The sequence below is a fragment of the Meiothermus cerbereus genome (assembly GCF_051297115.1).
Classification (GTDB): domain Bacteria; phylum Deinococcota; class Deinococci; order Deinococcales; family Thermaceae; genus Meiothermus; species Meiothermus cerbereus_A.
Window position 1 is genome coordinate 53,850 of sequence record NZ_JBEVAL010000001.1, and the last position, 53,604, is coordinate 107,453.

The following is a 53,604-nucleotide window of genomic DNA, read 5'->3' on the forward strand; positions in this document are numbered from 1 at the left end:
GCAACACCCTGCCGGTGCACGAAATTCGTCCGGGTCAGCCCTACTACCTGGGGGTTTTTTTAACCGGAGCCTACCAGGACGTGCTTGGCATGAACCACAACCTCTTCGGGCGCATCGGTGAGGCCCATGTGGTGATTGACCGCGACGGCTACGACATCGAGCGCTTTATCATGGGCGAAAAAGCCCGTAAGGTAATCGAGAAGATGGGCTACGAGGACGATGAACTGGCCGAGGCAGTGGAGAAGCTGGTGCGCTCATCCAAAAAACTGAGCCCTGCTGAAAAGGGCTCTTTTATGGAGCTGTACGCGCGGGAGCTGGTGGGGTATACCTACCTGGAAGACTAGCGGCAGCAACTTAGAGCGGACTTCTTTCAAATTTTGGCTTGGCCCTAGCACCCCACCCGATGCGCTCTGCTTAGCGCGGGTCAAAACCTACCTGACAGTGTTTCGGGGGCAGCACAAAGAACGAACCAAGGACATTTCTATGTCATCTGTGGACTACGACGTACTGATTGTGGGCGCAGGCTTTGCGGGCTCCGAGACTGCCTACGCGCTGGCAAAAAAGGGTTTCCGGGTGGGGCTGGTCACCACCAGCCTGGACTCGGTTTACCTGCCTTTTACACCCATTCGGGCCCCGTTTCCCCAGGGTTCACTGCTGGCCGAGGTGGGTGAGGACGGCCTGAAAGGCTGGGCCCTGCACAGCCGGGCCAAGTACAGGCTGGAAAACCACCCGCAAATTTTCCTTTTGCAGCTATCCGTCACCCGGCTGTTGCTGGAAGGGCCGGCTGTGGTGGGCATCGAGAGCTGGGAAGGGCCGCGTAAAACAGCGCGCAAGGTGGTGCTGGCGGTGGGCAGTTTTCTCGCGCCCAGGCTCTACATTGGCAGTGTGGCTGAGGAGGCCGGGCGCCTATCGGAGGTGGCCTACCCCGACCTGTACCGGCACCTAGAGCAGCTTGGTTTTGCCTTTTCTTCCCAGCAGGCTGAGGTTCCCGAGCAGGACGGAACGCCCGGATATCGGGTGGAGTATAAGGTTTTTGCCGAAGGCGAGTGGGAGCCAGGCTCCATGCGCCTGACCCGCCTCGAGGGTCTTTACGGGGTGGGGCTGTGCGTGCTGGGCCAGGGTTCATATAACCAGATGGCCACAGAGGGTATGCGCCTGGCTTCGCTGCTGTAGCCAGACTGACTTAAATGACGTCTGATGCTCCAGCCCACTTGACTTGCCTGGGCTTTTGGGATGCGGCGCTTATATGGAGCGCAGCAGCGCCTTAGCAACCTGGTCGAGGGCTTGCTCGAGGTCGGCAATCAGGTCTTGGGGGTCCTCGATGCCCACCGAGAGCCGCACCAGCGCATCGCTTACGCCGTGGGCCTGCCGCACCTCGGGGGGCAGAAGCTGGTGGGTGGTGGAGGCTGGATGGGTCGCCAGCGACTCCACATCGCCCAGGCTTACGGCCTGGGTGAACAGCTTCAGGCTGTCGAGGAAAAGGGCGGCGGCCTGTTTGGACTCGAGCTCGAGGGAGACCAGCCCGCCAAAGCCCTGCATCTGCTTACGGGCAACCGGGTGGCCGGGATGCGAGGGCAGGCCGGGGTAGTACACGCGCCGGACACTGGGGTGCGCGGCGAGGTAGGCCGCTACCTGTGCTGCACCCTCGCAGTGGGCTTCCATGCGCAGGGGCAGGGTCTTGAGGCCCCGCAGCATCAGGTAGCCCTCAAAGGCCCCCAGGGCTGCGCCAATGTGCCGAAGCCCCTCGCCCCGTATGTGCTCCATCAGCTCCTTGGGCCCTGCCAGTACCCCTGCCAGGCAGTCGCCGTGCCCCCCCAGGTATTTGGTTGCGGAGTGCAGCACCACATCAATGCCATGCTCCAAAGGGCGGGTCAGGTAGGGGGTGGCAAAGGTGTTGTCCACCACCGAAAGAACCCCTCTGGCCCTGGCAATCCGGGCTACGGCCTCGAGGTCGTAGATGCGCAGGGTGGGGTTGGTGGGGGTCTCGAGGTAGATGAGCCTGGTGGCCGGCGAAATAAGCGCGGGCAGCTCCTCCACGTTATTGCTGCCGGTTACACGCACCCCGAACCGGGTCAGGGTTTCCAAAAAGTAGCCTTCGGTTCCGCCGTAGAGCGGGGCCAGGTAGACGATCTCGTCGCCGGGGGCCAGCAGGGTGTTGCACAGGGCACTGATGGCCGCCATGCCGCTGGCAAAGGCCACAGCATCCTCGGCCCCCTCGAGGCTGGCCAGCTTTTCCTCGAAGGCCCGCACGGTGGGGTTGCCGATGCGCCCATAGATATAGCCCGGCTCCTCGCCAGCAAACAAGCGCTCGCCTCGAGCAAACGAACCATAGGCAAAGGTGGAGGTGCTGTAAATCGGCACCACGTGGGCTCCGGTCTCTCGGTCGGGGTGGTGTCCGGCGTGGACGGCGCGGGTTCTTATTTTCATAAAGCCACCTCAGGGTTTGGATTTAAAGTAGCACTTTGTTCCCGGCAATTGCGTGCAATAAGGCCCGGCTAGAAGTCTCCCGCTGCAATCCAATACCACAGAATGCTAAAATGACGCAATCTGATGGCAGCAATTGAACTGGATAAGAAAGACCGCAAAATCCTGAGCATCCTGCAACGCCAGGCCAACATCCCCAACAACGAACTGGCCGAGCAGGTCAACCTTTCCCCCTCCACCTGCCTGCGCCGGGTAAGGCGGCTGGAGGAGCTGGGGGTGATTCGCGGCTATGTGGCCCTGCTGGACAAAGATAAGATTGGCCGCAGCCTGTGCGTCTTTGTGCGGGTCAAGCTCGACCACAAGAGCCGCGCCGATGTGGAGCGCTTCGAGCAGGAGGTGCTCAAATACCCTGAAGTTACCGAGTGCCACGTGGTGATGGGCGAGGACGACTTCCTGCTCAAGATTATGGTGGCCGACCTGAACGACTTTCAGAAGTTCTTGCTGGATCACCTGACGGCCATTCCGGGCCTCAGCACGGTCATCTCCTCGGCGGTGCTGCGGCAGGTCAAGAGCACCACCGAGTTGCCGCTATGACCGGTTTGCCCTCGGGTGGCCCTATTCTTGCCATTTGTATTGACAGGGACAAACGTTATTCCGGGGCATACTACGCTGTGAAGCATGGTGCAAGTAGCGGCGCAGCAGTGGTGTGATGCTTTGGCCGATTTGGCCTCGACAGCAGCTTCGGGTACAGACGAAACCGTTCTTTTGCGTAAAGGCCTCGAGGTTTTGCGCTGCAACCTGGGGGCGCGTTGTGGCGAAATCTACCGCTTTCGCCAAGGGCAGCCTGCCCTGGAACACCTGCAAAACTGCCAGATAGACTGCCCCCTCAGCCAGACCTCGCACGGGCTGGCCCAGATGGCCGTGGATACGCGGCAGACCGCCTGGCACGGGCGTGTGGTGGCCCTGCCATTGCTGGCCACGGGTCAGGTGCTTGGGGTGTACGTCTTGCACCTGCCCGACGACCCAGCCCCTTCGGAGGAGGGCTTCCTGAGCCTCAGCGCCGCCGTGGTGGCGATGGGCCTTCGGCACGTCAGCGAGACCGACCGTTTGCAGGGGCGCGAGGCCCAGCGCCGATCCCTAATGCACCAGCTGCTCTTTGCCCAGGAGGAAGAACGTCGCCGGGTGGGGCGGGAATTACACGACGAGGTGGGCAGCCACCTGACCGCAGCCCTGCTGGCGTTGCAGATTACCGAGAAGCGCCCGGAATACCTGGGGGAAGCCCGCAAAGCGGTGGTGCAGGCCCTGGAAGAAGTACGCCGCCTCTCCCGCGAACTGCGCCCGGCAGTGCTGGACGACCTGGGGCTGGTGAAGGCCCTCGAGCGCTACCTGCATGAGTTCCGGCAGCGTACCGGTCTTCAGGTACAGGCCGAGATCGAGTGCCCACAACTTCGCGAAAGCCAGCAAATCGCCCTTTTTCGGGTGATTCAGGAGGCCCTCACCAACGTGGCCCGCCATGCCCAGGCCCGTCAGGTCTATGTGGGGCTTTCGGCCTGGGACAAGCGGGTGCGGGGCCTGATCACCGACGATGGTCGGGGTTTTGACCCGGAGCAGGCCCCCACCTCTGTCGGGATGGTGGGCATGCGCGAACGCATCGAGCAGCTGGGCGGCAGCCTGAGTGTGGAAAGTGCGCCAGGACGGGGAACGCGCATTAGTTTTGTGGTGCCGCTATGAAAATTGCCCTGATCGAAGACCATGCCCTGATCCGCACCGGCCTGCGGCTGCTGCTCGAGGCAGACCAACATTCGGTGGAGATCGAGTTTGCCAGCGCCGAAGAGGCCCTGGCCTGGCTTTCTGGCAGCCACACAGAGCCCTTGCCCGAGCTGTGGATCCTCGACCTGAACCTGGGCGGTATGTCGGGCCTCGAGGCCCTGCCCAGGCTGCGAGATAAGGGAAAAGTGCTGGTGCTCTCCATGCACGAGGAGGCCGAGTACATCGCCGAAGCCTTTGCCAGGGGAGCCGGCGGCTATTTGCCCAAGCGGGCGGTGGATCGGGATTTGCTGGATGCAGTGGCAGCCATTGCCCGTGGTGAACGCTACTTACATCCGTTTCTGGCCCCCCGGCTGGCCGAGCACGTGGGCCTGCCTGCCCCCGAGGCCCTCTCGGAGCGGGAGCGGGCTGTGGTGGGTCTGCTGGCCCAGGGCTACAACCTCAGCCAGGCCGCTGAGAAGCTCGGTATCTCGGTCAAGACCGCCGCTACTTACAAGGCCCGTGCCCTGGATAAGCTGGGCCTGGCGTCCCAGCCCGAGCTGGTGCAGTGGGCCCGGGAGCGCGGATTAGTGTAGGAATTCTTCTGACGAAGTTGTAAGACCTTCCCTGACCCCACAATTCATCGGCAGTTCTAACCTGGAGTCAGGAGGTTAGGAAATGAAACAACACAAGCTTCTCCTGATTGTGCTACTGGCCCTGGTTCCGGTTCTGGCTTCTTCCGCCAACTTTTCTGCCCTTACCGTCCGTGAGGTAGGCAACTTCCTGAATACGTTGCCCACCGACTTCTACGGGGTACAACCCCCTGCGGCCAAAGCCCAGATCGACGCCATTAAGCCGTTCCTGTTGGATGTGCGCGAGCCCAACGAGTACAAGGACGGCTTTATTGCAGGTGCGGTGAACATTCCCATCCGCGAGTTGTCGGCCAAGGTTGGCAGCCTGCCCAAGGACAAGCCCATCCTGGTCTACTGCGGCATTGGACACCGGGGCGCCATGGCGGTGGTCTTCCTGCGCGGCCAGGGCTACAACGTCAAGAGCATCATGGGTGGTTACAAAGCCTGGGTGGCTGCTAACTACCCGGTGGTGAAGGAATAGCCAGAATCTCCCCCTTCTTGGCCCCCTCCCTCGAGGGGGCTTTACCTTGTAGGAATTCTTCCGACTTTGCTGTAAGACCTCGCCTGACCCCGAAAAACCAGCAAGGTCCTAGGGTAAAGACAGGAGGTACATATGCAACTGCTAGGTTGGGTTACTGCCGCTGCTTTCGCACCCCCCAAGGCCGCCCTCGAGCAGGACTTGGCCTCGGGCACCTTACAAGCTGCCCTGGCCGAGATGGCCCGGACCCGCGGCCTGCCGACCCCCACACTCCCCCAGACTCCCTTGAGCGAGCTTCAGGCGGCCTACACCTCGTTGTTCATAAGCAATCCCGCGGGGCTTCCCTGCCCCCCCTATGTGGGGATGGCCCTGGACGAGCGGCTGTTTGGCGAAGGCTTTGACCGGCTGCTGGAGCTGTACCAGGCGGCGGGCCTCGAGACCTCCCCCGACTGGCGCGACCTGCCCGACCACGTAGCGGCCGTGGGCGAAGCCATCGCACTGCTGGAAGGAAAGCCCGCCCTGGCCCGCGCGCTGGCCCTGGAGTACCTGTATCCCTGGCTAAAGCGGTATGCCCCCGTCCTGCAGGAAACCGATCCCACCGGCTTCTACAGCACCATTGCACACTTTCTTTCCCAAGCCCTGGAGGTGATACAGAGTGAAACTGCCTCGTCGCAGCTTTCTTAAGCTATCTGCCGCTACCGTGGGCGCGGTCAGCGTGGGGGGAGCCGCCACGCTCTCCAGCCGCGCCAAGGCTGCACCCGCCTGGTACACCAAAGAAGTCAAGCAGGTCTTCCAGATTTGTGAGAACTGCTTCTGGCGCTGCGGCATCAAGGCCAGCGTGGTGGGGAACCGGGTCTACAAAGTAGACGGTTACAAGGAAAACCCCAAAAGCCGGGGCATGCTCTGCCCCCGGGGGCAAGCAGCCCCCGCCCAGACCTACGACCCCGACCGGCTCAAGAAGCCCCTGATTCGCATTGAAGGCTCGGAGCGTGGCGCAGGTAAATACCGCGAAGCCACCTGGGAAGAGGCCCTGGACTACATTGCCAAGAAGATGCTGGGCCTGAAGGAGCAGTACGGCCCCGAGAGCATCGCCTTCTTTGGGCACGGCACGGGGGATGGCTGGTTCGTGGACTTCCTGCCCGCGGCCTGGGGCAGCCCCAACGCTGCCAAGCCCTCGGTTTCGCTCTGCACGGCCCCGCGCGAGGTAGCCGCCCAGTACACCTTCGGGCGGGCCATCGGCGGCCATGAGCCCATTGACTGGCCCAACACCAAGTACATCGTGCTGATTGGTCACCATATCGGTGAGGACACCCACAACACCCAGCTACAGGAGTTTAGCGAGGCCCGCAAGAACGGGGCTAAGCTGGTGGTGGTAGACCCCCGCTTTTCCACTGCTGCGGCCAAGGCCGACCGCTGGCTGCCCATCAAGCCCGGCACCGACACTGCGCTGCTGCTGGCCTGGATCCACGTGCTGATTAGCGAAAACCTCTACGACAAAGCCTATGTGGAGAAGTACACCGTAGGGATGGACAAGCTGGTGGCCCACATCAAGCCCTACACCCCCGAGTGGGCCGAGCAGCAGACCGATATCCCGGCCCAGGTGATCCGGGAGGTGGCCCGCGAGATGGCCCAGCACAAGCCCAAAGCGGTACTCCCCCCCACCCGCCATACCGTCTGGTACGGCAACGACACCCAGCGGATGCGGGCTTCCTACATTCTCAACGCCCTGCTGGGCAACTATGGGCGCGAGGGGGGGTTCTACATTGCCATGCCCCCCTACCTGGAGAAATACCCCACGCCGCCTCTGCCGCTCGAGCCTGCCGCCGGTGGATGCGCAGGCCCCACTGCAGCAGACAAGGAGCCCGAAGGCTATAAACCCCGGGCCGACAAGGGCAAGTTCCTGGCCAAAACCACCGCCATTCAGGAACTGATTGAGCCCATGATCACCGGCCAGCCCTACCCCATCAAGGGACTCTTCGCCTACGGCATCAACCTCTTCCACGCCATTCCCAACGTGCCGCGCACCAAGGAGGCGCTAAAGAACCTCGAGCTGTACGTAGCAATTGATGTGTTGCCGCAAGAGCATGTGATGTGGGCCGACGTGATCCTGCCCGAGGCCACCTACCTCGAGCGCTACGACGACTTTGTGACCGTCAGCCACAAGACCCCCTTCATCCAGCTCCGGGTTCCCGCCCACGAACCGCTCTACGACACTAAACCCGGCTGGTGGATTGCCAAAGAACTGGGCAAGCGCATCGGCCTCGAGCAGTACTTCCCCTGGCAAACCATCGAGGAGTACCTCGACACCCGCATGCAGTCGGTGGGGCTCGACCTCGAGACCATGAAAAGCATGGGAACCATTGTGCAGAACGGCAAACCCTGGCTCTCCGACTGGGAAAAAGAAGGCCAGAACCCCTTCAATACCCCCTCGGGTAAAATTGAGCTTTACTCCGAGTCGCTGGCTAAGGCAGGTTTCGACCCCCTGCCCAAGTATGAGCCCCCGCAGCCCGTACCCGAAGGTTATTACCGCCTGCTCTACGGGCGCAGCCCGGTGCACACCTTCGCCCGCACCCAGAACAACCCGGTGCTGATGGAGATGGAATCCTCCAACAGCGTCTGGCTCAATGCCGAAGAGGCCGCCCGGCTGGGCTTCAAACCCGGCGACTACGCCTACCTGATTAACCAGGATGGGGTGCGGGAAGGCCCGGTGCGGGTCAAGATTACCCAGCGCATCCGCAAGGACGCGGTCTACATCACCCACGGCTTTGGTCACAAGGCCAAAGGCATGACCCTGGCCGACGGGCGTGGGGCCTCCGACAGCTACCTCCAGACCCGCTACACCCTGGATCGCATCTCGGGCGGGGCGGGGCTGCGCAACAACTTCGTCAAGCTGGAAAAAGCACCGGCGCCCAAGCTCAAAAGCGTTGTCAAACTCATCAAGGAAAGGAGGGCCTAAATGGCACGCCTGGGAATGCTAATAGACCTATCGGCCTGCGTGGGCTGTGCCGCCTGTGCGGTGGCCTGCAAAATGGAGAACCAGGTGCCTGCCGGGGCCAACCGGCTGTGGATTCGGGAGCGCGAAGTGGGTGTCTTTCCCGACCTGACCGTGGAGTTCCGTCCCGAGCAGTGCAACCACTGCGAAAACCCCCCTTGCGTACCGGTCTGCCCTACGGGGGCCAGCTACCAGACCCAGGACGGGCTGGTACAGGTGGACTACAACAAGTGCATTGCCTGTGGAGCCTGCATTGCGGCCTGCCCCTACGACGCCCGCTATATCGATAAGAAGGGCGGTTATGCCGACAAGTGCACCTTCTGCAGCCACCGGATCACCAAAGGGCAACAGCCTGCCTGTGTGGAAACCTGCCCCACCTATGCCCGCATTTTTGGCGATCTGGACGATCCCAATAGCGAGATCTCCAAAGCCCTCGAGGCCGCCGGACGCCAGGACGTGTTAAGGCCCGAGATGGGCACCCGGCCCAAGGTGATTTACCTCAATGCCCCTAGCAAGAAAGGGCTCACAAAGGAGGTGATGGAATCATGACCGAGTTCTACGGCCTGCCCAACACCGGGGAGTTCTGGCACTGGACCAATGCCCTGCACTTCGTGCTGGTGGGGCTGGCGGGCGGGATGGCCTTCTTGGCCGCCATCCTGACCCTGCGCCAGCACCCCGAACGGAAGCGCTACTGGTGGCTGGCGGCAATTTTGATTGCCCTGGATCTGTTTGTGCTCTGGGCCGAGTCCCCCGCGCGCTGGCGGTTTAGCCATATCTGGCTCTTCCTGAGCTTTGAACCTGGCGCGCCCATCTGGTGGGGGGCCTGGGGCTTGTCGGCTGCCATGGCTGCTGTGGCGCTGCTGTTGCTGAAACAGTGGGTGCGTCTCCTTGAGCGCATCCCCGAGGGTGTGCTGGGGGTGGTGCTGCTTTTGGGCAGCCTGGTGGCCCTGGCCTACCCTGGCTTTGCCCTTGCCGTAAACGCCACCCGCCCGCTGTGGAACAGCATGATGCTGGCTATCTTTCCCATCACGGCCCTGCTGATGGTGCTGGCGATTGCAATACTCCTGGGCAGCACCTGGGCCAAACGTTGGGAGGTTTGGACGGCTGCCCTGAGCTTAGGCCTGCTGCTGGCCTATCCCTTTACGCTTCAGGAAGCGGCCCGCGAACACCTCTTCCGCGAGGGCCTGGTGGGGTATGCCCTGGCCGGCCTATTGATTGCCGTGGCAGCACTGCTCTTCCGCAACCCCCGCTGGGCGGCTGCCCTGGGTCTGGCCGGTGCGGTAGGGCTGCGCTGGCTCCTGGTAATGGTGGGCCAGTTTCAGTCCCCCGGATTGTGAGGCCGGGGCAAGAAGGGTGCTCTCCTTAGTGAGAGCGCCCTTCTTTACTGCCCAGGAAGCACTTCTTCCAGCCGTCCGTCTACCGCCAGCCAGCGAATGCCTTTTTCTAGAGCGTATTCCCTTAGGTCGCGCAGGTGATGGGTCCAGGCCAGCTCCACCCGCTTGCCCTCGGCCCGCAGTTTACGGGCCAGCACCCGATCCAGCGCCAAAACCTCCGGAGGGGTTTCGGACAGGGGCAGGCGCAGGGCTTCCATCACCCGCTCTAAGCCCAGGGCAAAGCCGGCGGCGTAGGGCAACAAGGCCCCGTCGTAGCGGCCTCCACCCAGCAGGGGCAGGCCAAAGTCGGGGGTATAGGCCTGGAAGTTGAGGCCGGTATAGAAGGTGAGGAGCCGGGCCCGGCCCAGGTCGAGCAACAGGGGCACCTCGGGCAGCAGGGCCAGCACCGCCTCGAGCCAGTCCAGGTCGGCCTGGGCCTTGCCCGAGAGGGGCAGCCGGCGGGCTTCCTCCAGCGCCTCCCGCCCGCCGTACAGATCGGGCAGGGCCAGCAGGGCTTTTTGCAGGCTGGGGTGTACCTGGTAGCCCGTGAGCAAGGCCTCGAGCTCGGGGCTATTCTTGCGGTGGATGGCCTGGCGCAGGCGTTCTTTCTTATCGCCCGGTAAGCCGGTGGCATCCAGTAAGTCCCGCACCAAAGCAGGCAGCCCCACCTCAATCTTGGCCTCGGCAAAGCCCACCAACTGCAAACACTCCCAGGCCAGTTCCAACACCTCGGCGTCGGCCCGGGGGCTCGAGACCCCCACCAGCTCGGCCCCCACCTGGCTAAACTCGCGGCTGCGCCCCAGCTCGGCGTTGGCCTCGCGCAGCCAGAGGGTTCCGGCATACTGCAGCCGCACCGGCTGGCCCGGTGCAAGCCGCCCGTTGCTCTTAAGCAGCCCCGCTACCGCGGTGGTGAACTCCGAACGCAGGGCCAGCACCTCGCCGCTCTTGTCCACCAGCTTAAAGGCCCGCTCGGCCAGGGTGTGCTGGGGGTCGTAGAACTCGAGCGCGGGCAGCTCTACCGGCTCGTAGCCCCAGCCATACAGCAGATTCACCAAACGCTCCTGCAGTTCGCGGCGCAGGCGGGCTTCGGGGGGCAGGAAGTAGCGGGTGCCTTCGGGGATCATTTACTTCTGGCGAAAATCTTCACCGAGATAATCTTGTCGCGCTCCTGGCTGGCCCTGGGGCCTTCGGTGGGGGCGATGCGCTCGACCACCTCCATCCCCTCCACCACCTGCCCAAAGATGGTGTACTGCTGGTTGAGGTTGGGGGTGGGACTATAGGTGATGAAGAACTGGCTGCCGTTGGAGTTGGGGTCCATGGTGCGGGCCATGCCCAGCAGGCCTTTTTTATCGTAGTTGAGCTTGGGGGTGACCTCGAGGCCAAACTGGTAGCCGGGGCCGCCCATGCCGGTTCCGGTGGGGTCGCCGGTCTGGGCCACAAACCCCGGAATTACCCGGTGAAACACAATCCCCTCGAAGTAGCGGTTGAGCGCCAGAAACACAAAGGAGTTGACCGTAATGGGCGCTTCGCTTTCGAACAGGTCTATGCCGATTTTGCCTTTGCTGGTCTCGAGCTCGGCGTAGTAGTCAAACTTGGCTGGGTCTATTACCTGCTCGGGTTTGGAAAACCGGGTAACAGGCTTATCGGATTTGTAGGGTAAGGCTTCCATGTTTCCTCCAAAGCTGCCGCTTGTTCCGCTGCTTCCCTGCCAAAAGAAGAAAGCAGCAACGGCCAAAGCCAGCAGGACGGCAATTACCAAAGCAACGCGCATCTAAAACAGTTTACTGCTCAGGATGAGAACACGCCAGGAACCGCAAAGCCACACAGCAATAAAGCCTCACTACCTGGTGGGAGCGGTTTTCACCAATGGGCTGAGCAAATTGTGCGACCAGGCCTTCTGGTTTGTTTTGCAGCAGCCTTCGCAGGCTCTGCAGACAGAACGCTTTTGCTGGGGGTGCCAGAGCCTCAAATCCGGGGCAGGGTAATGCCCCGCTGACCCTGGTACTTGCCTTTGCGGTCGCTGTAGGTTACCTCGGGGCGCTCCCCCTCGAAGAACACCAGCTGCACCACGCCCTCGCCGGCGTACATCTTGGCCGGCAGGGGGGTGGTGTTGGAGAACTCGAGGGTCACGTGCCCCTCCCAGCCAGGCTCTAAGGGCGTGATGTTGGCCACAATACCCACCCGGGCATAGGTGCTTTTGCCGATGGCGATGGCCAGCACGTTGTCGGGCATGCGGATGTACTCCATGCTGCGGGCCAGCACAAAGGAATTGGGCGGGATTATGACCTCATCCCCCTCGTAGTCCACGAAGCTTTTGGGATCCAGGCCCTTGGGGTCGGCGATGGTGTGGAACACGTTGGCGAAAATTTTCCACTCCCGGGCTGCCCGCAGGTCGTAGCCGAAGCTCGAGAGCCCGTAGCTGATCACCCCGTCGCGCACCAGGCGTTCCTCAAAAGGCTCAATCATGCCTTGCTTGGCCTTTTCACGTATCCACCAGTCGGGCTTAACGCTCATGACCCACACTATACAAGGTGGCGCGCACAGGGCATCCCTGCGCCCCTCAGCGGCCCGCCATGAGGAATGACCCAGCCATTTTCACAACCAGCCTTCATCAAGAGGTCTAAACTGAAGTCATGCGCAAGCTACCGGTATTGGGCAGGGTCTTATTGCTGGGTTGGCTGGCATCCTTTGGCATTCTGCTGGCCTCCTGCGGTTCGGACAGCCAGAACAACCAGAGCCGCCAGCCCCTGCGCCTGACGCTTCGGTTCGAGACGGGCTATGTGGACGAACCCTACAACACCACCCTTACTGCCGATGGTGGGGTGCGGCCTTACCGCTTCACCCTCGAGGGCAACCTGCCCAAGGGTCTGGTGTACAGCAATGGCCGCATCAGCGGCACACCCCAGGAAAAAGGCAGCTTCGAGCTTACGGTTAGCGTAGAGGACGCCAACCTCTCCAACCGCACCCAGAAAGTAACCCTGGTAATCGGGGAAACCCCGCCCCCCCGGCTCGACCAGGTTTTTCCACTTGCGGAGGTATCCGACCCCTTCCCCTACCTGTGGCGGGTGCGCGATCGGGAGGCTCGAGGCTTCCAGGCGCAAATTCCGCTCAAAGACCTCCGGCTTGCCCTGGATAGCTTCAAGGCCGATGCCAGCCTGCTCTATGTGCTGCGCTACGACGAAGAAAAAGGCCTCCTCGATATCGATGCGGTTTTTACCAGCCCGCGCAAGGACCTCGAGGCCTTTCGCTTTACCGCTACCCCCCTGCCCGACAAAAAAGTACGTCCCGATTCGAACTTCCGCCAGACCCGGGTGGCCTTTTATGACAAAAACGGCAAACTGGCCGGCAACGCCCAGGCCATCACCCGCGTGAGCACCCAGGGCCAGTACAGGTACAGCGACCTCGAGGCCATCGCCCGCAACTGGGGTCGTCGCCTGGCCTCAACTGCCGTGCCCGTGATCCCACAAGCCCCTGCAACCAACCCGCCCCCCACCCCGGGTACCCCACCAGGCCAGACCGAAACCCAGGGGGGTTCGACCGCCACCCCTCCGGCTGCGCCCCCCAACCCAACCCAATCCACCCAACCTGGGCAGGCACAGCCTCCTCAACCTGGGCAGGCACAGCCCACCCAACCTGGACAGGCACAGCCCATCCAACCTGGGCAAGCGCAGCCCAACCCGCCAGGAGCAGTCCAGCCCCAGCCAGTAGCCCCAGCCCAGCTCCAGGCCCCCAAACTCGAGGGCGACCTTAATGGCGATGGGGTGGTGGACCAAAAAGACCTGGATCTGCTGCGCTCCTCCTATGCCTGGGCCAGTGTAAACACCGCCCAGCCCGCGCCACCGCCCAGCCCGCAGCGCCCCCCCACGCCCCCCTCCAATAGCGGTGCCGCAGGCTCAGATGAGGGCGACCCCAGCGAAGAAACCCCCGACCCCTCAGGCGGCAAGTGAGCGCGCTGCCTGCGAAGGCCCTTATCGCACCCTTCACAGACATGGCCTCCCATCCGGGAGGCCACTGTGCTGTGCCGGGCAAAGCAATCAAGTTGTGAGCAGCTCAATATTTGCGAAGAGCGCTCTATTGGCAGAGGGGTGCAGTGGCGCAATGGTGGGAGCCGTGCTATTTTCAGGGCGCTTTAGCTGTTACCCTGGGTAAACTGTGGGTAGAGCCCTGATAGTTCTGGCTATTTTATGGGTTATCGCTCTGGTGGGCTTTCTGGCGCTACGCCAGACCCCCAAAACCTCTGTGCTGTGGGGCCTGCGGGATTTTTTCTGGATGCTGCTGGTTGCCCTTAGCGTGGTGAGCGTGCTGGCTATAGTGGCTTTGGTAACCGGCATTATCACCATTCGGAGCAACCCTTTTGCAGCGGCAAACTAAGCTATGCGCATTGCGGTTCTGTCGGATATTCACGGCAATCTGCCGGCGCTCGAGGCAGTCCTGGCCGACCTGAAGGAAGTGCGACCCCAGCTGGTGATTGTTAACGGCGATATGGTGAACCGGGGGCCTTCCAACCGCGAGGTGCTCGAGCGCTTGCTCAACCTGTGTGCTTCCAAGCAAGGGCAGGCCTTGGCCCCCGAGGGTTTTTGGTTTACCCTGGGCAACCACGACGACCTGCTGGTCAAATGGGCCCAGCGCGATCCTTCTCTAAAAGACCTTTATACCGATCCCTTGTTCGAGCCTACCGCCTGGTCGGTGGCCCAGCTATCCCAGGCCCACCTGGACTGGCTGGGCAATCTGCCCTTTCAGGTGGTTGTTGGCCAGGCACCGCAGCAAACCTTTGGGCTCGACAAAGCCGAAGGCACTGGCGAACGCGTACTGGTGCGGGCCACCCATGGCTCGCCCCGCCACTACCGGGAAGGTTACGACGAACACCAGACCCTGAGTACCCTCACGGAAATCAGCGAAGACTACCCGGCGCGACTGCTGGTGGGTTCGCACACTCACCGCCCCTTCATGTACCAACTGGGCGAGGCTTTGGTGCTCAACAGCGGGGCGGTGGGGGCTCCGTTCAACGGCGATGTGCGGGCCCAGTATATGGTGGTGGAAATTGGAGAAAACCATGTGCAGGTCGACTTCCGTCAGATTCCTTATAACCTGCAAGCCGCCCTGCAGGCCTATTACGATTCGGGCCTGATGGAGGCAGGGGGGCTGGGGGCAGACATCTTTTACCACGAGACCCGCACGGCCCGCTCGCTGTTGATGCACTTCTGGTACTGGGCCGAGGCGCAGGCCCTCCCGCGCGACTGGGATGCCTGGCGGCTTTATCGGGCGGCCCACCCGGAACGTTTCACCTAGGCTGGGCTGGAAAAACTTCCAGGGCAAAACGGTTATAGAGATAGCCCTGGCAGATGGTCGAACTTTTGCGTGCTTATGGCGGCCAGCCCCCCAAGGCATGTAAAAATCGGTGGTGAGGTTAGTTGCTATGGAAAACCTGCGTGCGTTTTTGCTCCAGACCCGTACCATCGCGGTGCTGGGGGCCCACCCCAACCCCGCCAAAGCAGCCTTCTATGTGCCCGAGTACCTGGCCCGGAAGGGCTATACTGTGCTGCCGGTTAATCCGGCCTATGCAGGACAGGTGCTTTGGGGCCAGTCTGTGGTCAGCAAGCTCACCGACCTGGCGGTGCCCCTGGATATTGTGGAGGTGTTTCGTCGTAGCGAGGCCCTGCCCGACCACCTGGAAGAGATTCTGGCCGCCCGGCCCAAACTGGTCTGGCTGCAATCGGGCATTGCAAACCACGCCTTTGCCGAGGCCCTGCAACAGGCCGGGATTCAGGTGGTGCAGAACCGCTGTTTGATGGTGGTGCACCGCCAGCTAATGGGCTAGGCTGGGCCACAGTCAGCCGGGAAGCGCCCTGGGTCTGCACAAATGGGAGCGCATGGCCTATGTCGAGTGTTCAAACTGTGCTGTTGGAATGGTTCCGGCAGCACCAGCGCAAACTACCCTGGCGGGGGGTGACCGACCCCTACAAGGTGCTGCTAGCGGAGGTGCTGTTGCAGCAGACCCGCGTCGAGCAGGCCATTCCCTATTACCAGCGCTTTTTAAAACGTTTCCCGAGCCTTGAGATTCTGGCTAAGGCCGACCAGGAAGATGTTTTGAAAGCCTGGCAGGGCTGTGGCTACTATGCCAGGGCCCGCAACCTGCACCGGCTGGCCCAGCGGGTCGTTGCTATGGGTGGGCTACTACCTGCGACCTCGAGCGCGCTAAGGGCTTTGCCGGGCATCGGCCCTTATACCGCTGCTGCGCTGGCCTCGATTGCCTTTGGTGAGCCGGTAGCGGCGGTAGATGGCAATGTGCGGCGGGTTTTGTCACGCTGGTACGCCTGGGAAAAGCCCACCACACAACAAGTCCAGCAGGCTGCCGAGGCCCTGATGGCCGGGTTCGCGCAAGCGCAGGGCCCCAGCCCCGGCGACTGGAACCAGGCCCTGATGGAGCTGGGGGCCACGGTCTGCCTGCCCAAAAACCCCGCCTGCGACGGCTGCCCTGTGGCCCGCTTCTGCCTGGGCCAAGCAGCGCCCGAGCGTTACCCTGGCGCAAGGGAACGCAAGCAAAGGCGGCTCGAGCTGGTCGCGCTGGTACTGCAAGGGCCAGGTGGGGTACACCTGGAGCTGCGGCAGGGGTCCCTCCTGGGGGGGCTTTGGGGGGTTCCCATGGAAGAAGGCCCCGGGGCCTTAACCCGCTTGCTGGCCCGCTTTGGGCTCGAGCAGGCCGAGCGGCTGGGTAGCCTTCGCCACGACTTTACCCACCGCAGGCTACGCATCGAGGTGTACAGAGCCCCCTGGGTGGCCGGCGAGAATCCGGCGAGCCGTCCTTTATCACGGCTGGATCAGAAAATCCTGGCCCTGGTTGAAGGATCCAGTTCGGATCGTGGCTGACCCAAAGGGGTTGTTGGGGCCTCGAGTTGAGCTGGTATACCAAAAAAGGTAGCATACCTTCCATACACTATGCTTGCACCGCAAACCGAAGAAGCCTACCGTCGCCTGCGCCGGATGATCCTGTCGCTACAGCTCAGGCCCGGCGAACCGCTGGTCGAGCGCAAACTGGAAGAGCTTTTGGCGGTCTCACGCACACCCATTCGGGCCGCCATTCAGCAGCTTTTCCGCGAGGGGCTGGCGCAGCGTACGGGCCGGGTCTATACCGTAGCGCCCCTCGACCTGGCCGAGCTGGAGGAGGCCTTTGAGTTTCGCAACTGGCTCGAGGGCCATATCGTTCGGGTGGCTGCCGCCCGGCGACCCAACGCCCGCCAGCTTCGGGAGCTGCTGGCCTCGGTGGAGGCCGACCTCGACCCCGAGGTAGAGCTGGAGAAGGCCACCGACTTTCATCTGTCTTTAGCCAAGCTCACCGGCAACCGCTTTGTGGTGGCCTCGCTGGCCCAGGTTTTGCAGCGCATCTACCGGGCCCGCTACCTGGAGATTACCCGTCCGCAGGGGGCCGACCAGGCCCTGAGCGACCACCTGCACCTGATTGAGCTGGTGCAGCAAGGACAGGCCGAGGAAGCAGCTGCCTTTTTACAAAAACACCTCGAGCGCTCGAGGGAGGCCTTGTTGCAAAGCCTCGAGGGCTCCATTCTGCTGGGTGCCAGGCCGTCTTGACGGGTGGGGTAGGCTGGATAGAATCATAGACGCTCAACGCTTCAGGCAAGGGAGGACACATGGTACGATTGGCAACTTTAGCTGTGGTTTTGCTGGCGGCTGGAGGTGGGCTGGCCCAGTTCACCCCGCGCAACCCCGAGTGCATCGCCCCGGCGGGGGCCGGAGGCGGCTGGGACTTCACCTGCCGCAGCGTGGCGCAGGTCATGCAGGACCTCAGGATTGTGAACCAGCCCATCAAGGTTACCAACATGACCGGGGGTGGAGGGGGGGTAGCCTACGCCAACGTAGTGACCCAGCGCAGCGACGACCCCAACCTGATTGTGGCGGCCAGCCCGGCCACCACGGTACGCCTGGCCCAGGGCCAGTACAGCCGCTTTACCGAGCGCGATGTGCGCTGGCTGGGCGCAGTGGCCGCCGACTTTGGTCTGGTAGCGGTCAAGGCCGACGCCCCCTGGAAAACCATGCAGGAGCTGGTGGCAGCCTGGAAGGCCGACCCCTCCAGGATTGCGGTGGGGGGAGGCAGCGCGGTGGGCGGCCAGGACCATATGAAGGTGCTGCTTCTGGGCCGGGCGGCTGGAATTGAGCCGCGCTCGATTAAATACGTCCCCTTCGACGGCGGCGGTCAGGCCCTGACCTCGCTGCTGGGCGGTTTTATTCAAGTTTTTGCAGGCGATGCCTCTGAGCTTCGGGCCCAGGTCGAGGCCGGTACGGTGCGGGTGCTGGCCATGATGTCGCCCCGGCGTCTCCCGGCGCCTTATGCCAGCGTGCCCACCCTTAAGGAGCTCGGCTACAACGTGGAATGGGTGGTCTGGCGTGGCTTCTACGTGCCCAAGAATATGCCTGCCGATGCCTATGAGTTCTGGGCAAAGGCTTTGCGGCAGGTGGAACGCAGCCCGGAGTGGGCTAAGGTGCGCGAACAGAACAGCCTGGGGCAGTTCTTCATGACCGGGGCCGAGTTCCAGGTCTTCATCGACCGCCAGGTTAACCAGTTCCGCAACCTCTCCCGCGAGCTGGGCATCATCCGGTAGCCCATAGAGGGTGGCCGGCCCACCGCTTTTGGGCAATTTGGTCGTAGCGTAAAGAGCCTCCCTTATGACCGACCGTATTGTGGGCGCCCTGATTCTGCTGCTGGCCTTGGGCTATGGCCTCGAGGCCAGCCGGATGCAGGTGAGTTTCCTTTCCGACCCCCTGGGCCCCCGGCCTTTTCCTTACATTATCGCCATCTTGGTGGGGCTTTCGGCCTTGTGGCTCCTGTTCAAGCCCGACCCTGATCCCACCTGGCCGCCCCCGCGCTTCTGGCCGGTGCTGGGGCTGGTGCTCTCGAGCCTGGTGGCTTATGCCTATCTGGTGGTTCCTTTTGGTTTTATCCTCACCACCACCCTCGAGATGACCCTGCTCTCGCTGCTGTTTGGGGCACGCTGGTGGCAAGGCTTGGGCGGTGCGCTGGCTTTTACGCTGGCGGTCTACTTCCTGTTCACCCAAGGCTTGGGCGTAACCCTGCCGGTGGGGCGGATTTTCGGGTAGGGGAGACCCAGAGCGGTTTTCAGTAGAATACCCCCATTCCCCTGTGCTGCACCAGACCAACTTTTTTCCGCTGGGGCAACCGCAAAAGTAGCGAAAACGCAACATGGACATCTTGCAAGCGCTTCTAAACGGTTTTGGGGTGGCCTTTCAGCCGCTCAACCTGCTCCTGGTGGTGCTGGGCTGCCTGGTGGGCACGCTCATCGGGGTGCTGCCCGGCATCGGCCCCATCAGCGGGGTGGCCCTGCTGGTGCCCCTGACCTTTGCCCTCAAGATGCCGCCGGAGTCGGCCCTCATTCTGCTGGCGGGCATCTACTACGGGGCCATGTACGGCGGCTCTACTACCAGCATCCTGCTCAACATCCCCGGCGAAACCTCTTCGGTGGTCACGGCCATCGACGGCAACAAACTGGCCAAGCAGGGCCAGGCGGGTCCGGCCCTGGCCATGGCGGCCTGGGGCTCGTTTATTGCAGGCACGCTTTCGGTGGTGGGCCTCATGACCCTGGGGCCCTTGCTGGCCCAGTGGGCGATTCGTTTTGGCCCTGCCGAGTACTTCGCCCTGATGGTCTTTGGCTTCTCTACCCTTTCGGCCCTGGCGGGCAAGAACATGTTCAAGGCCCTGATTGCCACCGGCTTCGGCCTGATGCTAGCGACGGTGGGCCAGGACCCCCAGTCGGGCATCTCGCGCTACACCTTTGGTTTTTTGCAGCTAGAAGACGGCATGGACTTCCTGGTGGTAGCCATCGGGCTTTTTGCTGTCAGCGAGGTGCTGATGCTTCTGGAGGAAAAAACCCCCGGCGCCATAAGGGCCCAGGTGGGGCGCATCTACCTCTCCTTCAAGGACTTCATGGCCTCGCTCTTGACCATTCTGCGCAGCAGCGTGCTGGGCTTCTTGATTGGGGTCTTGCCGGGGGCGGGGGCTTCCATCGCTAGCTTTGTGGCCTATACCACTGAGAAGCGCCTGCTGGGTGCTAAGGCCCGTTTTGGCGAGGGTGACCTGCGCGGGGTGGCGGCCCCCGAGTCGGCCAACAACGCCGCGGCGGGCGGGGCCATGATCCCCCTCCTGACCCTGGGCCTGCCCGGTAGCGGCACCACCGCCATCATGCTGGGGGCCCTTGTGAGCCTAGGGGTAACGCCGGGGCCGCAGATGTTTCAGAAAAACCCCGAGGTGGTGTGGGGCCTGATCGCCTCGATGTACGTGGGCAACGCGGTGTTGTTAATTCTGAACCTGCCTTTGGTGGGGCTTTTTGTGCGCCTTTTGGCGGTGCCGGCCTGGCTCCTGATTCCGGCGGTGCTGGTCGTCAGCTTCATTGGGGTCTATGCGGTCAACAACAACCCCTTCGACCTGCTGCTGATGGCGGTGTTCGGGCTACTGGGCTACCTGATGCGCAAGCTCGAGTTTCCCCTGGCCCCGGTGCTTTTGGGGCTGGTGCTGGGCTACCTGATGGAAATTAACCTGCGCCGGGCCATGACCATCAGCAACGGCGATGTGGGCTATCTGTTCAGCAGCCCCATTGCCGTTGGGCTGTGGGTGCTGGCAGGGCTCTCACTGCTATCTCCGCTGATAATCGCCCGCTTCCGCAAGCAGGGGCTGGGCGGCGAAGAGGAGCTTTGAAGTGTGAGGGGGCTTACGACCCCCACCCCCAGGTGCGCTACCCTCGAGGCATGGAACTGCTCGGGTGGTTGCTGGTAATTCTGGCGCTCCTGCTGGTCACGGGTTTGTTGGGGCCGATACTGGGGGTTGTGCTGGCGATTGCGGCCCTGCCGGTGCTGGCCGTGCTGGGTGTGTTGCTGTTCCCGCTGCTGCTGGTGTTGCTGGTTTTGGGCCTGGTGCTGGGGGTGGTGGGCAGCGCCATAGGCGTGGCAGCAGGCTTGCTGGGTTTCTTGCTGCAATGGGGGCTGCCTTTATTGCTGCTGGTGGCTGGAATCTGGTTGCTGACCCGGAAGCGCCATCCCCGCTTGCAAGCCTGATGCAAAAAAGCCCCCTCGAGCGAGGGGGCTTTTGCTGGTGTGAAGCCGGGCGGGATTTAGCGGTATACCACCCGCTTGCGTTCGCCCTCACGGCGCTCTTCAGGGCCTTCAAAGCGACGCTCACCCTGGCCGTGGCGCTGACCGCTGCCTTCGCGGCGGCCCTGACTTTGACGCTTGCCCTGACTGCGGCCAAAGCCCTGCCCCTGGCGTTCGGATTGGCGGGCCTCGGCTGGAACCTCGCTGGCTTTGCTCAGGCGCAGGTCGCGCAGGGCCGAGTGATCGAGTTTGCCCAGGTCTTCAGGGCGGATATCGACGTATGCTGCCACCTCGCCCTCGAGGCGGACGCGGCCAATTTCGCCTGCTCCAGCGCCCTTCAGGACCGCTACGGCCCGGTTCACGCTGAGGCGGGTACCGGATAGCTTAACTGTGACCCAGTTCTCTTCCCCGGTAATCAGGCTTTTGGGGGTGGGGGCTCCGCCCAGAATCAGGGCCAGCATCCCGGCTACGGCATCCACGCCGCCTTCGGCGATTAGGCGCTCGGCCTGCTCACGCCAGAGCTTCTTGTCGGCCTCGGGCTGTTTGGCGATGCGGCGGGCCAGCACAGCCCACTTGGCCGACATGACCTCTTCGGGGGTGGGCGGGTTAACCCGCTTGAAGGTGCGCTTGACCTCGCGTTCGAGGTTTTCTAGCTCGCGCTTTTCGCGGGGGCCGTACAGAATCACCACTTTGCCCGAGCGCCCCGCCCGTCCGGTACGGCCCGAGCGGTGCAGGTACGATTCGTTTTGGTCGGGCAGGCGGTAGTGCACCACCAGGTCTACTTCGGGGATGTCCAGCCCGCGGGCTGCTACATCGGTAGCCACCAGGACACTCACGGCTCCGCTGCGGAAGCGCTCCATTACGCGCTCCCGGTCAATCTGGCCCATGTCGCCATGGATGGGCGCTGCGCTGTGGGCGCGGCTCTCCAGGCCCAGGGCCAGGTCGTTGCACTCGGCCTTGGTGCTGGTAAAGACAATGGTGCGCTCGGGGGCGTAGGCAAAGAGCAGATCCGACAGCACCGAAAGCCGGTTTTGAATGGGTGCCTGAATCGCTACTTCCTCGTAGGAGATGGCCTCATCCTTGATTACGTTGATGTGAATGGCGGTTCTTTGGTAGCGCTCCGAGAGGCGGCGCGCCCAGGTGGGCAGGGTGGCCGAGAACAACAGCGTCTGACGGGTGGGCGGGGTGGCCTCCAGCAGCTGCTCGACGGCTTCTTCAAAGCCCATCGAGAGCATCTCGTCGGCCTCGTCGAGCACTACGATTTCTACTTTGGAAAGGTCGAGCACGCGCTGCTCGAGGTAGTCAATGGCCCGGCCTGGGGTGGCTACTACCACGTCGGTGCCGCGCTTGAGGGCTTCGGCCTGCTTGCCGTAGCCGGTGCCGCCGTAGATGGGGGTGATGGAGAGGTGAGGGGCCAGCCACTCCAACTCTTTGGCCACCTGCAGGGCCAGTTCACGGGTGGGGGTGAGCACAAAAGCCCTGGGGGCGCGCCCGCGCTCGCGGGCGGCATCCAGGCGGTTGGCGATGGGAATGCCAAAGGCCAGGGTTTTGCCGGTGCCGGTGCGGGCCTGGCCCAGCACGTCTTTGCCCTCGAGGGCCAGCGGGATGGCCGCTCCCTGGATGGGGGTGGCGGTGGAGAAACCTTTAGCCTGGATGGCCTGAGCTACTTCAGGCCTTAACGGAAATGCTGAAAATTCCATATCTCAAACGTCCTTTTTGGGTGTGGGCTGAAAAGCCACCGGGGCGCAAAGCGCTTGGGCGAATCCAACCCCATAGGGTTCGAGCCGCTCATCCCAGAAAGAACTGAATGTCCAGACTGTACGGAGGTGTAGGATGTACGGCTTTGGTGAACCATGCGCTTGGCCGCACCCTGCGGAAAGTAAGCGCAACCCTTGCAGTGTGGCGGATCAAGCGGGTTTTGTCAAGCAAGGCCTAAAAGCGGGTATGCCCACGCCGAGTAAATGGTTTTACTGTGAACTGGCTGTAGGGTAGCCCTGGTATTGGCGAGGCCGCCAGGCCCTAAAGCGCTCCTGGAAAGGGAATCACCTCGACCGTCTGGCCCTGCTTTGCCGAAAGCCCGGCCTCGAGCACCACCAACGCGTTGCCCAGCGCCATCGAATGGAGCACCGCACTGGACTGGCTACCAGTGCTGGCTACGCGGTAGTGATCCTCGGCCCAGCGCAGCACCGCCCGGCGGTAGGCGCGGCGGGTGGGGTTGGCCTCAAAAGGGGTATCGGCCACGGCCCTGACCCGGCTGAGGGGGGGGTCGGTGCGTCCCAATAGCCGGTAGAGAAAAGGCCGCCCAAAAAGTAAAAACGTTACCATGGCCGATACGGGGTTGCCGGGCAGGCCCATCAGGGGCAGCCCGTTCCAGGTTGCAAACAAAAGAGGGCCGCCGGGCTGTATTTTGACCTTCCAGAAGTGAATTTCGCCCTCGAGCTCGAGCATCCGCCGCACGATGTCATACTCCCCCATCGAAACCCCACCGGTAGTAAGGAGCAGGTCGAGCCTCCCGGCCCGCTGGAGCTGGGTACGCAAGCCTTCCACACTATCCGGGGCCTTTGGCAGGATGATGGGCTCGCCGCCCGCCTCAACCACCAGGCCCGCCACCGAGTAGCTGTTGGAGTTGTAGACCCCACCATAAGGCAGGGCTTCTCCTGGCTCGACCACCTCGTCTCCGGTAGACAGAATGCCCACTCGAGGCCGCCGAACCACCGGCACGGTGGCGTAGCCCATGGCAGCGGCCAGCCCTACCCGCCCTGGCGTGAGCAGGTCGCCTTTGCGCAGGTAGGTTTGCCCCTCTATCAGATCATCGCCCTGGTGGCGAATGTCCGCTGCCGAGGCGGGCTTCATCAGCCAGACAAAATCGCCTTCGCGCAGGGTGTCCTCCACCCGAATCACTGCATTGGCCCCTTCCGGGATGGGGGCTCCGGTAAATACCTGCACAGCCTCGCCAGGCCCAACTTTCCCGGCAAAAGGCTTACCTGCGGGGGATTGCCCTATTACCTTGAGCCGAACCGGGTTGCCCAGGGAGGCACTGCGAGTGTCGGCCTCGAGGCAGGCATAACCGTCTACAGCGGTATCATTGGCAGAGGGGTGACTAACCCTGGAGCGCAGGTCTTCACCCAAAACCGCACCATAACTTGCTGCCAGCGGCAGGTGTTCAATGTTCTGTAGGGGTCTGGCCCCCTGTAATACGATTTCCAGAGCATCTTCGACCGTCAGGTTCTGCTTCATAGCCCTTATCCTATCCCAGTCTGTGGATGTGCTCGCTGCTCCCAATGACCTGGTAGGAGGTGTTTCCCGCGGTCTGGGGACATCTTGACCAAACGGGCTTCTCCGGCTAATATGTAAAAGCTGTCACATGCAGCCGCCCTCGCGGGGTGGAGCAGTCTGGTAGCTCGTCGGGCTCATAACCCGAAGGTCATAGGTTCAAATCCTATCCCCGCAACCAAAACCCAAGAAGCCCCCCGCTAATCGGGGGGTTTTTTACTGCACTTTTTCGATACGACTCAAGGCTTCAGCAGGGGTACGGGCCCCGATGGCGAATAGGGCCACCCGCAGCTCGTGTAAAAAATTCTGTATCCAGTCCACTACCGCTTCGGGGCCTTTGAGGGCGGGTTCTACCAAAGGCCGGGCCACCGCCACCACCTGTGCGCCCAGGGCCAGGGCCTTGGCGGCGTCGGTGCCGCTGCGGATGCCTCCCGAGGCAACCAGGGGTTTGTGGGGCAGCACACTGCGGCATTCCACCAGGGCCTGGGCGGTGGGTATGCCAATTTCCACCAGCTCGGGGTGCAGAATGCGCCCGTGATGCACCAGTTCCTCTACCCTGGCCCAACTGGTTCCACCCGCTCCTGCCACATCCAATGCCGCGAATGGCAGATTTGCCAGATGTTGGGCGATTTCACGCCCAATTCCGTGTCCTACTTCCTTGAGAATGACCGGGAAGGGTACCTGGGGAAGCAGGCCATGCAGCTTGTCCAGCAGACCCCCAAAGTTGGTGTCCCCCCCTACCTGAAGGGCTTCTTGCAGGGGATTGATGTGTAGGGCGATGGCGTCGGCTTGTACCAACTCGACTGCCTGCTTCAAGTGCGAAGGGCCATAGCCCTTGTTGAGCTGAACCAGCCCCAGATTGCCGATGAGCAAGGTACTGGGAGCTACCTCACGCACCTGAAAGCTGCTTTGGGCCTGGGGGCGCTCGAGCATGACCCGCTGGCTGCCCAGCATCATGCCGACCCCCAGCTGTTCGGCGGCCTGGGCCAGGGCGCGGTTGATGCGTCCCCCGTGCGCCTCACCCCCGGTCATGGCCCCAATCAGAAAGGGTGCCTTCAGGGTTTTGCCCAGAAACGGGGTGGATAAGTCCACATCTTCCAGGGCCAGCTCGGGCAGGGCCCGGTAGCGCAGGCGGTAGCGCTCGAGCCCGGTGGTGAGCCGGGTGTATTCCACGGGCTCCTGGAGGCAGACCTCCAAGTGCTTGCGCTTGCGGGTTTGAATCTCGGATGCATCGTTCACGGCCAAACCGATTGTACAGGCCTGGGCTATAGCGGACAGTGCCCAGCAGACACCAACTCTGAAGTGCCTGGAGAAAAAGTTTGGGCCCGCGATATAGTAATCCCGATGATTTTACTGGTTTCCGAAGCGGTGGAGCCCCGGCTTTTACAGGGCTTTCCGGAAGGGGTCGAGGTGGCTTTTTTACCGAAGGAGGGGCCATTGTCGGAGAAAGCCCTTCAGGCCGAGTTTGCGGTAGCGCCCTATGGGGGCGGGGCCCGGCGCTTTTTTGCCGAGCTGCCCAAGCTCAAGCACCTCAGGGTGGTGCAGACCCTCACGGCGGGGGTGGACTGGATCCTGCCCCACCTGCCCCCCGGTCTGGTGCTGTGCGATGCGGCCGGCGTGCACGACGTACCGGTCTCGGAGTGGATTGTGGCGGCCATACTGGGTGCTGTTAAGCGCTTCCCCGAGTTCCGCGATGCCCAGCGGGAACAACGCTGGGCCTACCGCTGGGTGGATGACCTCGAGGGCGCCACGGTACTTTTTTTAGGCTATGGTTCCATCGCCCGGGCCACCGAAAAACGCCTGGCCCCCTTCGAGGTGGAGTTTGTCCGGGTAGCCCGCACGGCCCGCGAGGGGGTACACACCTGGGCCGACCTGCCCCATTTGCTGCCCAAAGCCGACGTGGTTGTAAACCTGCTGCCCCACACCCAAGAGACCGACAGGCTGATTGGGGCCGTTCACTTTGCCCAGATGAAGCCGGGCGTGCTATTCGTGAACGCGGGGCGCGGTAAAACCGTAGACCAGGAGGCCCTGGTGGAGGCCATCCGGGCCCGGCAGGTGCGGTTGGTTACCGACGTCACCGACCCCGAACCCCTGCCCGAAGGACACCCGCTGTGGTCGCTGCCGGAGGTGTTTCTGACCCCCCACATCGCCGGCTCGACCCCCAGGCTTTTCGAGCGGGGCTTTCGGCTGGTGCGCGAGCAGGTGGCCCGCTACCTGCGCGGCGAGCCCCTGCAAAACGTGGTGACCGATGGCTATTGACCTGCTGCTGGCCCTGGTGGTCTTGAAGACACGCCTATTGCTGGCTTTTGGAGATGCGCTATGTTCAAATCGCACTCGATTTACAAGGTAGGTGTCTTATACTAAACCCCAAGTGGAGAGGTGAGATAGATGAAAGAGCCCAGGCTTTTTGTAGGATTGCTGCTGGTACTTGCACTTTCTGCATGCTCAGATGTTTTTTTTCAACAACCTTACAGGGTCGTTTTGGAACCGGCCCAGGTGGGCTATGAAGCGGACGATCAGGGCAAGGTTAATGTCGTGAAGAACAACGCCTTTGTTCAGGCCTCCCCTGGTGCTCCAGGTGGGCATTTAGAGCGCTACACTTACGCGGTGGTCGACGATTCTGGATACGAAGTTTTTTGGGGAAGTGGCTCTGTGAATGTTGAGATTCCTGCGGGAAGGGAAGAAGTGGGGGGTCGAATTAACTACATTTCTAAAAATTCCGAACCTTTCACTTTTGGTCTGGATGGGGCCGCAGCCGAGGAGCACCTGAGCCAGGGAGCCCCTGTTAACTGGCGAATGCGGATTACTTGGTATGCCAGAACTTCAAATGGAACCGAAGTGGGCTGGGTTCAGGAACATCAGATTAAGTACCCCTTGAGGTGAACTATGTGGGAGCATGGTCGGCTTATCCTCATTTTGTTTGGCTTACTGAGCCTTGCTGCTTGTAATTCCTGGAGAGATGCCTCTTTGGCTAACCAAGGCAATGTGCAGCTTTCGGTTTCTATCACGTCTCCTCAACGAGATCAGGTTACCAATAGCCGCGTGGTAGAAGCCCGTGTTTCCCTCACCGGGGCCCCTAGGGTGGACAGGGTAGAAGTTGAATATCAGGCTCAAGGAGGGGCATCAGGAACCATCTCCCTTACCCAGCAGCGGGGCTTTTGGAAAGGTGAGCTTCCAGGGACGCTAGTTCCTGGACAATACACCCTGAAGGCCACAGCCGTATCTGGTGCTTATTCCAAAGAGAGCGACCCTCTCACATTTGTTTATGACCCAACGGCGAACGTCCAGTCTGTCCAGGTGTCCTGGGTGGCTCCGTCGGCCAACGCCGAGGTTAGTGGTCAGGTGAAGCTCCGTATTGATGCCCAGGATCAGCCCCGAAGGGTGAGCAAGGTGTTCTTCTTAGCAGATAAAGGCGGAGTTACCAGCTTCTTGGGAGATGCGACGAGTTCGGATGGCATGTTCTGGGACTTCACCTGGGACACCGCTGGTTTTGCCAACGGCCCCCTTGTGATTCAGGCGGTAGCGGTAGGGGATTCGGGGAGCCAGGGTGTGGCCTCGAGGAGTTTTACAGTTAATAACCCCGACCTGGTGAAACCAACGGTGACCTGGCTTGATCCGCTGGACAACCAGAACGTAGCGGGTAGTACTACGCTTCGCCTGCGGGTTCTGGACAACCAGGCGGTGCAGGAAGTACGCGTGTTTGCAGGGGGTACGCTCCTGAGCATCCTTAGCCAGGCTCCGTACGAGCTGGACTGGGATTCCACAACCGTGACAGATGGTCCAGTGGTGCTGATGGCGGTAGCAACAGATACCGCGGGCAACAGCAGCAACCCTGCTGAGATTACCGTGAACGTGCGGAACCAGGGTGTGCCGCCGCTGCTCTCTATCTTGCTTCCTCAGGCAGATGTTGCGGTGGGGGTGCAGTTTACGGCCAGGGCAAGTGTCACCAGACAGCAAACCAGTTTCACCTGGCAGCCTACCAGCGGGAATAACCTCTGGGCTAGGGTTTACGATTACCGGGGGAGATTGGTGCAGGAGAAGCCCCTCCTGGTGAATGGCGCTCAACCTTCGGACAACGTAGACAGTGTGGCGGAAGCCGCCTTTGACCTTGGCAACGTTGCCAACGACACCTACCGCCTGGTGGTAGAGGGCTTTGTGGTGGTTAACGGGGCTTCCTTCCGCCTCTACCAGGAGCGGATGGTGGAGGTGAAGACCAACTCCAACCTGCCACCTGCCCTGGTGATCTACCAGCCCAGAGATGGAACCATTCTGCCTGGTGGGTTCCTCTACTTGGTGGGTGACGTTACCGACGACTCTGGTCGGGTTCATGCAGTGGAGGTGCGGCTCATTGGGGGCACCTGCCAGAACCCCTCGCAGGAAAACTACCTCCTCCGCTACGAAGCCGGGCCATACGGACTCTTCTTCATGACCATCCCCCTGGATGCTTATCCCTTCATAGCGAACGGGGGTTACTGCCTGCGGGTGGTAGGTATAGACGCGGCGGATCGCAGCCTGCGCAACATTCAGGAGTTCAATGTAACGGTCAACCGGGGGGCTGGGCCCGTACCGACCGCTACTATTTCGGCTAGCCCCTCCACGATCGTTGTTCCGGGGACTGCTTCCTGGACGGTGAGCTTCTCCTCTGCGGTTCGCTACACTGCACTTCTGCGCAAAGACGGGAAGGTTGTGGAAGGCCGCTCGGGTTCGGGGGCTTCGCTTAGCTTCTCCCGTGCCTTCTCGGATCAGGATGTGGGCGCCTGGGATTTGCTGGTGGTGTTTGAGGATGGGACTGGGATTCAGGGCTTTGCCTCAGGTGGTCCGGTGGCGGTGACCAGGCCGTAGAACTTATATGCGGCGGGGGTCTCCCTTATTGGGGCCCCCGCCTGTAAATTTTGGCAATGACCAAGCTTATTTCCCTCGAGCCTGCCTTGTATCGAGTAAAGCTGGCGCGTGAACAGGTGGCCCTGCGCGGCGAGCCCCTGCAAAACGTGGTGACCGATGGCTATTGACCTGCTGCTGGCCCTGGTCTTTGCGGTGGGGGCCTGGGCCTTAGCCCTGGTGGTCTCGGCAGAGGTAAGCCTGAGCCAGGCCCAGAACCGTTTGCAAAGCCGCATCAACCTGGGCTTTACTGCGGCCACCCAGGTGCTGTATGTGCTGCTGGTGCAGACGGTGGGCTCCTGGCGCGATGCCTTGCTGGTGATTTCGGTCATGCTGCTTTTGGCCTGGTATGCCATGCTGGGCCTGAGCAAAGCCATGAGCCAGAACCCCACGGGGGCTCGAGGAAACCTGTTCCAGCGTCTGGAGCTTAAGGGGCACCGGGCTTTTGCCTTTGCCGTGCTGGTTCTAATGGGCGCAGGTGCGTTGCTGGGGCTATTTGACCCCTTCCTGGCACTAACCCTGACCCTGCCCTTTGGCGTGGCCCTGTTTTGCACCCTCGGGGTTCCCCGCTGGGTACGCAGAAGGGCCTAGCCGATACTACCGCCGGGCCGGGCGCACCAAAAACAGGGCTACCGAGATAAGCAAGAAAGCGATTGCGGCCTGCAGCGGAATGGGGAAGCTGGGAATGTATTCCACGTTGCAGGGAATGGGGCCTTTGCAGACGCTGGGGGCTACCCCAGGAACCCACTGCTCCAAAAGGTGATAGCTGCTCCAGAACAGCCCCAAAAGCGACAGGGTGAGGGCATAGGGCCGGATCTGGGCGTCGTTGCGCCAGGTGGCGATGCCCAACATGAACACCAGGGGATACATGGCGATGCGCTGGTACCAGCACAGGGTGCAGGGGATGAAGCTGCGCACCTCCGAGTAGTAAAGGCTACCGAGGGTGGCGACCAGCGCTACCAGCCAGGCAAAAGCCAGCAGCAGGGCGTTACGATCAGGCGTGGAAGAAGACGAGGTCTGCATTGGGCTTATTCTAAGCTGTAACGTATGAAGCGGCTTAGCACTCGACCCGGAAATTCGGCTGCGGTTCCTGCCAGACGCAAGAAGGGCCTTGGGTCAATGCGGCCTATCAGGGCAGCCCCTACCCCATGACCCCACCGCCTGGGCACCACACCCGCCAGGAGACCAACACCCCGGTAAACAAGGATGGCCCCTACCCCCTCGCCATACAGATAGGCCACAAAGGCCTGGCCGCCGGGGTCTTGTAACAGCTTTCCAATCCGCTGAGAAACAGGAAAGCGCCACTGGGGAACCTGGTAGGCCTCGGTTAGGATGCGCGCGATGGACCAGGCTTCCGACCAGGGCACTTGCTCGCTCCAGAAAGCCCGGTGGCTGGGGTGGGACTGGCACAGCTCGAATGTGGCCGACGGCCGGTAGCCCAGCGCGTGCAGTGCAGAGGGGACGTCGCCCTCGAGCACGGTGAAGGCCGGGGGTGCTCCTATGGCCTGAAAACGAGCCTCGAGCTCCTTCTGGACGGCCTCAGCGTAGCCAAAGGCGGTGTTGGTAAGAAGCAGAGGAAAGTTGGGCTGGAGCAGATAGGGAATACCCGCTACCTCGCCGGAATGCTGTGGCGAGGCCAGGGGAAAATAAAGATTACAGAGGGAGTAGGAAGTCGTAGTTGCCCTCTCCGGCGGTACGGTTGAGCATAGCGATGATGCGCTTGATGTTATCGCGGGGCCCAGCCACATAAAACGGTTTGCCAGTGGGGCCACCGGTTGGGATGGGTGTATCTATGGGGTTGGCTCCTTTGAGCAACTCCTTGGCTTTAGCATAATCTTTGTGGGGTTCAAAACCCCAGCGTTTTGCATACAAGATGGCCTCGGAAAGCACTTTTGCGGCCAGGTCGAGCGAACAAGGAACCATGTCTTGGGTCGAACCCATCGCTTCTTTGATCTGTTCGTATTGCCAAGCCCCACGCCCATAGCCCGCGTTTTTTACTCCAAGACAGGCCAAATCTACCAAAAAAAAGCTAAAGGCGATCTCGCCTTGCGCGGATTTCCGAGCCACCAGAATTTGACATAAAGACGTAGGGTCTTTCCAATCCTGGTTGATGAGGCACTCGAACAGCGGCCAATCCGATTTGGCCAAGGTGCGTTGCCCACGGTTACTTTTAGCACTATCTCGCCAACTCACGGTTCCTCTATTCTAACAAGGCCTCGACAAACTCGCCTGCATCAAACGGCTGAAGGTCGTCGGCTTTCTCGCCCACGCCAATAAACTTGATGGGCACGCCCAGCTCGCGCACGATGGGCACCAGAATGCCCCCTTTGGCCGTACCGTCGAGCTTGGTCACAATCACCCCGGTCAGGCCCACGGTTTCGTGGAATTTTTTGGCCTGCTCGAGGCCATTCTGCCCGGTGACGGCATCCAGCACCAGCCAGACCTCGCCTGGCTCGCCAGGGTCGGCCTTGGCGATGGAGCGCTTGACCTTGGCCAGCTCTTCCATCAGGTTGTGCTTGGTGTGTAGCCGCCCGGCGGTGTCTACCAGGAGCAGGTCGACTCCCCGGGCTTTGCGGGCCGAGGCAGCGTCGAAGGCCAGCGCAGCGGGGTCGGAGCCTTCGGGGCCCTGGATTACCGGGATGCCCAGCCGTTCACCCCACAGCCCCAGCTGAGCACCCCCTGCGGCCCGGAAGGTGTCGCCTGCACAGAACATCACGCTCTTGCCCTTTGAGCGGTAGTACTGGCCCAGCTTGGCAATGGTGGTGGTCTTGCCCACCCCATTGACCCCTACCATCAGGATGACCTTGCCCTGGGGTTCTACAGTGGACTTTTTGGCGTTTGGGTTGAAGCCGGCTTTGCGAATTTTGGCCCGGAAGCGGTCGGGCTCGAGCTCTACCGTAAGGGCTTGTTTGAGGGCTTCGCGCAGGTCTTTTTTGCCCGACTGGCGTACTTCTTCCAGCACTTCCCGGGTGGCTTCGACCCCCACATCGGCGGCGAGCAGGGCAAACTCGAGCTCCTCCAGTACCTCTTCGGGGTTTTCGTTCCAGGGGATGGCTTTGACCAGGTTATCGCGGGTTTTGCTCAGGCCTTCTTTGAGGCGTTGTAGCCAGCTCATGTTCTCAGTCTACCTTTTGGGGCGCGACCCTCTGGTGTGTAAGCGCCGGTTCCCACGAATCCCCAGTACGCCGCAGCGCGTGCGGCGTAATTGTGGAAACGCGATGAGATGGGATTGGGCTGTACCGGCTCTGCTATGATGTGCAGGTTGTTATGGTTGTACCGCCCACCCCCGAAAACCTCGAGCGCGCCGCCCAGATTATTCGCAGCGGCGGGCTGGTGGCCTTTCCTACCGAGACGGTTTATGGACTGGGGGCCAACGCCTTAGACGCGACCGCTGTGGCTAAAATTTTCGAGGCCAAACAGCGCCCCAGCTTTGACCCGCTAATCGTTCACATATCCGACCGAGACATGTTGCAGCAGGTGGTGCGGGAAGTTCCGCCGGTGGCCGAGAAGCTCATGGCGCGTTTCTGGCCTGGCCCCCTTACCCTGGTGCTGCCCAAGTCGGAAGCGGTACCCGGCATCGTTACCGCAGGGCTGCCCACAGTGGCCGTGCGGATGCCGGCTCACCCGGTGGCCCAGGCGCTAATTCGAAAGGCCGGGGTGCCGATAGCCGCACCGAGCGCAAACCCCTTTGGCTACCTGAGCCCCACCCGGGCCGAGCATGTCGAGCGCATGCTGGGCCATCGGGTAGACCTGATTCTGGACGGGGGTTCCACCCTTTTTGGGGTGGAGTCTACCATTGTGCTGCTGGCCGAAAAGCCGGTCTTGCTGCGCCATGGGGCGGTGCCGCTGGAAGAGCTGGAGCGGGTGCTGGGCCCGGTGATGCTGCAGGTGGAGGCGCACGAAAAGCCCTTGGTTCCGGGCCAGCTTCCCCAGCACTACGCCCCCCGCACACCCATACGCATAGCTGCGCCAGAAGAGGTTCCACTGGCCCTGCGTAAACGGGTGGGCTACCTGGCCTTCCGCGAGGTGCCCAAGGGGTTCAAGGTGGTGAAGGTTTTGTCCCCTACTGGTAATCTGCTGGAAGCCGCTGCACATCTGTTCGAGGCTCTGCACCAGCTCGACCGGCTGGGCCTGGAGGCCATTTATGCCGAACCGATACCCGAAGTGGGCTTGGGAAGGGCTATTATGGATCGGCTTCGTCGGGCTTCGGCCTGAAGCCCCGACCTGGCTTGATTCAGGCAGGACAAGGATATAATCGTTTGAGGCTAAAGATGCGAGGGCGAAATGTTTTCCTATTGGTTTTAGTTGTCGTGATGGCGCTTTTTGCCTGGCGCAACTGGGCTGTCTTTAGCGAGCAGAAGACACTCTCGCTGATTTTTACCCAGGTCACCGCGCCGTTTGGCATCCTGATGCTCTCGATTATGGCGGTGTTGGTGATGATCTATTTCATGTACACGGTGGGGCTCGAGACCGCGGCTTTGCTCGAGGTTAAGCGGTACGCCCGCGAACTGCTGGCGACCCGAAAGCTGGCCGACGAGGCCGAGGCCAGCCGCTTCTCGGAGCTAAAAAAGTGGCTCGAGGGCGAGCTGGCCAACATCAAGGCCCAAAGCCCGGCGGGGCTCGAGGCCCGGTTACAGGAGATCGTCGAGCGGATCGACCGGGTAGAGCACGAGCTGCGCGAAGATATCGAGAAGGCCGGGAATACCCTGGCTGCTTATATCGGCGAGCTCGAGGACCAGCTCACCGGCCAGGACAGGCATCCGCCCCCCCCGCGTTGAGCAAATCGGCCAAACCCGCTAGACTACCTGCTTGGGGGCCGTTAGCTCAGTTGGTCAGAGCAAGCGACTCATAATCGCCAGGTCGCGGGTTCAAGTCCTGCACGGCCCACCAGTTTTCTGGCAAGCAGTATCTTGTTGAAAGTCCTGGCTTTCTGCCGGGACTTACGATTTGGGGGAGCCGGTGAACCGGGTAATCACCAAGGCAGGTAAAGACAAAAAAATACGCAACTTTTACCCTGGTCTGTTCGCCGACGAACTGGCCGAGGTGCCCAAACAGGCGGGGGTCGTACAGGTATTTTCCGACGAGAATAGTTTTTTGGGCGTTGGCTACTACGACCCCAAAAGCCGCGTGGCGGTACGGGTTTACCGCTTCGAGGACGGCCCGCTGGACAAAAAATTTTTTCAGCAGCGCTTCGGGCGGGCCCAGCAAAAGCGGGCTCAACTGGGGGATTTTTATCGCCTGGTGCACGCCGAGGCCGACGGGCTGCCGGGGCTGGTGGTGGATCGCTTTGGGGGGGTGCTGGTGGTGCAGGTGCGCAACCGGGCCATGGAAGCCCTGCGGGAAAGCTGGCTGCCCGCCCTGATCGAAGTGGCGCAGCCAGCGGGTATTTACGAGCGTTCCGATGTGGATAGCCGTCGCCAGGAAGGTCTGCCCGAGCAGGTGGGTGTTCTGTATGGCCAGGTGCCGCCGGTGCTGGAAGTGCGGGAGGACGGACTGATTTTTCCCATTCCGCTGGCCCTGGCCCAAAAAACCGGTTACTACCTCGATCAGCGGGAGAACCGTAGGCGGCTCGAGCAGATGATTCAGCCGGGCGAGCGGGTGCTGGACGTGTACAGCTACGTGGGGGCTTTTGCCCTGCGGGCTGCGCGCAAGGGGGCCTATGCCCTGGCCGTGGATAAAGACCTGGACGCCCTGGCGGTGCTGGATCGGGCAGCTTCCTTGCAGGGTTGGCGGGTGGACATACGCCAGGGCGATGCGCTTGCGGTTCTGGAAAACCTGGCCCGAAGCAAGACCGCGCCTTTCCAGCATGTGTTGCTTGACCCGCCCACCCTGGTCAAAAAGCCCGACGAACTGCCGCGGGTCAAAAGGCTCCTGGTGGACTTGCTCCGACCGGCCCTGCGCCTGCTGGATCGCGAGGGGTGGCTGTGGCTCTCGAGCTGTGCGTACTACCTGGGGGTGGATGCGCTGCTCGAGGTGACCCGCCGGGCCGCTGCCGACGAAGGCCGCCGGCTGCGGGTAGATGCCATCCACTACAACCCGCCCGATCACCCCTGGAGCCTGCATGTGCCGGAGTCGCTGTACCTGAAGACGGTCGTCTTTCAGGACGACCCGCTGTAGCGTGGTTGCCCATCAGAAATACTTCGGATGGGTTATACAGCGCGGGTGGGGTTTGCAAGAAACCGCGATATGCTTATAAGGTGCCACAGCACCTGCCTATCCGCAACGATATTCACATCGAGGTAGAGGTGGTCTATGCCGAGCAGCACTCGAGGCCGGGGCAGCATGTGTTTGTCTATTTCATCACCCTGGAAAATCGGGGCCAGGAAACCGTGCAGCTCCTGCGCCGTGAGTGGTTCATCCACGATGGCAACGGTGAGGTAGGACACGTGGAGGGCGAGGGGGTGGTGGGCGAAAAACCCATCCTCGAGCCCGGACAGGTCTACCAGTACAACAGTTTTTGCTCCATTGCCCACCCACCCGGCTCGATGCAGGGTTTTTATACCTTCCAGAACATGCTGGGCGAGCTGTTTCGCGTCGAAATTCCGGCTTTTGCCCTGCGCCTGCCAGAAGCCGGTTCCCGCACCCTGAACTAGACCAGTGCGGTTTGGGCTTCGCTGGCATCCTCTGTGAGGCGCAGGAAAAACTCCTCCAGGTCGGCAGAGCCGTGTTGATGCAGGAGTTCTCTGGGGGAACCCAGGGCCAGCAGGCGGCCCCGATGCACCAGCGCGACGCGGTCGGCGACCTGCTCGGCCAGGTGGAGCTGGTGGGTGGCGTACAGCACCGCCCGCCCATCCTTGGAATACTCGCGCAGCAGGCCTTTGACCAGCCGGGTGGCGTGGGGGTCGAGCCCCACCATCGGCTCGTCCAGGATGAGGGCCTGGGGGGTGTGCAGGAGGCTCATGGCCAGCGATAGTTTTTGCCGCATACCGTGCGAGTAGGTTTCAATAAGGGAAGAAGCGAAGCGCTCGAGGCGAAACTGCACCAGCAGCTCCTCGATGCGGGCTTCGGCCCTGGCCCTGGGTAGCCGGTACACCCCAGCGGCAAAGCGCAGAAGCTCGAGGCCCGATAGTTTGCCATACAGGTAGGGTCGGTCGGGCACGTAACCAAACTGGGCCTTGGCCCGCACAGGCTCTTTCCACACATCCACCCCACCCACCAACGCCCGACCCCGGCTGGGCCGCAGCAACCCCACCAGGGCCTTGATGGCGGTGCTTTTGCCTGCCCCGTTGGGCCCCAAGAGGGCCAGGGTTTCGCCAGGGCGTACCTCGAGGTTCAAGCCGTCCAGGGCCACAAACTGCCCATAGCGCTTGCTGAGGTCTTCCAGACAGATCATCGCCATGATTAAAGCCTAAGGCCAAAGGCCCAAAGCAACGGTGAAAAAGCCGACTTTGAGCTTTTGGCCTGAGGGCTTTTACTTGAGTTCTTCCAGGGCCCGGCGCAGGATGGCGTCTTTGTTCAGGTCTACCTCGGCCTGGCCGCGTTCGGCAGGCAGGTTCACTGCCGGGCGGGGCTGGCTAAAGCTGAACTTGCCCTGGGCGTCGGCCTTGGCGGTGAAGGTCTGGCCGCCAATGGTGATGGTCACGGTCTCCCCAGGCTTGGCCCCGGTGCCCTCGAAGGCCACCGGAACTTCGAAGCGGGTGTCCTTGACCTCGATGTCGGGCTTGATGCCCTGCTTGTTGATGCCGCGGCGCTTGGGGGTGAGCCACTCGAAGGTGACCAGGGTCAGGTCGCCCCCGTTGGGAAGGTCGATGACGTTCTGCCCCACACCCTTACCAAACGAGGTTTCGCCGATGACCTTGGCCCGCCCGGTGTCCTGCATGGCCCCCGCCACAATCTCCGAGGCCGAGGCCGAGTTGCCGTTAATCAGCACCACCATGGGGCCGCTCCAGGTAACCTGGCCGTTGGCCTCACAGTAGAGCCGGGTTTCATTGCGGGTGCGGGTATATACGAGGGGGCCCTCGCGGATGAAAGCCCGTGCCACCTGGCAGCCCTGATCCAGCAGGCCGCCACCGTTGTCGCGCAGGTCGAATACCAGCTTTTGCACACCCCGTTGCTTCATCTCGTTCAGGGCGGCATTCAGTTGCTCAATTACCCGCACGTTGCCAAACGTTTCCAGTGCCACATAGCCCACATTGCCCGGCAGGATGGTTTTGGAAACCGAGATAATTTCTACCCGCTGCCGGATCATCTCGAAACGCAGGATGGCGTTGCTGCCTTCACGGCGAACGCCAACGGTTACCTTGGTGTTCTGGGGGCCCCGAATCTGGGCCACAATTTCGTTCAGGTCGAGCTTGGTGACGTCCTGGCCGTTGACCTCGACGATGATGTCCCCAGCCCGTATGCCAGCGTTGAAGGCCGGTAGACCCCGGATCACCCCCTGCACCCGTGCGCCACCGCCGTTTTCGTTGGGGGCCAGGGTAGCGCCAATGCCAAAGAATTCCCCCTGCACGTCCTGGTTGCGTAGGCTGGCCCGCTGGGGTGGCGAGTAACTGGTAAATTCGTCGTCCAAAGCGCCCAGCATACCCCTAATGCCGCCCTCGAGCACGCGGTTGAGCTTTTCGGGCTCGAGGCGCGTCAGGTACTGGCTTTGCAGGAGTTGATAGGTTTGGATCAGGGCTTGTCCGTAGGGGTTGCGGCTAAAGGCCTCGGCGGCCCCGCCGGATAGCTGGGCATAAACCAGGGCGGCCAGAATGCCACCTACCACAATTAACCAGGCTCTGCGCTTCATGGTTTCGTTCACCTAAGTCTATAGTGTAGCGGCAATGGATGAGAGCGGAGTGTTCACCCGCAGACAATAGTGGAGGCCCTGACGGGTCGAATCTGCCCAAAAACCCGGTTTCACTCAGCGGGCCTGCATCAGTGCAAAACCCGGGCCTTTGCCTGGTCTGCTACAGCCAGGGGTGCATTGTTGTACCCTGGATACTGATGATTCACTTTCACCGGGTGACGCTCGAGTACCCCCGTACCCAGACCAAGGCCCTGTTCGACCTTAGCCTGGAGATAAAAAAAGGTGAGTTTGTTTTTCTGGTTGGGCATTCGGGCGCGGGTAAGTCGAGCCTGCTCAACCTGATTTTGAAGCGCCTCGAGCCCAGTTCGGGGGCGGTCTATTTCGCCGGGGAAAACCTCAAGGCCCTCCACGGTGACCGCATTGCCCTGCACCGCCGCCGCATTGGGGTGGTTTTTCAGGATCACCGGCTGCTAAGGGATCGAACCGTTGAAGAGAACCTGTTTTTTACCCTGCACGTGCTGGGGGTGCCCAAAACCGAGTGGGATACCCGGGCGACCCGCGTGCTGCGCCAGGTGGGGGTTGTCCACAAGAAGCGGGCCTATCCTGAAGAACTCTCGGTGGGTGAGGCCCAGCGGGTTGCCATTGCCCGAGCCCTGGTGGGTGATCCGCAGGTTTTGCTGGCCGACGAACCCACCGGCAACCTCGACCCGGCCAATGCCCTGGCGGTGCTGGAAATTTTTAAGACGGTGCACGCTCGAGGGGCTACCGTCTTGATGGCCACCCACTCCCGCGACCTGGTGGAAGCCTATCCCCAGCGGGTAGTGGTGCTCAAGGCCGGACAGCTGGTGCGCGATGAGCGAGAGGGGAAGTACAGCCTGGCGTGAGAGCGGTGAGGAATACCCGGTACGGTGCAATTGTTGAACCGTGATGCGCCAGGCCAATTTCGGACAAATATCCCTCATCAGGTGGTGGTAGTATTTAGGTACCAGGCTATAGGGGCATTTTGAAAGCCCAAACAGCGTTTCGGGAAACCCAAATTTTAGAGGTTTCCGAGCCGCTTCCACCCCGAAATCCAGCCTGGAAAGCCAAACTCGCAGCGCGATTGGAGGGCGAGAATGAACGTCTACAAGCTGGTTGGTCGTCAAATTGAGATTACTGAGGCCCTCAAGAACTATCTAGATAAGAAAATGGTTCGCCTGGATCGCTTTTTCGACAACGCCGAGGCCAAAGTAGTGCTTTCGATGGCCCAGGGCGCGCGGGTCGAGCGCAAGGCCAAGGCCGAGATTCAGGTCAATGTGCCGGGGGGCATTGTGCGGGTTGAGGAGTCCGACCCCGATATGTACGCGGCCATAGATCGTTCGATTGACCGCCTGGAGTACCAGCTCAAGCGCTACAAGGAGCGCCACTTCCAGCGGGAACGCCAGGCAGTGCCAGAACCGGTGCTGGCGGGGGGTAGCCTTGCCGAAGCCGAAGAAGATGGCGAGCCGCGTATTGTCCGCACCAAGCGCTTTAACATGAAGCCCATGACCCCAGAAGACGCAGCCTTCGAGATGGAGGCCCTGGGTCACGATTTCTTCGTGTTCCGCAACTCCGACACCGAGCAGATTAACGTGATTTATCGCCGCCGCGATGGCAACTACGGCCTCATCGAGCCCACCGCATAGGCATAAAAGCCCCTCCCTGGCACATTGCGCTGGGAGGGGCAGGGTGCTTTTTTGTTTACCAGAGCAAATTTGCCGCGTTGTAAGCGGGGTGCCCTGCCGGTGCGGCTAGAATGTAGCCAGACATGCGCGTTCTGGTTACATCGCTCAAAGGCGGGGTGGGCAAGACCACCACGGCAGTGCACCTGGCCGCGTTTTTACAGCTTCGTGGCCCCACTTTGCTGGTAGATGCTGATCCTGCTGAGGGTGTGCTGGTATGGGCGCGACAAGGCGCAGGGCTGCCCTTTGAAGTGGTCGGCCCCGAGGAGGCCCGGCCCAGGCGGTTTGAACACGTGGTGATTGATACAGCCGGGCACCCCAGGGGCAAGACCCTGCGCGAGTACGCGAACAAGGCCGATCTGGTGGTAGTTCCCACTTCCCCGGGGGTGCTCTCGCTGACCAGCTTGCAGCAGTTTGTACAGGCGCTCGAGGGCCTGCCGTTCAAGGCCCTGGTGACCCTGGTTCCACCCTTTCCCTCGCTGGACGGAATGCGCACACTTGCCCATCTGAAGGCCCGGAAAATACCGCATTTCAAACATGCCATCCATCGCCGGGCTGCCTACGAGAAGGCGGTGCTGGCTGGAACCCTGGTGCAAAATGCCCCAGACCCGCGGGCGGCACGGGCCTGGGAAGAGTATGTGCTGGTGGGGCGAGAAATGCTGAAATGAACCCTGCCTGAAGCCTTCTGTTTATCGCGGTCTTCGCTATTTTGCTGCTGCACAAAAACGAGAATGCGTCTAGAACCATGTTTTTGAGTTGCCCAGCGGCAAAAATAAGCCCGGAACAGGCCTTTTCCCGATTAGGAGTACCACTTTCTCTGCAGACCGCCCTATCGTACTCTTCACAGACCTGGTCTCCCATCCGGGAGGCCACTGTGCTGTGCAGGACAAAGCGATCGAGTTGTGAGCAGCTCAATATTTGTGAAGAGCGTTCTAAACTTGGTGGCGCAAGCCTTCAGTAAGGGTTCAGAAAATTGTTCTAAACTTGGCTGATGAATGCTGCGCTTCAACGTCTTCTGCTGGTATGCCTGTTTAGCGGGGGGGCTTTTGCGCAACGACCTGTTGATATCGCATTCTGGCATACCCTCGAGCCGCCAGGGCGGGAGGCGCTGGAAAAAATTGTGGCGGATTTCAACGCTCGACAGCGCGACTTTCGCGTGGTGGCGCAGCATGTGGGCGACCTGCGCGAGGGGGGGCTCAAACTAACCGCGGCCCTTCGGGCAGGCAATGCGCCCCAGCTTTACTACGGCGAGGTTTCGTTTGTGAGCCGGGCCGTGCAAGAAAACCTGGCCTTGCCGCTGGACGAGTACCTGGGTAACCTGCCTGGCGATTTTTACCCCGGACTGCTCGAGACCGGGCGATTCCAGGGTCGAACCTATGCCCTGCCGCTCGAGCTGCATCTGCCGGTGCTTTTTTTTAATGCCGACCAGCTGGCTGCCCGCCGCCTGAACCCACCCCAGAACTGGGAGGCCCTGGCCAGTGCAGCCCAGCAGCTTACCACCCGTTCGGCCAAAGGGCTTATGGTGGTGAGCGATGTCTACAGCTTTAATGCCGTGGTGATGAGCCGGGGTGGGCAGCTGGTGCGTGATGGTCGGCCCAACTTTTCCGACCCCAAGGTGGTGCAGAGCCTCGAGTACCTGCAAGACCTGGTGCGCTCGGGGCACGCGGTGAGCCGCAACATCGCCGAGGCTCAGTTTGCCATGGTGGATTTTGTGCGTACCAAGGTGTTTATGGGGATTGCGCCGATTACCGTCTGGCCCACCCTGGAAAAGCGTACCCCCATTCCATTCCGGCTGGGGGTGGCCCCCCTACCCCGCACGCCCGACGGCAAGTTGCCGCTGGCCGGGGGCAACCTGATGGTGTTGCGCGGCGCCAGCGAGGCCCAGGCCAGAGGGGCCGTGGCGCTGTGGCGCTACTGGATGGAGCCCTCCATCCAGGCTGAGTGGGTCAGGGCCACCTACTGCCTGCCCCTGCGTCGTTCAGCCCAGCCCTTACTGGAGGATTTCTACCGCGAAGACCCCCGCCGCCGGGTGGCCTTTGCGGGCCTCGAGCAGGCCGCCAGCTGGGTACAAGACCCCGAGGTGACCCTCTGGTACGGTTTTCTGGAAGAGGCCCTCGAGCGCGTCCTGAAGGGCAATGCCAACCCTCGCCAGGCCCTGGAAGAGGCCCAGCGCAAAGCCCTGACGGTGGAGCGCCGCTAGTCGGCCCTGGGGTGGCCGAGCCTGCCCAGAAGAATCCCAATGACCTTTTCGGCGGACTGCGCCACCTCCGGACTTAGCCCCTCGCCACTGCCAAAGCAGCGACCCTCGATGCCAAAGACCACGGTGTGGCGGGGCAGCACACCCAGGGCGCGGGCGAGCTCGAGGGCCTCGCTCAGGCCAAAGGTGTGGCTCGAGAGCCGCTCAAACGCAGGTAGAGGTGCAGAACCCACCTCGAGCACATGCAGGGTTCCGGGTGGCTGGCCCGAGACCACCGCCTCTATCACCCAGGCCTCGTCGGCCCCGGCCAGGCCCTCCACCAGGCGGGTCAGGTCGTCGCCCACCTCCAGCACGTCCAGGCCCGCTTGACGCAGTTGTTCGGCTATCCAGGGCCCCACCCCGTCGTCCTGGCGGTAGGGGTTGCCCAGGGCCAGCACTCTAGGTCTCATGCTCTATTTCCAGCCGCAAAAAGTGGGTCGCGCAGGAGATGCAGGGGTCGTAGTTGCGGATGGTCTGCTCGCAGCGCAGGGTGAGTTCGGGCTTGGGCAGCTCGAGGTGGGCGGCCACAAACTGCCGCAGGTCTTCCTCCATCATCTTCTGGTTTTGCGAGGTGGGGGGCACAATTTTGGCCGCGGTAATCAGGCCCTGTTGGTCCATCTGGTAGCGGTGGTAGAGAATGCCGCGGGGGGCCTCGCTGCACCCTGCACCGGCAGAGGCCCTGGGCACCACGGGAACGCTGGGGGCGTCGGGCTCCTGGTATTGGTCAATCAGACGCAGGGCCTCCTCGCAGGCATACAGGGTCTCGATGGCCCGCACCACGATGCTCTGGAAGGGGTTGCGGCAGACCGGCCCCAGGCCAACCTCCCGGGCCAGCGATTGCAGCGCAGCGGGGAGCTGGTCGTGGTTCAGGTTGTAGCGGGCCAGCGGCCCCACCAGGTAGGGCTGGCCCTGGTGGGTGGCATGTAAGGCATTGGAGTGGGGGACGTGTTCCTCCTGGAAGTGCTGCTCGAAGTCTGCAACCGGGATGTCCAGCCCCCGGTTGGAGACGATGCGCCCCTCTAGGATGGGGTACTCGCCCTCCTGGCGCAGCGCCACAAAGGTATAGTCGGGCGCGAAGTCGGGGAAGTCCAGGCGGCTCACAAAATGTACCGTATTAAAGGCAATCTCGCGGGCGCGCTCGAGCTTATCCCGCACCGCCAGCAGCTCGGCCTTGCGCGGCACCCGGTAGAACCCTCCTACCTTCACGTTGATGGGGTGAATCTCCCGCCCGCCCAAAAGCGCCATCAGTTCGTTGCCGGTTTTTTTCAGCTCCAGGGCCTCCCGGACCCGCTGGGGCTGGTCCTGCGCCAGCCGCACCGCGTCGGGGTAGCCCAGAAAATCCGGCAGGTGCAAAAAGTAGATGTGCAGGGCGTGGCTCTCGATCCACTCCCCGCAGTAGAGCAGCCGCCGCAGCGCCTTTAGCTGACCCTCCACTGCTATCCCCAAAGCGGCTTCCAGCGCCTGGCACGAGCTCATCTGGTAGGCCACCGGACAGATGCCGCAGATGCGGGCGGTAACGTCGGGCACTTCGGCAAAGCTGCGCCCGCGCAAAAAAGCCTCAAAGAAACGCGGTGGCTCGAAGATATCGAGCCGCACCTCTTTGACCTGGTTGCCCCTGACCCGCACGTACAGGGCCCCTTCCCCCTCTACGCGGGCCAGGTTGCCCACCCGGATGGTTCTGGTCTGGCGGGTTTTTGCGGTGTCAGCCATGGCGCTGTGCCTCCTTGCTGAAGGCCCGGGCCCCGGCGTTGTAGCTCTGGAAGGCCCGCTTCTGGGCCGCTTCGCTCACACCGAGGTGCGTCCACCAGGCGCTCAGGGCCACGGTGTTGGGGTTTTCCTGGGGGCCAAAGCAGCCGTAGCAGCCCCGCTGGTAGGCCGGGCAGATGGCCCCGCAGCCCGCCTGCGTAACCGGCCCCAGGCAGGGAATGCCCTGGGCCACCATCACACAGACCGTGCCCCGGGCCTTGCACTCCAGGCAGACGCTGTGGGGGGGGATGTTGGGCTTGCGCTTGTGCAGAAAGGCCGAGACCACCTCGAGCAGCTGCGCTTTGTTGACCGGACAGCCCCGCAGCTCGAAGTCCACTTTCACATGCTCGGAGATGGCGCTGGAGTGCTTTAGGGTCTCGATGTACTCGGGCTGGGCATAGACCACACGGGTAAACTCCTCCACATCGGCAAAGTTGCGCAAAGCCTGGATGCCCCCCGCCGTGGCACAGGCCCCAATGGCCACCAGAAAACGGGAGTTCTTGCGAATGGCCTGGATGCGCTCGGCGTCGTGGGGGGTGGTGATGGAACCCTCGACCAGCGAAAGGTCGTAAGGGCCAGGCAGAACGGCACTGGAGGCCTCGAGGAAGTTGGCAATCTTGACCGCCCCAGCTAGGGCCAGCAGCTCATCCTCGCAGTCCAGAAGCGAAAGCTGGCAGCCGTCGCAGGAGGCAAACTTCCAGACCGCCAGGGTGGGTTTGTGCTTACCGGGCATCTAGACCTCCTTTCGCATCATCCAGTCCCGCACCTGGGCAAAGGCCAAGACCGGCCCGTCCTTGCACACGAAGTGGGGCCCCAGCTGGCAGTGTCCGCAAAAGCCCACCGCGCACTTCATGTTGCGCTCCATCGAGAGGTAGAGGTTTTCCTCCGGCACCCCGCGTTTGCGCAGCTCGGCAAGGGTAAAGCGCATCATCACCTCCGGCCCCACCACCAGGGCAGTGGTGCGGGTAGGGTCTAGTTGCAGGTGGGGGATTAGCTCGGTAACCACCCCCACAGCCCCATCCCAGCTACCCTCGGCGCGGTCGACCGTAACCCGCACCGGCCAGGCGCCGGGGGCGTGGGAGAGGCTGTGCTGCCAGCGCTTGAGCTCCTCAGGGAATAGCAGATCGGCGGGGGTGCGTGCCCCGTAGAGCAGGTAGATTCGCCCATAATCCTGCCGGTGGCGCAGCAGGTGGTAGATGGCGGGGCGCAGGGGTGGGAGGCCAAGGCCCCCCGCGACCATCACCACATCGCCGCCTCTGGCCTGTTCCACCGGCCAGTGGCTGCCAAAAGGGCCCCGTACCCCCAGCACATCCCCCTTGCGCAGTTGGCACAGGGCCTCGGTGACCGGGCCCACCCGGCGGATGGTGTGCACCAGGCGCTCGGGCTTGTGGGGGTCGCCGCTGATGGAGATGGGCACCTCGCCCACCCCAAAGACATACAGCATGGTGAACTGGCCCGGCAAAAAGGCCAGCGGCGGGCCTTCTTGCGGCTCGAGCTCGAGCGTCACCACATCGGCGGTCTCGCGGATGGCCCGTGCCACCCGAAAGGGGCGGGGCAGCATGGGGTCGAGCCGGGGAGTGGAACTAATGGGGTTGACCATACAAGTCCAGTAGGCGAAGCCGGGTGGCCTGCAAGCGCCCACCGATGACCCTGGAGAAGCGCTTGCACAGCTCGTAACCGAAGTGGTGGTCTTCTTCCGAGCGCTGGCGCACCGCCGCCGCATCGAAGGCCAGCAAGCGGGCAGCCTGGAAGATGTGGGCATCGAAGGTCTTGTGGGTCTCGGGCAGCATCACCGACCAGCCCAGCACCTCCCCCGGCCCCAGAGTCTGAATCACCAGCGCACCCCGCCCAGGGGTGTGGATTTCCAGGCGCACCAGCCCCTCTTGAATCAGGTAAAAGTCTTTGGATACATCGCCCTCCCGGTACAGGTAGTCGCCCACTTCCAGCGCCAAGGGTTCGGCCAGCTCGGCCAGCCAGGCCAGGTCTTTGGGCCGCAGGCCACGGAAGAAGGGATGTTCGCTCAGATACTGCTGAAGGCTGGTTTTAGACATGTGCACCCCCCGCTGGCGGTGTGAACCAGGGCTGCCCCGAAGGCGAGGCCCTCATGGCAGCCACCTCTTCGGTCAGGTCAATCCCCACCGGACACCAGGTGATGCAGCGGCCACAGCCCACACACCCCAGACTGCCAAACTGATCCTGCCAGGTAGCCAGCTTGTGGGTCAGCCACTGGCGGTAGCGGGCCCTGGTCGAGACCCGCACGCTGCCGCCGTGTAGGTAGGAGAAGTCGGCGGTGAAGCAGGAGTCCCAGCGGCGGGTGCGTTCGGCCATCTGGCCCGCGAGGTCGGTATGGTCTTCCACGCTGGTACAGAAGCAGGTGGGGCAGACCTGGGTACAGTTGCCGCAGCTCAGGCAGCGGGCCGCGACCTCCTCCCAGCGGGGGTGCTCGAGGTTGTGGTAGAGCATCTCCTTGAGCCCCTCGGTATCCAGTTGGCGCCCCATGCTCCGGGCCGCCTGCGCCACCAGGGCCTCGGCCTGGCTCCACTCCGACTGCTGGGCCGGGCGGTGGGCTACCTGGCCCAAGAGCCGGGCCCCCCGTTCACTGCCCACCTGCCCCACAAAGTAGTGCTGGCCGTTCTCCAGCACCTCGGTCAGGGCCAGGTCAAAACCGCGCTGGGCTTTGGGGCCGCTGTTCATGGAGGTGCAAAAACAGGTGTTGCCGGCTTGTGTGCAGTTGAGGGCCAGCAAAAAAACCTGCTCGCGCCGGGCTTTGTAGTGGGGGTCCTGGTAGGGGCCGCCCAGAAAAACCCGATCCTGTACCTCGATGGCCCGCAGTTCGCAGGCCCGCACACCCAAAAAGGCGTATTTGGGGATGGGCTGGGCCTCACCTTCGAGCTCGAGCTTCCCGTTTACCCTGTGGGCCCGGAACAGGCGCAGCAGGGGCGGGTGCAAAAAACGCTTCCAGCTATGGGGCCCCACGTTGTAGCCGAACAGGGCCTCGTCGCTGCGCCGCCGCAGGCGGTAGGTGCCCCCCTCCTGGTGGTCGGTATAACCTATGGGAAGGTCTTCAAGCCGCTCGATTTCGTCGTAGACGATGGCCCCTTCCCGCACCGTGGGCCCCAGGGTCAGGTAGCCCTCGGCCTTGAGGGCCTGCAATAGTTGCTCGAGCCCAGAGCGTTCCAGTACGAACTGGCCCTTGTGCATGCCTTCCTCCGTTGCTGCTAGCTTAACCGGTTGCGCTTGGGCCAAATGACCTTATGGCTTAGGTTGTGGATTTGGCGAGCAATTGTGCTGCTTTAAGGCGGCTTGATGACCAAGCCAGCCTGGTTTTGCCCGACGCTGGTTATGGCCGCAAGCCCTCAACCCCGCTAACGCTCATGCCACCCAGGCCCAGCGCCACAATTTCGGCACGGTTGATCAGCAGGTACTCCAGCCTCTCCTCCAAGCCGCCATCCGCTACCGTAGCGTTACGTAGAATCAGGACATTTTCCGGCCCACCCCACTGGGCCGCGCAGCGCCGGAAGGTTTCTGGGTCGTAAAACTCGTCGGGAAAGACCTCGTCGCCCTGGATAATCCGATCGGCCAAAAAAACGATTCGCAGGTGCCTCATGCCGTCCTCCTCCATCTTGCTACATCCCGGACTTGCCTGTTCCCAAGCTTTTTTCAGCCTCCATTATGCGCTTTTTGCTGCGCAGCACCGCGTCGGGATTAAGGCTAATGGAGTCGATGCCTGCGTCCACCAGGAAGGCGGCAAACTCGGGGTAATCGGAGGGGGCCTGTCCGCAAATTCCCACCTTGCGCCCGTGCTTATGGGCTTTTTGAATTAACTCGGCGCAGGCCCACCTGACCGCCGGGTTGCGCTCGTCGAAGAGGGCCGCTACCTGGGTGGAATCGCGGTCTACCCCCAGCACCAGCTGGGTCAGGTCGTTGGAACCAATCGAGAAACCATCGAAGATCTGGCTAAATTCTTCGGCCAGGATCACGTTGGAAGGAATCTCGGCCATCACGTAAACTTCCAGGCCGTTCTTACCACGCTCCAGGCCTCCTTCTTTCATGACCTCGAGCACCTTTTTACCTTCCTCTACTGTGCGGCAGAAGGGAATCATCACCACCAGGTTGGTGAGGCCCATCTCGTCGCGCACCCGTCGCACCGCCTCGACCTCGAGCAAAAAGCCCTCTTTGTAGTCGGGGTGGTAGTAGCGGCTGGCCCCACGCCAGCCCAGCATGGGGTTTTCTTCGCCTGGCTCAAAGGCCTCACCCCCCAGCAGCCTGGCATACTCGTTGGTTTTGAAGTCGCTCATGCGCAAGATGACCGGCTTGGGGTAGAAAGCCGCGGCCAGCACCGCGATGCCCTGGCTCAGGCGGTCAACAAAGTATTCACGCCCGCTCTTGTAGCCATTGGTTTTGATCTCAACCTCACGCTGCACCCTGGGGCTTAGTTTTTCGGGGTGGAGCAGTGCCAGGGGGTGAATGCCCACCCAGTCGGCAAAGATGAACTCCATCCGGGCCAGACCCACCCCGTCGTTGGGCAGGAGTGCCAGCCGGAAGGCCTGCTCGGGGTTGCCCACATTCATCATGACCTGGGTGCGGGTGGAGCCAAGCTGGAAGGGGTCGAACTCCTCCACCGCAAACTTCAAAGCCCCCTCATAAACCCGCCCCACCTCACCCTGGGCGCACGAGACCGTGACCGGGCCCCCCTTGGCTAGGGCTTTGGTCGCCCCGGCAGCCCCCACCACCGCCGGAATGCCCAGTTCGCGGGCCACAATCGCCGCGTGCGAAGTGCGCCCACCCCGCTCGGTCACGATGGCGCTGGCAATCTTCATGATGGGTTCCCAGTCGGGGTTGGTGGTAACGGTAACCAAAACATCGCCGGGCTTGATCTGGTTCATGGCCTTGGGGTCGCGGATGACCTTGGCTGTCCCTGTGGCAATTTTTTCCCCCACCGCCAGCCCTTCCACCAGCACCCGGCCTTCTTCCAGCAGGGTGTAGGTTTTGATGGTGGCGCTCTTGCGGCTGTGGACGGTTTCGGGCCGGGCCTGCACGATGAGCAGCTCGCCAGTAATCCCGTCCTTGGCCCACTCGATGTCCATGGGGGTAGGGGAACCCCGTTTTTTACTGTAGTGCTGCTCGATTGCAACTGCCCACCGGGCCAGGGTCAGCACTTCTTCGTTGGAGAGCACCCACTGCTTGCGTTCGGCGGGCGCTACCGGGTTGTTGCGTAGCTTGTGATGCTCGGGGTCGTAGACCAAACGCAGTTCCTTGGCCCCCAGTTTTTTCCAGAGCAGGGGCTTGTAGCCTTTGGCCAGGGTTTCCTTGTGCACGTAGAAACGGTCGGGGGTGGACTTGCCCTGCACGATGTTCTCGCCCAGGCCCCAGACCCCTTCCAGCATCACCACCCCGTCAAAGCCAGTCTCGGTGTCGAGGGTAAAGATCACGCCCGAGGAAGCCAGATCCGAGCGCACCAGCCGCTGTACCCCCACCGAGAGCAGCACCTTCTCGTGGGGGAAGCCCATATCCACCCGGTAGCGGGTGGCCCGGGCGGTGTAGAGGCTGGCAAAGCATTTCTTCACCGCCTCCAGTAGCTCAGCCTCGCCCTGGATGCCCAGGTAACTCTCGTGCTGCCCAGCAAAACTGGCGGTGGGCAGGTCCTCGGCGGTGGCGCTGGAGCGTACCGCCACCATCAGGTCTTCTATGCCGGCCCGGCGTGAGAGTTCGCGGTAGGCCAGCAGGATTTCACCCTCGAGGTCCTCGGGCAGCGAGGCCCGCAGAATCAGGTTGCGGATGAGCCGGGTGCGCCGGGCCAGGTCGTCGGGGTCGTGGGGGTTCAGCTCGTGCAATTGTTCGCGGATGGGGGCCCCCAGGCCGTTGGCCTGCAGGAAGTGATGGTAAGCCTCGGCGGTCACAGCAAAGCCATCGGGCACCCGTACCCCCAGCTTGCCCAGTTCGCGCACCATCTCGCCCAGCGAGGCGTTCTTACCCCCGACCAGCGGCACATCCTCGATGCCGACCTCTTCGAACCACCGCACAAAGCGCAGGGGCGGCTGGCTCGAGCGGCCTTTGGAACGGCTCGAGCCCGAACGGGGCTTCGCGGATTCAACAGTAGCCATAAATGCCTCCTGCCTAAACCCTAAAAAGCCCTTATTACCAAGCCATTACTTGCATAGAGGGGCCAGACCTGGGAGCGGTTAGGTGCCCCGACGCGGGAAAAGATTTTCTACAGGTGCCGATCGAGCCAGTCGGCAATGTCGTGCAAAACCTGCTCCTTTTGCAGATCGTTGAGGGGCTCATGATACCCCCCCGGATAGATGCGCAGCTCTTTGTCGATAGAGGATACCTCTCGGAAAAGCCAGTGTGCCCCCTCGACGCGGTTGATGGCGTCGGCCTCACCATGCAGGATGAGCAGCGGATCGACAATCTTTTTGACCTGGGCTTTGAGCGAGCCCATGGCGTTCAGCACTTCGGTGCCCCAGCGGACACTGGCCCTACCGTGCACGAGGGGGTCGTTACGATAGGCTTCGATCACGGCTGGGTCGCGGGAGAGAGCTTTGATATTCAACCCCAGTTTGAACGACAAAGCGGGCCAGTTTTCAGATAGCAGCCGCGCCGCGGCCACCAGCAGGGGATTAGCGGTACTGCCCGGCTCGAGCAAGGCCCCACTCACGATGGCTCCCCTTATGTCCAGGGGCTGCGTTGCCAGATAGCTCAGCACCACCAGGCCGCCCATGCTATGGCCAAACAAGAACGATGGCCGCGAGGGTTCGCAAGCCTGTGCAAAGTTGCGAAAAATAGCCAGGGCGTGCCAGTAATCGGTCCAGCTGTCGATGTGCCCGCGCTGCCCACTCGAGCGACCATGACCCACCAGGTCGTGGGCATACACCGCGTAGCCACGAGAAACCAGGTACTCCGCAAGATGGACATAGCGCCCGCTGTGCTCGCCAAAACCATGGGTCACAACCAAAAAGGCTTTGGGCCTGCTGGGTCGCCAGCGCCGGTAAAACTGTCCGTAGCCATCTCCGCTTGGGGCAATACCTTCATGGATATGCATAGTCCTGTAAGCCTAATGTGAGCGCATTATAAGCAACAGATTAATTAATTCCAACTGGCTCGAGTAGCCACCGATTACACAGCCTTGACAGCCCCGGCAGGGCACGGGTACACTTCCCCCAGGATGATCTTAAGTGCAAAAAAATCCAGTGCCGGGGGGCTAGTCTGAGCTAGTCCGCGCAACTGCGTATCCCGGCCCGCACACTGCTTGCGGGCGGTTTTTTTTATGAAGGAGGTTATGGCAGCACTCACCCCAACACACCGTATCGAAATCGTGGACACCACCTTCCGCGATGGCCAGCAGTCGCCGCTGCTCTTTGACACCGAAAAGTATCGCTTTACGCTGGAAGAGAAGAAGGTGTTGATGACAGGCTTGATAGAGCTGGGGGTAACCCATTTCGAGTTTTTTTCACCGGTGGTCGGGGTGGCCGAGGCGCAGGACGTGCAGGAGCTGATAGCTCATGCCAGGGCCCTCACCCAGAAGCCCCTGATGTTTTTGGCCCACTGCCGCTGCAACCTGGATGATATCGAGCGGGCCCTCGAGACAGGCTGCAACGGCCTGAACCTCTACCTGGGGGTTTCGCCCCTGGCCCAGCAGCACAATGCCCAAAAATCCCTGGAAGAGTCGGTTCGGCTGGCCCAGGAGGTGATTGGGACAACCCGTAAGGCCCACCCCGACCTTTACCTGCGCTTTAGCGCCGAGGACGCCTTCCGCACCCCACTCGAGGACATCTTTTGCCTGTACGATGCAGTTTATCCCTATGTGAACACCCTGGGCATGCCCGATACCGTGGGGGTAGCTGAGCCCGAAGATGTGAGTGCGGTGGTGGCCCGGCTGCGCCAGCGCTACCCCAACGCCGCCCTGGAGTGCCACTTTCACAACGACCGGGGCCTGGCCCTGGCCAACGTAATTGCGGCGGTGCGGGCTGGGGTGCGCTATGTGGATGCTTCCATCTGGGGCCTGGCGGAGCGCTCCGGCATTCCCTCGGTTACGGGGGTGCTGTTTAACCTTTCCAAGCGCTACCCCGAAATTGCAAGGCAGTACAACCTGAACCAGTGTTATCCGCTTAATGTGCTTATGGCCTCCATTCTAGGCACACTGGTGCCCTATACCGAGCCAGTGTCGCTGACCAACCGCACGCATACCGCCGGAGTACACCAGAAAGCAGTTTTGAACGAGAAAAAAGTTTACGAGGCGCACAATCTGCACGACTTCGGCGTGGACAAAAACCAGCTGCTTCTGGGCCCCCTATCGGGCTGGAACCTGATTTACTACTACCTGAAGGAAGTGGAGAACTTTATCATCAGCAAAGAGCAGGCCAAGCAGGTAGCGCAGGAGTTCAAGAGCCGCACCGCTGAAATTGGGCGCCGCAAGAAACCCGAGGAACTTTTGCTGGAAATCGCAGAAGCCCACGGCCTTTTGCGCCATATCTTGCCCGAGGAGGTGCCGACTGCCCGGCTGGAGAACCTGGACTGAGGGTTTATGCATAGAACACGTTTTGATGGGGGGATGCGATGGGGCTAACTTTAGCAGAAAAAATTCTTTCCAAGCGAGCCGGCCGTGAGGTCAGGGCGGGGGAGCTGGTGGTGGTTGAGGTAGACCAGGTGATGGTGGTGGACTCCATTGCCGGGAGCTTTTTCAAGCGCCTGGCACAGCTCGAGGCAACCCCGCGCTTCCCTGAAAAGGTGTCCATCGTGATTGACCATGTGGCCCCCGCCGCCAACGTCGAGGTAGCCAAGGCCCAGAAGGAAATCCGGGCGTGGGGCAAGCAGTATGGCTGCCGGGTGTTTGACGTGGGGCGGGGTATCTGCCACCAGGTGCTGGTGGAGGAGCGGCTGGCCCTGCCGGGGGGCATCGTGCTGGGCTCGGACAGCCACTCCACCACCTATGGGGGTATCGGCTGCTTTGGTAGCGGGATGGGGGCTACCGACATTGCGCTGGCTGCCGCCTCGGGGCGTACCTGGTTGCGCGTGCCAGAAACGGTCAAGGTAACTTTTCGGGGACAGCTCGCACCCAGCACGACGGCCAAGGATGCGGCCCTGGAGATGGTTCGGGTGCTCACTGCTGATGGGGCTACCTACATGAGCATCGAGATGCACCTGGTGGATGGGGCCGAGTCCCTGAGCCGCAGCCAGCGCCTGACCCTGGCCAACCTGACCGTGGAGGCCGGGGCCAAGTGCGGGCTGGTGGTGCCCAGCGGGGAGATTTTGCAGATGTATGACGTGCCCGGCTGGCTGACTCCTGACCCCGACGCGGTGTATGTCAGGGAAGTCGAGATTGACCTCTCTAACCTTACCCCACGGGTCGCGGTGCCGTTTTACGTGGACAACGTGGAAGAGGTAGAAAAGGTAAGGGGCAAAAAGGTAGACCAGGTGTTTGTGGGCACCTGTACCAATGGGCGGCTGGACGACTTACACCAGGTGGCCGAAATTCTGAAGGGCCGTAAGGTGGCGCCGGGGGTACGGTTGCTCATTATTCCGGCCTCGTCGCAGGTGCTCGAGCAGGCCACTGCCGACGGCACCCTGCTCACCTTGCTGCAAGCCGGGGCTACGCTGGGAACCCCTGGCTGCGGGCCTTGTATGGGACGGCACCAGGGCGTGCTGGCACCGGGCGAGGTGTGCGTGAGCACCTCCAATCGCAACTTCAGGGGACGGATGGGCGCAGCCGATGCAGAGATTTACCTGGCCTCGCCCCGGGTGGCCGCCGCAACTGCGGTAGCTGGCTACATCACCACCCCGGAGGCCCTGGAGGAGGTAACCCATGCCTAGAGTCTGGAAGTTTGGCGATGCCATCAACACCGACGATATTCTGCCTGGCAAGTATGCGCCCTTTATGGTGGGCGAGGACAGGTTTCATACCTACGCCTTCGCCCACCTTCGCCCCGATTTTGCACCCAACTACCGGCCGGGCGAGATCCTGGTCTGCGGCAAGAACACGGGCCTGGGTTCTTCACGTGAGTATGCCCCGGAAGCCCTGCGCAAGCTGGGCCTCAAGGCCATTATCGCCAAAAGTTATGCCCGCATCTTCTACCGCAACCTGGTTAACCTGGGCATTATGCCCTTTGAGGCACCGGAGGTGGTAGATGCTTTGCAGGACGGCGATGAGGTGGAGCTGGATTTAGAGCAGGGCATTCTGCGGCGTGGGGCCGAAACCTTCTTGCTAAAGCCCCCACCGGCTTTTTTGCTGGAAGCCCTCAAGGAAGGCAGCATTCTGGAGTATTACCGCAAGTATGGGCGTTTCCCCG

57 protein-coding genes and 2 tRNA genes (2 of these 59 running past the window's edge) are annotated in these 53,604 nt (G+C 61.9%); 37 read left to right on the plus strand and 22 right to left on the minus strand.

Going from position 1 to position 53,604, the window contains the following annotated elements:
• Both speA and ABWU19_RS00325 read left to right on the plus strand, forming a co-directional pair.
• Positions 1-344: the 3' portion of a biosynthetic arginine decarboxylase gene (speA, locus tag ABWU19_RS00320; protein ID WP_435899808.1), read on the plus strand. The gene continues 1,549 nt to the left of window position 1, outside the view; the window shows 344 of its 1,893 coding nt (coding positions 1,550-1,893); its start codon lies off the left edge, out of view; the stop codon is at positions 342-344.
• Positions 345-483: 139 nt separating this feature from the next.
• Positions 484-1,173 (plus strand): FAD-dependent oxidoreductase, encoded by a 690-nt coding sequence (locus ABWU19_RS00325; RefSeq protein ID WP_435899809.1) that lies wholly within the window; start codon positions 484-486, stop codon positions 1,171-1,173.
• A gap of 69 nt (positions 1,174-1,242) precedes the next feature.
• Here ABWU19_RS00325 and ABWU19_RS00330 read toward each other — a convergent pair whose 3' ends face one another.
• Positions 1,243-2,427 carry a trans-sulfuration enzyme family protein gene (locus ABWU19_RS00330; RefSeq protein ID WP_435899810.1) on the minus strand — a complete coding sequence of 395 codons (1,185 nt, stop codon included), beginning with the start codon at positions 2,425-2,427 and terminating at the stop codon, positions 1,243-1,245.
• A 123-nt stretch (positions 2,428-2,550) separates the two neighbouring features.
• Between ABWU19_RS00330 and ABWU19_RS00335 the strand changes: the two genes are divergently transcribed.
• From ABWU19_RS00335 to ABWU19_RS00370, 8 genes are all read left to right on the plus strand, one after another.
• Positions 2,551-3,018, plus strand: coding sequence for an Lrp/AsnC family transcriptional regulator (locus tag ABWU19_RS00335; RefSeq protein WP_435899811.1), 468 nt, complete (start codon positions 2,551-2,553; stop codon positions 3,016-3,018).
• Between the two features lie 84 nt (positions 3,019-3,102).
• Positions 3,103-4,155 (plus strand): sensor histidine kinase, encoded by a 1,053-nt coding sequence (locus ABWU19_RS00340; protein ID WP_435899812.1) that lies wholly within the window; start codon positions 3,103-3,105, stop codon positions 4,153-4,155.
• A complete protein-coding gene (locus tag ABWU19_RS00345) occupies positions 4,152-4,766 on the plus strand; it encodes a response regulator (protein WP_435899813.1) in 615 nt (204 codons plus the stop codon). Before ABWU19_RS00340 ends, ABWU19_RS00345 begins: the two co-directional genes overlap by 4 nt.
• Before the next feature lie 82 nt (positions 4,767-4,848).
• On the plus strand, positions 4,849-5,283 hold the full coding sequence (locus tag ABWU19_RS00350) for a rhodanese-like domain-containing protein (RefSeq protein ID WP_435899814.1): 435 nt from the start codon (positions 4,849-4,851) through the stop codon (positions 5,281-5,283).
• A 132-nt stretch (positions 5,284-5,415) separates the two neighbouring features.
• Positions 5,416-5,964: a TorD/DmsD family molecular chaperone gene (locus ABWU19_RS00355; protein WP_435899815.1), complete on the plus strand. Its 549-nt coding sequence runs from the start codon at positions 5,416-5,418 to the stop codon at positions 5,962-5,964.
• Complete coding sequence (locus tag ABWU19_RS00360) at positions 5,936-8,236, plus strand: molybdopterin-dependent oxidoreductase (RefSeq protein ID WP_435899816.1); 2,301 nt, start codon at positions 5,936-5,938, stop codon at positions 8,234-8,236. The genes ABWU19_RS00355 and ABWU19_RS00360 overlap by 29 nt, the downstream gene beginning before the upstream one ends.
• On the plus strand, positions 8,237-8,821 hold the full coding sequence (locus ABWU19_RS00365; protein WP_435899817.1) for a 4Fe-4S dicluster domain-containing protein: 585 nt from the start codon (positions 8,237-8,239) through the stop codon (positions 8,819-8,821).
• On the plus strand, positions 8,818-9,609 hold the full coding sequence (locus tag ABWU19_RS00370; RefSeq protein ID WP_435899818.1) for a hypothetical protein: 792 nt from the start codon (positions 8,818-8,820) through the stop codon (positions 9,607-9,609). The genes ABWU19_RS00365 and ABWU19_RS00370 overlap by 4 nt, the downstream gene beginning before the upstream one ends.
• 44 nt (positions 9,610-9,653) lie before the next feature.
• Here the strand turns inward: ABWU19_RS00370 and ABWU19_RS00375 are convergent, their stop codons facing one another.
• The 3 genes from ABWU19_RS00375 to dcd form a co-directional block, all read right to left on the minus strand.
• Positions 9,654-10,769 carry an ATP phosphoribosyltransferase regulatory subunit gene (locus tag ABWU19_RS00375; RefSeq protein ID WP_435899819.1) on the minus strand — a complete coding sequence of 372 codons (1,116 nt, stop codon included), beginning with the start codon at positions 10,767-10,769 and terminating at the stop codon, positions 9,654-9,656.
• Positions 10,766-11,314: a peptidylprolyl isomerase gene (locus ABWU19_RS00380; protein WP_435899872.1), complete on the minus strand. Its 549-nt coding sequence runs from the start codon at positions 11,312-11,314 to the stop codon at positions 10,766-10,768. The genes ABWU19_RS00375 and ABWU19_RS00380 overlap by 4 nt, the downstream gene beginning before the upstream one ends.
• A gap of 296 nt (positions 11,315-11,610) precedes the next feature.
• Entirely contained in the window at positions 11,611-12,159 is a 549-nt protein-coding gene (gene dcd / locus ABWU19_RS00385) for a dCTP deaminase (protein WP_027876845.1), read from the minus strand.
• 119 nt (positions 12,160-12,278) lie between these two features.
• Between dcd and ABWU19_RS00390 the strand changes: the two genes are divergently transcribed.
• From ABWU19_RS00390 to ABWU19_RS00435, 10 genes are all read left to right on the plus strand, one after another.
• Positions 12,279-13,592: an Ig family protein gene (locus tag ABWU19_RS00390; protein ID WP_435899820.1), complete on the plus strand. Its 1,314-nt coding sequence runs from the start codon at positions 12,279-12,281 to the stop codon at positions 13,590-13,592.
• Positions 13,593-13,797: 205 nt separating this feature from the next.
• A complete protein-coding gene (locus ABWU19_RS00395) occupies positions 13,798-14,016 on the plus strand; it encodes a hypothetical protein (protein WP_435899821.1) in 219 nt (72 codons plus the stop codon).
• Positions 14,017-14,019: 3 nt separating this feature from the next.
• Positions 14,020-14,934: a metallophosphoesterase family protein gene (locus ABWU19_RS00400; protein ID WP_435899822.1), complete on the plus strand. Its 915-nt coding sequence runs from the start codon at positions 14,020-14,022 to the stop codon at positions 14,932-14,934.
• 127 nt (positions 14,935-15,061) lie between these two features.
• Positions 15,062-15,463 carry a CoA-binding protein gene (locus tag ABWU19_RS00405; RefSeq protein ID WP_435899823.1) on the plus strand — a complete coding sequence of 134 codons (402 nt, stop codon included), beginning with the start codon at positions 15,062-15,064 and terminating at the stop codon, positions 15,461-15,463.
• 59 nt (positions 15,464-15,522) lie between these two features.
• Positions 15,523-16,512: an A/G-specific adenine glycosylase gene (mutY, locus tag ABWU19_RS00410; RefSeq protein WP_435899824.1), complete on the plus strand. Its 990-nt coding sequence runs from the start codon at positions 15,523-15,525 to the stop codon at positions 16,510-16,512.
• A 69-nt stretch (positions 16,513-16,581) separates the two neighbouring features.
• Positions 16,582-17,229, plus strand: a complete 648-nt coding sequence (locus ABWU19_RS00415; protein ID WP_435899825.1) for a GntR family transcriptional regulator — start codon at positions 16,582-16,584, stop codon at positions 17,227-17,229.
• Between the two features lie 59 nt (positions 17,230-17,288).
• Positions 17,289-18,257: a Bug family tripartite tricarboxylate transporter substrate binding protein gene (locus ABWU19_RS00420; RefSeq protein WP_435899826.1), complete on the plus strand. Its 969-nt coding sequence runs from the start codon at positions 17,289-17,291 to the stop codon at positions 18,255-18,257.
• A gap of 64 nt (positions 18,258-18,321) precedes the next feature.
• On the plus strand, positions 18,322-18,753 hold the full coding sequence (locus ABWU19_RS00425) for a tripartite tricarboxylate transporter TctB family protein (RefSeq protein ID WP_435899827.1): 432 nt from the start codon (positions 18,322-18,324) through the stop codon (positions 18,751-18,753).
• Positions 18,754-18,856: 103 nt separating this feature from the next.
• Positions 18,857-20,365, plus strand: coding sequence for a tripartite tricarboxylate transporter permease (locus tag ABWU19_RS00430; protein ID WP_435899828.1), 1,509 nt, complete (start codon positions 18,857-18,859; stop codon positions 20,363-20,365).
• Positions 20,366-20,415: 50 nt separating this feature from the next.
• On the plus strand, positions 20,416-20,721 hold the full coding sequence (locus ABWU19_RS00435) for a hypothetical protein (protein WP_435899829.1): 306 nt from the start codon (positions 20,416-20,418) through the stop codon (positions 20,719-20,721).
• Between the two features lie 56 nt (positions 20,722-20,777).
• Here the strand turns inward: ABWU19_RS00435 and ABWU19_RS00440 are convergent, their stop codons facing one another.
• On the minus strand, positions 20,778-22,457 hold the full coding sequence (locus ABWU19_RS00440) for a DEAD/DEAH box helicase (RefSeq protein ID WP_435899830.1): 1,680 nt from the start codon (positions 22,455-22,457) through the stop codon (positions 20,778-20,780).
• A 319-nt stretch (positions 22,458-22,776) separates the two neighbouring features.
• Positions 22,777-23,994 carry a molybdopterin molybdotransferase MoeA gene (locus ABWU19_RS00445; RefSeq protein WP_435899831.1) on the minus strand — a complete coding sequence of 406 codons (1,218 nt, stop codon included), beginning with the start codon at positions 23,992-23,994 and terminating at the stop codon, positions 22,777-22,779.
• Positions 23,995-24,134: 140 nt separating this feature from the next.
• On the opposite strand from ABWU19_RS00445, the gene ABWU19_RS00450 reads away from it, so the two are divergent.
• Positions 24,135-24,211 (plus strand) — tRNA-Met (locus ABWU19_RS00450).
• A gap of 35 nt (positions 24,212-24,246) precedes the next feature.
• On the opposite strand, the gene fni is transcribed toward ABWU19_RS00450, so the two are convergent.
• The gene (fni, locus tag ABWU19_RS00455) at positions 24,247-25,269 is read right to left on the minus strand and encodes a type 2 isopentenyl-diphosphate Delta-isomerase (protein WP_435899832.1); all 1,023 of its coding nucleotides are present in this window, start codon (positions 25,267-25,269) and stop codon (positions 24,247-24,249) included.
• Positions 25,270-25,374: 105 nt separating this feature from the next.
• On the opposite strand from fni, the gene ABWU19_RS00460 reads away from it, so the two are divergent.
• From ABWU19_RS00460 to ABWU19_RS00475, 4 genes are all read left to right on the plus strand, one after another.
• The gene (locus ABWU19_RS00460; RefSeq protein WP_435899833.1) at positions 25,375-26,289 is read left to right on the plus strand and encodes a 2-hydroxyacid dehydrogenase; all 915 of its coding nucleotides are present in this window, start codon (positions 25,375-25,377) and stop codon (positions 26,287-26,289) included.
• Between the two features lie 129 nt (positions 26,290-26,418).
• Entirely contained in the window at positions 26,419-26,913 is a 495-nt protein-coding gene (locus ABWU19_RS00465) for a hypothetical protein (RefSeq protein WP_435899834.1), read from the plus strand.
• Between the two features lie 414 nt (positions 26,914-27,327).
• Positions 27,328-28,872: an Ig-like domain-containing protein gene (locus ABWU19_RS00470; RefSeq protein WP_435899835.1), complete on the plus strand. Its 1,545-nt coding sequence runs from the start codon at positions 27,328-27,330 to the stop codon at positions 28,870-28,872.
• Between the two features lie 156 nt (positions 28,873-29,028).
• Positions 29,029-29,499, plus strand: coding sequence for a hypothetical protein (locus ABWU19_RS00475; RefSeq protein WP_435899836.1), 471 nt, complete (start codon positions 29,029-29,031; stop codon positions 29,497-29,499).
• A gap of 6 nt (positions 29,500-29,505) precedes the next feature.
• Here the strand turns inward: ABWU19_RS00475 and ABWU19_RS00480 are convergent, their stop codons facing one another.
• The 4 genes from ABWU19_RS00480 to ftsY form a co-directional block, all read right to left on the minus strand.
• On the minus strand, positions 29,506-29,931 hold the full coding sequence (locus ABWU19_RS00480; RefSeq protein WP_435899837.1) for a disulfide oxidoreductase: 426 nt from the start codon (positions 29,929-29,931) through the stop codon (positions 29,506-29,508).
• Positions 29,932-29,936: 5 nt separating this feature from the next.
• Positions 29,937-30,656 carry a hypothetical protein gene (locus ABWU19_RS00485; protein WP_435899838.1) on the minus strand — a complete coding sequence of 240 codons (720 nt, stop codon included), beginning with the start codon at positions 30,654-30,656 and terminating at the stop codon, positions 29,937-29,939.
• Positions 30,562-30,849 (minus strand): hypothetical protein, encoded by a 288-nt coding sequence (locus tag ABWU19_RS00490; protein WP_435899839.1) that lies wholly within the window; start codon positions 30,847-30,849, stop codon positions 30,562-30,564. The genes ABWU19_RS00485 and ABWU19_RS00490 overlap by 95 nt, the downstream gene beginning before the upstream one ends.
• Before the next feature lie 259 nt (positions 30,850-31,108).
• A complete protein-coding gene (ftsY, locus tag ABWU19_RS00495) occupies positions 31,109-32,023 on the minus strand; it encodes a signal recognition particle-docking protein FtsY (RefSeq protein ID WP_435899840.1) in 915 nt (304 codons plus the stop codon).
• Positions 32,024-32,175: 152 nt separating this feature from the next.
• Between ftsY and ABWU19_RS00500 the strand changes: the two genes are divergently transcribed.
• The 5 genes from ABWU19_RS00500 (at position 32,176) to apaG (ending at position 35,501) form a co-directional block, all read left to right on the plus strand.
• Entirely contained in the window at positions 32,176-33,123 is a 948-nt protein-coding gene (locus ABWU19_RS00500; RefSeq protein ID WP_435899841.1) for an L-threonylcarbamoyladenylate synthase, read from the plus strand.
• Between the two features lie 56 nt (positions 33,124-33,179).
• A complete protein-coding gene (locus ABWU19_RS00505) occupies positions 33,180-33,686 on the plus strand; it encodes a DNA cytosine methyltransferase (RefSeq protein WP_435899842.1) in 507 nt (168 codons plus the stop codon).
• A 35-nt stretch (positions 33,687-33,721) separates the two neighbouring features.
• A tRNA-Ile gene (locus tag ABWU19_RS00510) sits at positions 33,722-33,798 on the plus strand.
• A 69-nt stretch (positions 33,799-33,867) separates the two neighbouring features.
• The gene (locus ABWU19_RS00515) at positions 33,868-35,025 is read left to right on the plus strand and encodes a class I SAM-dependent rRNA methyltransferase (RefSeq protein ID WP_435899843.1); all 1,158 of its coding nucleotides are present in this window, start codon (positions 33,868-33,870) and stop codon (positions 35,023-35,025) included.
• 80 nt (positions 35,026-35,105) lie between these two features.
• Entirely contained in the window at positions 35,106-35,501 is a 396-nt protein-coding gene (apaG, locus tag ABWU19_RS00520) for a Co2+/Mg2+ efflux protein ApaG (protein ID WP_435899844.1), read from the plus strand.
• On the opposite strand, the gene ABWU19_RS00525 is transcribed toward apaG, so the two are convergent.
• A complete protein-coding gene (locus ABWU19_RS00525) occupies positions 35,498-36,247 on the minus strand; it encodes an ABC transporter ATP-binding protein (RefSeq protein ID WP_435899845.1) in 750 nt (249 codons plus the stop codon). The two genes, apaG and ABWU19_RS00525, sit on opposite strands and share 4 nt — an antisense overlap.
• A 72-nt stretch (positions 36,248-36,319) precedes the next feature.
• Positions 36,320-37,636, minus strand: a complete 1,317-nt coding sequence (locus ABWU19_RS00530; RefSeq protein ID WP_435899873.1) for a S41 family peptidase — start codon at positions 37,634-37,636, stop codon at positions 36,320-36,322.
• Between the two features lie 197 nt (positions 37,637-37,833).
• On the opposite strand from ABWU19_RS00530, the gene ftsE reads away from it, so the two are divergent.
• The 4 genes from ftsE to ABWU19_RS00550 all read left to right on the plus strand — a co-directional run bounded on the left by ftsE (position 37,834) and on the right by ABWU19_RS00550 (position 41,536).
• Positions 37,834-38,520, plus strand: coding sequence for a cell division ATP-binding protein FtsE (ftsE, locus tag ABWU19_RS00535; RefSeq protein WP_435899846.1), 687 nt, complete (start codon positions 37,834-37,836; stop codon positions 38,518-38,520).
• Positions 38,521-38,751: 231 nt separating this feature from the next.
• The gene (hpf, locus tag ABWU19_RS00540; RefSeq protein WP_435899847.1) at positions 38,752-39,300 is read left to right on the plus strand and encodes a ribosome hibernation-promoting factor, HPF/YfiA family; all 549 of its coding nucleotides are present in this window, start codon (positions 38,752-38,754) and stop codon (positions 39,298-39,300) included.
• Between the two features lie 122 nt (positions 39,301-39,422).
• Complete coding sequence (locus ABWU19_RS00545) at positions 39,423-40,004, plus strand: ParA family protein (RefSeq protein WP_435899848.1); 582 nt, start codon at positions 39,423-39,425, stop codon at positions 40,002-40,004.
• Positions 40,005-40,327: 323 nt separating this feature from the next.
• On the plus strand, positions 40,328-41,536 hold the full coding sequence (locus ABWU19_RS00550) for an ABC transporter substrate-binding protein (protein WP_435899849.1): 1,209 nt from the start codon (positions 40,328-40,330) through the stop codon (positions 41,534-41,536).
• On the opposite strand, the gene ABWU19_RS00555 is transcribed toward ABWU19_RS00550, so the two are convergent.
• The 9 genes from ABWU19_RS00555 to ABWU19_RS00595 all read right to left on the minus strand — a co-directional run bounded on the left by ABWU19_RS00555 (position 41,533) and on the right by ABWU19_RS00595 (position 50,360).
• Positions 41,533-41,982: a hydrogenase maturation protease gene (locus ABWU19_RS00555; protein ID WP_435899850.1), complete on the minus strand. Its 450-nt coding sequence runs from the start codon at positions 41,980-41,982 to the stop codon at positions 41,533-41,535. The genes ABWU19_RS00550 and ABWU19_RS00555 overlap by 4 nt on opposite strands.
• The gene (locus ABWU19_RS00560) at positions 41,972-43,282 is read right to left on the minus strand and encodes a Ni/Fe hydrogenase subunit alpha (RefSeq protein ID WP_435899851.1); all 1,311 of its coding nucleotides are present in this window, start codon (positions 43,280-43,282) and stop codon (positions 41,972-41,974) included. The genes ABWU19_RS00555 and ABWU19_RS00560 overlap by 11 nt, the downstream gene beginning before the upstream one ends.
• Entirely contained in the window at positions 43,275-44,051 is a 777-nt protein-coding gene (locus ABWU19_RS00565) for a hypothetical protein (protein ID WP_435899852.1), read from the minus strand. Before ABWU19_RS00565 ends, ABWU19_RS00560 begins: the two co-directional genes overlap by 8 nt.
• The gene (locus tag ABWU19_RS00570) at positions 44,052-44,918 is read right to left on the minus strand and encodes an FAD/NAD(P)-binding protein (RefSeq protein ID WP_435899853.1); all 867 of its coding nucleotides are present in this window, start codon (positions 44,916-44,918) and stop codon (positions 44,052-44,054) included.
• Positions 44,902-45,369 carry a Crp/Fnr family transcriptional regulator gene (locus tag ABWU19_RS00575; protein WP_435899854.1) on the minus strand — a complete coding sequence of 156 codons (468 nt, stop codon included), beginning with the start codon at positions 45,367-45,369 and terminating at the stop codon, positions 44,902-44,904. Before ABWU19_RS00575 ends, ABWU19_RS00570 begins: the two co-directional genes overlap by 17 nt.
• Complete coding sequence (locus tag ABWU19_RS00580; protein ID WP_435899855.1) at positions 45,362-46,519, minus strand: 4Fe-4S dicluster domain-containing protein; 1,158 nt, start codon at positions 46,517-46,519, stop codon at positions 45,362-45,364. Before ABWU19_RS00580 ends, ABWU19_RS00575 begins: the two co-directional genes overlap by 8 nt.
• A 139-nt stretch (positions 46,520-46,658) precedes the next feature.
• Positions 46,659-46,925: a hypothetical protein gene (locus tag ABWU19_RS00585; protein WP_435899856.1), complete on the minus strand. Its 267-nt coding sequence runs from the start codon at positions 46,923-46,925 to the stop codon at positions 46,659-46,661.
• A gap of 19 nt (positions 46,926-46,944) precedes the next feature.
• Positions 46,945-49,350 carry a phosphoenolpyruvate synthase gene (gene ppsA, locus ABWU19_RS00590; protein WP_435899874.1) on the minus strand — a complete coding sequence of 802 codons (2,406 nt, stop codon included), beginning with the start codon at positions 49,348-49,350 and terminating at the stop codon, positions 46,945-46,947.
• Positions 49,351-49,529: 179 nt separating this feature from the next.
• Positions 49,530-50,360, minus strand: a complete 831-nt coding sequence (locus ABWU19_RS00595) for a lysophospholipase (RefSeq protein WP_435899857.1) — start codon at positions 50,358-50,360, stop codon at positions 49,530-49,532.
• A gap of 237 nt (positions 50,361-50,597) precedes the next feature.
• Here ABWU19_RS00595 and ABWU19_RS00600 point away from each other — a divergent pair, with 237 nt between their 5' ends.
• The 3 genes in view from ABWU19_RS00600 to ABWU19_RS00610 are tightly spaced (at most 38 nt apart) and all read left to right on the plus strand, a layout consistent with a single transcriptional unit that may run on beyond the window.
• The gene (locus ABWU19_RS00600; protein ID WP_435899858.1) at positions 50,598-51,836 is read left to right on the plus strand and encodes a homocitrate synthase/isopropylmalate synthase family protein; all 1,239 of its coding nucleotides are present in this window, start codon (positions 50,598-50,600) and stop codon (positions 51,834-51,836) included.
• Between the two features lie 38 nt (positions 51,837-51,874).
• Complete coding sequence (locus tag ABWU19_RS00605) at positions 51,875-53,128, plus strand: 3-isopropylmalate dehydratase large subunit (protein ID WP_435899859.1); 1,254 nt, start codon at positions 51,875-51,877, stop codon at positions 53,126-53,128.
• A protein-coding gene (locus tag ABWU19_RS00610) for a homoaconitate hydratase (protein WP_435899860.1) crosses the window boundary here: on the plus strand, positions 53,121-53,604 show its 5' portion. It continues 20 nt past the right edge of the window; the window shows 484 of its 504 coding nt (coding positions 1-484); the start codon lies at positions 53,121-53,123; its stop codon lies off the right edge, out of view. The genes ABWU19_RS00605 and ABWU19_RS00610 overlap by 8 nt, the downstream gene beginning before the upstream one ends.

What these genes read in the sequence shown, in the direction of transcription:
- ABWU19_RS00545 (WP_435899848.1), top strand. Translation starts at nt 39,423, where the DNA reads ATGCGCGTTCTGGTTACATCGCTCAAAGGCGGGGTGGGCAAGACCACC.
- ABWU19_RS00350 (WP_435899814.1), top strand. Translation starts at nt 4,849, where the DNA reads ATGAAACAACACAAGCTTCTCCTGATTGTGCTACTGGCCCTGGTTCCG.
- ABWU19_RS00345 (WP_435899813.1), top strand. Translation starts at nt 4,152, where the DNA reads ATGAAAATTGCCCTGATCGAAGACCATGCCCTGATCCGCACCGGCCTG.
- ABWU19_RS00430 (WP_435899828.1), top strand. Translation starts at nt 18,857, where the DNA reads ATGGACATCTTGCAAGCGCTTCTAAACGGTTTTGGGGTGGCCTTTCAG.
- ABWU19_RS00375 (WP_435899819.1), bottom strand. Translation starts at nt 10,769, where the DNA reads ATGATCCCCGAAGGCACCCGCTACTTCCTGCCCCCCGAAGCCCGCCTG.
- ABWU19_RS00400 (WP_435899822.1), top strand. Translation starts at nt 14,020, where the DNA reads ATGCGCATTGCGGTTCTGTCGGATATTCACGGCAATCTGCCGGCGCTC.
- ABWU19_RS00460 (WP_435899833.1), top strand. Translation starts at nt 25,375, where the DNA reads ATGATTTTACTGGTTTCCGAAGCGGTGGAGCCCCGGCTTTTACAGGGC.
- ABWU19_RS00600 (WP_435899858.1), top strand. Translation starts at nt 50,598, where the DNA reads ATGGCAGCACTCACCCCAACACACCGTATCGAAATCGTGGACACCACC.
- ABWU19_RS00370 (WP_435899818.1), top strand. Translation starts at nt 8,818, where the DNA reads ATGACCGAGTTCTACGGCCTGCCCAACACCGGGGAGTTCTGGCACTGG.
- ABWU19_RS00405 (WP_435899823.1), top strand. Translation starts at nt 15,062, where the DNA reads ATGGAAAACCTGCGTGCGTTTTTGCTCCAGACCCGTACCATCGCGGTG.
- ABWU19_RS00505 (WP_435899842.1), top strand. Translation starts at nt 33,180, where the DNA reads ATGCGAGGGCGAAATGTTTTCCTATTGGTTTTAGTTGTCGTGATGGCG.
- ABWU19_RS00440 (WP_435899830.1), bottom strand. Translation starts at nt 22,457, where the DNA reads ATGGAATTTTCAGCATTTCCGTTAAGGCCTGAAGTAGCTCAGGCCATC.
- ABWU19_RS00465 (WP_435899834.1), top strand. Translation starts at nt 26,419, where the DNA reads ATGAAAGAGCCCAGGCTTTTTGTAGGATTGCTGCTGGTACTTGCACTT.
- ABWU19_RS00595 (WP_435899857.1), bottom strand. Translation starts at nt 50,360, where the DNA reads ATGCATATCCATGAAGGTATTGCCCCAAGCGGAGATGGCTACGGACAG.
- ABWU19_RS00485 (WP_435899838.1), bottom strand. Translation starts at nt 30,656, where the DNA reads ATGTGGCTGGGCCCCGCGATAACATCAAGCGCATCATCGCTATGCTCA.
- ABWU19_RS00340 (WP_435899812.1), top strand. Translation starts at nt 3,103, where the DNA reads ATGGTGCAAGTAGCGGCGCAGCAGTGGTGTGATGCTTTGGCCGATTTG.
- ABWU19_RS00420 (WP_435899826.1), top strand. Translation starts at nt 17,289, where the DNA reads ATGGTACGATTGGCAACTTTAGCTGTGGTTTTGCTGGCGGCTGGAGGT.
- ABWU19_RS00560 (WP_435899851.1), bottom strand. Translation starts at nt 43,282, where the DNA reads ATGGCTGACACCGCAAAAACCCGCCAGACCAGAACCATCCGGGTGGGC.
- dcd (WP_027876845.1), bottom strand. Translation starts at nt 12,159, where the DNA reads ATGAGCGTTAAGCCCGACTGGTGGATACGTGAAAAGGCCAAGCAAGGC.
- ABWU19_RS00605 (WP_435899859.1), top strand. Translation starts at nt 51,875, where the DNA reads ATGGGGCTAACTTTAGCAGAAAAAATTCTTTCCAAGCGAGCCGGCCGT.
- ABWU19_RS00580 (WP_435899855.1), bottom strand. Translation starts at nt 46,519, where the DNA reads ATGCACAAGGGCCAGTTCGTACTGGAACGCTCTGGGCTCGAGCAACTA.
- ABWU19_RS00330 (WP_435899810.1), bottom strand. Translation starts at nt 2,427, where the DNA reads ATGAAAATAAGAACCCGCGCCGTCCACGCCGGACACCACCCCGACCGA.
- ABWU19_RS00390 (WP_435899820.1), top strand. Translation starts at nt 12,279, where the DNA reads ATGCGCAAGCTACCGGTATTGGGCAGGGTCTTATTGCTGGGTTGGCTG.
- ABWU19_RS00365 (WP_435899817.1), top strand. Translation starts at nt 8,237, where the DNA reads ATGGCACGCCTGGGAATGCTAATAGACCTATCGGCCTGCGTGGGCTGT.
- ftsE (WP_435899846.1), top strand. Translation starts at nt 37,834, where the DNA reads ATGATTCACTTTCACCGGGTGACGCTCGAGTACCCCCGTACCCAGACC.
- ABWU19_RS00425 (WP_435899827.1), top strand. Translation starts at nt 18,322, where the DNA reads ATGACCGACCGTATTGTGGGCGCCCTGATTCTGCTGCTGGCCTTGGGC.
- mutY (WP_435899824.1), top strand. Translation starts at nt 15,523, where the DNA reads ATGTCGAGTGTTCAAACTGTGCTGTTGGAATGGTTCCGGCAGCACCAG.
- ABWU19_RS00355 (WP_435899815.1), top strand. Translation starts at nt 5,416, where the DNA reads ATGCAACTGCTAGGTTGGGTTACTGCCGCTGCTTTCGCACCCCCCAAG.
- ABWU19_RS00380 (WP_435899872.1), bottom strand. Translation starts at nt 11,314, where the DNA reads ATGGAAGCCTTACCCTACAAATCCGATAAGCCTGTTACCCGGTTTTCC.
- ABWU19_RS00325 (WP_435899809.1), top strand. Translation starts at nt 484, where the DNA reads ATGTCATCTGTGGACTACGACGTACTGATTGTGGGCGCAGGCTTTGCG.
- ABWU19_RS00335 (WP_435899811.1), top strand. Translation starts at nt 2,551, where the DNA reads ATGGCAGCAATTGAACTGGATAAGAAAGACCGCAAAATCCTGAGCATC.
- hpf (WP_435899847.1), top strand. Translation starts at nt 38,752, where the DNA reads ATGAACGTCTACAAGCTGGTTGGTCGTCAAATTGAGATTACTGAGGCC.
- ABWU19_RS00500 (WP_435899841.1), top strand. Translation starts at nt 32,176, where the DNA reads ATGGTTGTACCGCCCACCCCCGAAAACCTCGAGCGCGCCGCCCAGATT.
- ABWU19_RS00575 (WP_435899854.1), bottom strand. Translation starts at nt 45,369, where the DNA reads ATGTCTAAAACCAGCCTTCAGCAGTATCTGAGCGAACATCCCTTCTTC.
- ABWU19_RS00475 (WP_435899836.1), top strand. Translation starts at nt 29,029, where the DNA reads ATGGCTATTGACCTGCTGCTGGCCCTGGTCTTTGCGGTGGGGGCCTGG.
- ABWU19_RS00525 (WP_435899845.1), bottom strand. Translation starts at nt 36,247, where the DNA reads ATGGCGATGATCTGTCTGGAAGACCTCAGCAAGCGCTATGGGCAGTTT.
- ABWU19_RS00415 (WP_435899825.1), top strand. Translation starts at nt 16,582, where the DNA reads ATGCTTGCACCGCAAACCGAAGAAGCCTACCGTCGCCTGCGCCGGATG.
- ABWU19_RS00480 (WP_435899837.1), bottom strand. Translation starts at nt 29,931, where the DNA reads ATGCAGACCTCGTCTTCTTCCACGCCTGATCGTAACGCCCTGCTGCTG.
- ABWU19_RS00445 (WP_435899831.1), bottom strand. Translation starts at nt 23,994, where the DNA reads ATGAAGCAGAACCTGACGGTCGAAGATGCTCTGGAAATCGTATTACAG.
- ABWU19_RS00585 (WP_435899856.1), bottom strand. Translation starts at nt 46,925, where the DNA reads ATGAGGCACCTGCGAATCGTTTTTTTGGCCGATCGGATTATCCAGGGC.
- ABWU19_RS00435 (WP_435899829.1), top strand. Translation starts at nt 20,416, where the DNA reads ATGGAACTGCTCGGGTGGTTGCTGGTAATTCTGGCGCTCCTGCTGGTC.
- ABWU19_RS00565 (WP_435899852.1), bottom strand. Translation starts at nt 44,051, where the DNA reads ATGCCCGGTAAGCACAAACCCACCCTGGCGGTCTGGAAGTTTGCCTCC.
- ABWU19_RS00550 (WP_435899849.1), top strand. Translation starts at nt 40,328, where the DNA reads ATGAATGCTGCGCTTCAACGTCTTCTGCTGGTATGCCTGTTTAGCGGG.
- ABWU19_RS00530 (WP_435899873.1), bottom strand. Translation starts at nt 37,636, where the DNA reads ATGAAGCGCAGAGCCTGGTTAATTGTGGTAGGTGGCATTCTGGCCGCC.
- ABWU19_RS00490 (WP_435899839.1), bottom strand. Translation starts at nt 30,849, where the DNA reads ATGGGTTCGACCCAAGACATGGTTCCTTGTTCGCTCGACCTGGCCGCA.
- ABWU19_RS00555 (WP_435899850.1), bottom strand. Translation starts at nt 41,982, where the DNA reads ATGAGACCTAGAGTGCTGGCCCTGGGCAACCCCTACCGCCAGGACGAC.
- ABWU19_RS00570 (WP_435899853.1), bottom strand. Translation starts at nt 44,918, where the DNA reads ATGGTCAACCCCATTAGTTCCACTCCCCGGCTCGACCCCATGCTGCCC.
- ftsY (WP_435899840.1), bottom strand. Translation starts at nt 32,023, where the DNA reads ATGAGCTGGCTACAACGCCTCAAAGAAGGCCTGAGCAAAACCCGCGAT.